44 protein-coding genes (1 of these 44 running past the window's edge) are annotated in these 57,671 nt (G+C 71.5%); 16 read left to right on the forward strand and 28 right to left on the reverse strand.

Going from position 1 to position 57,671, the window contains the following annotated elements; all coding sequences use genetic code 11:
* Positions 1-97 precede the first annotated feature (97 nt).
* The 3 genes from ACFXKG_RS04260 to sucC form a co-directional block, all read right to left on the reverse strand.
* Positions 98-1,642: an aldehyde dehydrogenase family protein gene (locus tag ACFXKG_RS04260; protein ID WP_384832063.1), complete on the reverse strand. Its 1,545-nt coding sequence runs from the start codon at positions 1,640-1,642 to the stop codon at positions 98-100.
* A gap of 112 nt (positions 1,643-1,754) precedes the next feature.
* Positions 1,755-2,657: a succinate--CoA ligase subunit alpha gene (gene sucD, locus ACFXKG_RS04265; RefSeq protein ID WP_384832066.1), complete on the reverse strand. Its 903-nt coding sequence runs from the start codon at positions 2,655-2,657 to the stop codon at positions 1,755-1,757.
* 13 nt (positions 2,658-2,670) lie between these two features.
* Positions 2,671-3,804, reverse strand: coding sequence for an ADP-forming succinate--CoA ligase subunit beta (sucC, locus tag ACFXKG_RS04270; RefSeq protein WP_384832069.1), 1,134 nt, complete (start codon positions 3,802-3,804; stop codon positions 2,671-2,673).
* A gap of 172 nt (positions 3,805-3,976) precedes the next feature.
* On the opposite strand from sucC, the gene ACFXKG_RS04275 reads away from it, so the two are divergent.
* The 5 genes from ACFXKG_RS04275 (at position 3,977) to ACFXKG_RS04295 (ending at position 12,073) form a co-directional block, all read left to right on the forward strand.
* A complete protein-coding gene (locus ACFXKG_RS04275; RefSeq protein ID WP_384832072.1) occupies positions 3,977-5,659 on the forward strand; it encodes a thiamine pyrophosphate-binding protein in 1,683 nt (560 codons plus the stop codon).
* 12 nt (positions 5,660-5,671) lie between these two features.
* Entirely contained in the window at positions 5,672-6,937 is a 1,266-nt protein-coding gene (gene frc, locus ACFXKG_RS04280; protein ID WP_365808864.1) for a formyl-CoA transferase, read from the forward strand.
* Positions 6,938-6,939: 2 nt separating this feature from the next.
* The gene (locus tag ACFXKG_RS04285) at positions 6,940-9,078 is read left to right on the forward strand and encodes an acetate--CoA ligase family protein (protein ID WP_384832075.1); all 2,139 of its coding nucleotides are present in this window, start codon (positions 6,940-6,942) and stop codon (positions 9,076-9,078) included.
* 189 nt (positions 9,079-9,267) lie between these two features.
* Entirely contained in the window at positions 9,268-10,662 is a 1,395-nt protein-coding gene (locus ACFXKG_RS04290) for an OFA family MFS transporter (protein WP_384832078.1), read from the forward strand.
* 1 nt (position 10,663) lies between these two features.
* On the forward strand, positions 10,664-12,073 hold the full coding sequence (locus tag ACFXKG_RS04295) for an OFA family MFS transporter (protein WP_384832081.1): 1,410 nt from the start codon (positions 10,664-10,666) through the stop codon (positions 12,071-12,073).
* Between the two features lie 164 nt (positions 12,074-12,237).
* Here the strand turns inward: ACFXKG_RS04295 and ACFXKG_RS04300 are convergent, their stop codons facing one another.
* The 19 genes from ACFXKG_RS04300 to ACFXKG_RS04390 all read right to left on the reverse strand — a co-directional run bounded on the left by ACFXKG_RS04300 (position 12,238) and on the right by ACFXKG_RS04390 (position 36,099).
* Complete coding sequence (locus ACFXKG_RS04300) at positions 12,238-13,296, reverse strand: sugar phosphate isomerase/epimerase family protein (protein ID WP_384832084.1); 1,059 nt, start codon at positions 13,294-13,296, stop codon at positions 12,238-12,240.
* Between the two features lie 16 nt (positions 13,297-13,312).
* A complete protein-coding gene (locus ACFXKG_RS04305; protein WP_384832087.1) occupies positions 13,313-14,755 on the reverse strand; it encodes an alkaline phosphatase family protein in 1,443 nt (480 codons plus the stop codon).
* The gene (gene eboE / locus ACFXKG_RS04310) at positions 14,752-15,921 is read right to left on the reverse strand and encodes a metabolite traffic protein EboE (protein WP_384832090.1); all 1,170 of its coding nucleotides are present in this window, start codon (positions 15,919-15,921) and stop codon (positions 14,752-14,754) included. Before eboE ends, ACFXKG_RS04305 begins: the two co-directional genes overlap by 4 nt.
* Positions 15,922-15,925: 4 nt before the next feature.
* Positions 15,926-16,774: a TatD family hydrolase gene (locus tag ACFXKG_RS04315; RefSeq protein ID WP_384832093.1), complete on the reverse strand. Its 849-nt coding sequence runs from the start codon at positions 16,772-16,774 to the stop codon at positions 15,926-15,928.
* Complete coding sequence (locus tag ACFXKG_RS04320; RefSeq protein WP_384832096.1) at positions 16,774-17,376, reverse strand: EboA domain-containing protein; 603 nt, start codon at positions 17,374-17,376, stop codon at positions 16,774-16,776. Before ACFXKG_RS04320 ends, ACFXKG_RS04315 begins: the two co-directional genes overlap by 1 nt.
* Positions 17,373-18,218, reverse strand: a complete 846-nt coding sequence (locus tag ACFXKG_RS04325) for a sugar phosphate isomerase/epimerase family protein (protein ID WP_384832099.1) — start codon at positions 18,216-18,218, stop codon at positions 17,373-17,375. Before ACFXKG_RS04325 ends, ACFXKG_RS04320 begins: the two co-directional genes overlap by 4 nt.
* Positions 18,215-19,213, reverse strand: coding sequence for an SCO3242 family prenyltransferase (locus ACFXKG_RS04330; RefSeq protein WP_384832102.1), 999 nt, complete (start codon positions 19,211-19,213; stop codon positions 18,215-18,217). The genes ACFXKG_RS04325 and ACFXKG_RS04330 overlap by 4 nt, the downstream gene beginning before the upstream one ends.
* Positions 19,210-20,364 (reverse strand): inositol-3-phosphate synthase, encoded by a 1,155-nt coding sequence (locus tag ACFXKG_RS04335; protein WP_384832105.1) that lies wholly within the window; start codon positions 20,362-20,364, stop codon positions 19,210-19,212. Before ACFXKG_RS04335 ends, ACFXKG_RS04330 begins: the two co-directional genes overlap by 4 nt.
* A 125-nt stretch (positions 20,365-20,489) precedes the next feature.
* Positions 20,490-24,209, reverse strand: coding sequence for a ThuA domain-containing protein (locus ACFXKG_RS04340; RefSeq protein WP_384832108.1), 3,720 nt, complete (start codon positions 24,207-24,209; stop codon positions 20,490-20,492).
* Positions 24,210-24,645: 436 nt separating this feature from the next.
* Positions 24,646-25,650, reverse strand: coding sequence for a sugar phosphate isomerase/epimerase family protein (locus ACFXKG_RS04345; RefSeq protein ID WP_384832110.1), 1,005 nt, complete (start codon positions 25,648-25,650; stop codon positions 24,646-24,648).
* 31 nt (positions 25,651-25,681) lie between these two features.
* Positions 25,682-26,938, reverse strand: coding sequence for a Gfo/Idh/MocA family protein (locus tag ACFXKG_RS04350; RefSeq protein ID WP_384832113.1), 1,257 nt, complete (start codon positions 26,936-26,938; stop codon positions 25,682-25,684).
* Between the two features lie 195 nt (positions 26,939-27,133).
* Positions 27,134-28,174 (reverse strand): substrate-binding domain-containing protein, encoded by a 1,041-nt coding sequence (locus ACFXKG_RS04355; RefSeq protein WP_384832116.1) that lies wholly within the window; start codon positions 28,172-28,174, stop codon positions 27,134-27,136.
* A 60-nt stretch (positions 28,175-28,234) separates the two neighbouring features.
* Positions 28,235-29,356: an ABC transporter permease gene (locus ACFXKG_RS04360; protein WP_384832119.1), complete on the reverse strand. Its 1,122-nt coding sequence runs from the start codon at positions 29,354-29,356 to the stop codon at positions 28,235-28,237.
* On the reverse strand, positions 29,353-30,897 hold the full coding sequence (locus ACFXKG_RS04365; protein ID WP_384832122.1) for a sugar ABC transporter ATP-binding protein: 1,545 nt from the start codon (positions 30,895-30,897) through the stop codon (positions 29,353-29,355). Before ACFXKG_RS04365 ends, ACFXKG_RS04360 begins: the two co-directional genes overlap by 4 nt.
* A gap of 361 nt (positions 30,898-31,258) precedes the next feature.
* Entirely contained in the window at positions 31,259-32,443 is a 1,185-nt protein-coding gene (locus ACFXKG_RS04370; RefSeq protein WP_384832125.1) for an ROK family protein, read from the reverse strand.
* A gap of 302 nt (positions 32,444-32,745) precedes the next feature.
* Complete coding sequence (locus ACFXKG_RS04375; RefSeq protein ID WP_384832127.1) at positions 32,746-33,426, reverse strand: GntR family transcriptional regulator; 681 nt, start codon at positions 33,424-33,426, stop codon at positions 32,746-32,748.
* A gap of 128 nt (positions 33,427-33,554) precedes the next feature.
* Complete coding sequence (locus ACFXKG_RS04380) at positions 33,555-34,502, reverse strand: beta-ketoacyl-ACP synthase III (RefSeq protein ID WP_384832130.1); 948 nt, start codon at positions 34,500-34,502, stop codon at positions 33,555-33,557.
* 114 nt (positions 34,503-34,616) lie between these two features.
* Positions 34,617-34,763 carry a hypothetical protein gene (locus ACFXKG_RS04385; protein ID WP_384832133.1) on the reverse strand — a complete coding sequence of 49 codons (147 nt, stop codon included), beginning with the start codon at positions 34,761-34,763 and terminating at the stop codon, positions 34,617-34,619.
* Positions 34,726-36,099, reverse strand: coding sequence for an OFA family MFS transporter (locus ACFXKG_RS04390; protein WP_384832136.1), 1,374 nt, complete (start codon positions 36,097-36,099; stop codon positions 34,726-34,728). The genes ACFXKG_RS04385 and ACFXKG_RS04390 overlap by 38 nt, the downstream gene beginning before the upstream one ends.
* A gap of 185 nt (positions 36,100-36,284) precedes the next feature.
* On the opposite strand from ACFXKG_RS04390, the gene ACFXKG_RS04395 reads away from it, so the two are divergent.
* The 5 genes from ACFXKG_RS04395 (at position 36,285) to fdhD (ending at position 43,267) form a co-directional block, all read left to right on the forward strand.
* A complete protein-coding gene (locus ACFXKG_RS04395; RefSeq protein WP_384832139.1) occupies positions 36,285-37,256 on the forward strand; it encodes a 2-dehydropantoate 2-reductase in 972 nt (323 codons plus the stop codon).
* Positions 37,257-37,435: 179 nt separating this feature from the next.
* The gene (locus tag ACFXKG_RS04400) at positions 37,436-39,385 is read left to right on the forward strand and encodes a molybdopterin oxidoreductase family protein (protein WP_384832142.1); all 1,950 of its coding nucleotides are present in this window, start codon (positions 37,436-37,438) and stop codon (positions 39,383-39,385) included.
* A 4-nt stretch (positions 39,386-39,389) separates the two neighbouring features.
* Positions 39,390-41,531 (forward strand): NADH-ubiquinone oxidoreductase-F iron-sulfur binding region domain-containing protein, encoded by a 2,142-nt coding sequence (locus ACFXKG_RS04405; RefSeq protein WP_384832145.1) that lies wholly within the window; start codon positions 39,390-39,392, stop codon positions 41,529-41,531.
* Positions 41,528-42,385: a 2Fe-2S iron-sulfur cluster-binding protein gene (locus tag ACFXKG_RS04410; protein WP_365808907.1), complete on the forward strand. Its 858-nt coding sequence runs from the start codon at positions 41,528-41,530 to the stop codon at positions 42,383-42,385. The genes ACFXKG_RS04405 and ACFXKG_RS04410 overlap by 4 nt, the downstream gene beginning before the upstream one ends.
* 42 nt (positions 42,386-42,427) lie before the next feature.
* Positions 42,428-43,267 carry a formate dehydrogenase accessory sulfurtransferase FdhD gene (gene fdhD, locus ACFXKG_RS04415; RefSeq protein WP_384832148.1) on the forward strand — a complete coding sequence of 280 codons (840 nt, stop codon included), beginning with the start codon at positions 42,428-42,430 and terminating at the stop codon, positions 43,265-43,267.
* 151 nt (positions 43,268-43,418) lie between these two features.
* Here fdhD and ACFXKG_RS04420 read toward each other — a convergent pair whose 3' ends face one another.
* On the reverse strand, positions 43,419-44,480 hold the full coding sequence (locus ACFXKG_RS04420) for a bile acid:sodium symporter family protein (protein ID WP_384832151.1): 1,062 nt from the start codon (positions 44,478-44,480) through the stop codon (positions 43,419-43,421).
* 135 nt (positions 44,481-44,615) lie between these two features.
* Here ACFXKG_RS04420 and ACFXKG_RS04425 point away from each other — a divergent pair, with 135 nt between their 5' ends.
* The 3 genes from ACFXKG_RS04425 to ACFXKG_RS04435 all read left to right on the forward strand — a co-directional run bounded on the left by ACFXKG_RS04425 (position 44,616) and on the right by ACFXKG_RS04435 (position 48,530).
* Entirely contained in the window at positions 44,616-45,512 is an 897-nt protein-coding gene (locus ACFXKG_RS04425; protein ID WP_384832154.1) for a LysR substrate-binding domain-containing protein, read from the forward strand.
* Between the two features lie 261 nt (positions 45,513-45,773).
* Entirely contained in the window at positions 45,774-47,597 is a 1,824-nt protein-coding gene (locus tag ACFXKG_RS04430) for an AMP-dependent synthetase/ligase (RefSeq protein WP_384832157.1), read from the forward strand.
* A 105-nt stretch (positions 47,598-47,702) separates the two neighbouring features.
* A complete protein-coding gene (locus tag ACFXKG_RS04435; RefSeq protein WP_384832160.1) occupies positions 47,703-48,530 on the forward strand; it encodes an aldo/keto reductase in 828 nt (275 codons plus the stop codon).
* A 139-nt stretch (positions 48,531-48,669) separates the two neighbouring features.
* Here ACFXKG_RS04435 and ACFXKG_RS04440 read toward each other — a convergent pair whose 3' ends face one another.
* Both ACFXKG_RS04440 and ACFXKG_RS04445 read right to left on the reverse strand, forming a co-directional pair.
* Positions 48,670-49,638 (reverse strand): AraC family transcriptional regulator, encoded by a 969-nt coding sequence (locus tag ACFXKG_RS04440; protein ID WP_384832163.1) that lies wholly within the window; start codon positions 49,636-49,638, stop codon positions 48,670-48,672.
* A gap of 25 nt (positions 49,639-49,663) precedes the next feature.
* The gene (locus ACFXKG_RS04445; protein ID WP_384832166.1) at positions 49,664-49,969 is read right to left on the reverse strand and encodes a 4a-hydroxytetrahydrobiopterin dehydratase; all 306 of its coding nucleotides are present in this window, start codon (positions 49,967-49,969) and stop codon (positions 49,664-49,666) included.
* A gap of 116 nt (positions 49,970-50,085) precedes the next feature.
* Between ACFXKG_RS04445 and ACFXKG_RS04450 the strand changes: the two genes are divergently transcribed.
* From ACFXKG_RS04450 to ACFXKG_RS04460, 3 genes are all read left to right on the forward strand, one after another.
* Positions 50,086-50,943: a helix-turn-helix domain-containing protein gene (locus ACFXKG_RS04450; protein WP_384832169.1), complete on the forward strand. Its 858-nt coding sequence runs from the start codon at positions 50,086-50,088 to the stop codon at positions 50,941-50,943.
* A gap of 114 nt (positions 50,944-51,057) precedes the next feature.
* A complete protein-coding gene (locus tag ACFXKG_RS04455) occupies positions 51,058-51,954 on the forward strand; it encodes an RNA polymerase sigma factor SigF (protein ID WP_384832173.1) in 897 nt (298 codons plus the stop codon).
* A gap of 155 nt (positions 51,955-52,109) precedes the next feature.
* A complete protein-coding gene (locus ACFXKG_RS04460; protein ID WP_384832176.1) occupies positions 52,110-52,367 on the forward strand; it encodes a hypothetical protein in 258 nt (85 codons plus the stop codon).
* 80 nt (positions 52,368-52,447) lie between these two features.
* Here the strand turns inward: ACFXKG_RS04460 and ACFXKG_RS04465 are convergent, their stop codons facing one another.
* The 3 genes from ACFXKG_RS04465 to ACFXKG_RS04475 form a co-directional block, all read right to left on the reverse strand.
* Positions 52,448-55,540 carry an alpha-mannosidase gene (locus tag ACFXKG_RS04465; RefSeq protein WP_384832179.1) on the reverse strand — a complete coding sequence of 1,031 codons (3,093 nt, stop codon included), beginning with the start codon at positions 55,538-55,540 and terminating at the stop codon, positions 52,448-52,450.
* Positions 55,541-55,640: 100 nt separating this feature from the next.
* On the reverse strand, positions 55,641-56,933 hold the full coding sequence (locus ACFXKG_RS04470) for a glycosyl hydrolase (RefSeq protein WP_384832182.1): 1,293 nt from the start codon (positions 56,931-56,933) through the stop codon (positions 55,641-55,643).
* A 61-nt stretch (positions 56,934-56,994) separates the two neighbouring features.
* On the reverse strand, positions 56,995-57,671 hold the 3' portion of the coding sequence (locus tag ACFXKG_RS04475) for a carbohydrate ABC transporter permease (RefSeq protein ID WP_384832185.1). Its footprint extends 184 nt past the window's final position; 677 of the gene's 861 nt are visible here — the last part of the coding sequence; its start codon lies beyond the right edge, outside the window; the stop codon is at positions 56,995-56,997.

Raw genomic sequence — 57,671 nt, forward strand, 5'->3', positions numbered from 1 at the left:
GTTCCCCCCGGCCGTTCTCACCGCCCCCCACTCGCCCGGGGGGGGGCCCCCCCCCCCACCGGCCGTCACCGCGTGGGCACACGTGGTGCGGCCGCGGTTACGGCATCAGGTGGTAGTCGGGGAAGTTGCCCGGCAGGCGTTCGCCCGGCGGGCCGTCCGTGACCGCGTGGACCAGCAGTTCGCCGCCGACGAAGGCGCCGCGCCAGGAGTGGCCGAAGCCGCCGAACAGCTCGTCGCGGTCGCCCCGGGAGCGGGGTTTTCCGTGGCCGGTCTTGAAGGCCCGGATCTGGGGTGCCAGCCGGGCGTACGTCGCCGGGTCGTCGGTGGACAGGGTCGCGACGAGGGCGCCGTTCGAGGCGTTCATCGCGGCCAGCAGCTCCGCCTCCGTGTCGACCAGGACGATCGTGTCGACCGGGCCGAAGGGTTCCGCGTGGTGGAGCGGGGAGGACGGGGGCGGATTGAGCAGGGTGACCGGGGCCAGATACGCGCTGGTGTCCTGGTCGGGGAGGAAGCGGGCGTCCGCGAGAGCGCCCCGGTGGAGCGGTACGGCGCCGCGGCCGATCGCCTCGGTGACCTGGTCGGCCAGCTCCTTCGCCTTGGCCGCGTTGATGAGCGGCCCGAAGTCCAGCTCCGGCGGCCGGTCGTCCGGGGACTCGACGGCGAGGGGGTGGCCCAGGCGGATCGAGCGTACGGCGGGGAGGTACGCGGCGAGGAAGTCCGCGAAGAGGGAGCGCTGGACGACGAAGCGCGGATACGCCGTGCAGCGCTGCTTGCCGTAGTCGAAGAGCTTGGGGATCACGGCGGTCAGGGCGGAGAAGTCGGTGCAGTTCCAGACGCCCCAGGTGTTGAGCCCCTCCTGTTCGAGGACATGGCGCTTGCCGACGTCGGCGACCGCGGTGGCGATCCCGGCGCCGGTGTCCCGGCCGCCGACGAAGGAGACGCAGCCGATCTCGGGCGCGCGCACCAGCGCCTCGGAGAGTTCGCCGCCGCTGCCGCTGACCAGCGTGACGGGGACGCCCTCGCGGGCGGCGAGCGCGCAGGCCAGGGTGAGACAGGCGACGCCGCCGTCGGTGGGGGTCTTGGCGATGACCGCGTTGCCGGCCAGCGCCTGCACCAGCAGGGCGTGGACGAGGACGGACATCGGATAGTTCCAGCTCGCGATGTTGGAGACCGGCCCCGGCAGCGGGGTACGGCCCGCCAGCATGGGCCCGGCGCCGTCCACGTACCAACGCACGCCGTCGATCGCACGGTCGACGTCGGCCTGGGCGAGGCGCCAGGGCTTGCCGATCTCCCAGACGAGGAGGAGGGCGAGCAGTTCGCGGTGTGCGGTGAGCGCGTCGAGTGTCGCGCTCACCCGGGCGGCGCGCTCCGGCAGGGGGATGTGGCGCCAGGCGCGGTGCGCGTCGAGCGCGGCGCGCACCGCCTGCCGGGCGGTGTCGCCGTCCAGCCGCGGCGGGCCCGCGATCGGGCTCCCGTCGACGGGGCTGGTGGCGGGCAGGGCCCGCCCGTCGGACCGCCAGGACGCGGCCCAGAGGTTGCGTACCCGGTCGTCGTGGAAGGCCTCGGGCGCGGCGGCGAGGCTGCGCCCCCAGGCGTCCGACCAGGCAGTGCCCGGTTTGAGGATCAGTGAGGTGGGTGCCATTGAGGGTCTCCGCTCCGATGAGGCGGGAGGTGCATGGCTCGGTTCGGGCTCGGATCAGGACCGCCGACCGGCGGTACGGGGAGCCGCTGGTGTGGGTGGCACGCACCCGCTCTCAAGTATGGGTGACACCGGGTGACGGCGCGAGGTGGTCCAGGACCAGCCGCGCGGTCTCCGAAGGGGTCGAGCCGACCCGGATGCCGGCCGCCTCCAGCGCCTTGCGCTTGCCCTCCGCCGTACCGGAGGAGCCGGAGACGATCGCGCCCGCGTGCCCCATGGTCCTGCCCTCGGGCGCGGTGAACCCGGCGATGTAGCCGATGACCGGCTTGGTCACCCGCTCGGCGGCGTAGGCGGCGGCGCGTTCCTCGGCGTCGCCGCCGATCTCGCCGATGAGGACGACGAGTTCGGTGTTGGGGTCGTCCTCGAAGGCGGCGAGGCAGTCGATGTGGCTGGTGCCGACGACGGGGTCGCCGCCGATGCCGACCGCCGAGGAGAAGCCGATCTCCCGCAGTTCGTACATGAGCTGGTAGGTGAGCGTGCCGGACTTCGACACAAGGCCGATCCGGCCCGGCTTGGTGGCGATGTCCGCCGGGATGATCCCGGCGTTGGACTGCCCGGGGCTGATGAGGCCGGGGCAGTTGGGGCCGATGATCCGGGTGGCATGCTGCTTGGCGTACGCGGTGAAGGCGACGGCGTCGTGGACGGGGATGCCCTCGGTGATGACGACGGCGAGCCCGATCCCGGCGTCCACCGCCTCGGTCACGGCCGCCCGGGCGAACTGCGGTGGCACGAAGACGACGGTGACGTCCGCGCCGGTCGCCTCGATGCCCTCGCGTACGGAGCCGAAGACGGGCACGGTGGCGCCGTCGAGGTCGATCCGGGCGCCCGCCTTGCGCGGGTTGACGCCGCCGACGACCGTGGTGCCCGCGGCGAGCATCCGCCGGGTGTGCCGCATGCCCTCGGCGCCGGTCATGCCCTGGACGAGTACCTTGCTCTCCTTGGTCAGGAAGATGGCCATGGTGTTCCTCTCCTCATCCGGCGTTCGCGAGCGCGGCGGCCTGCCGGGCCGCCCCGTCCATGGTGGTGGCCTGCTGTACGAGCGGGTGCGCGCGCTCCGCGAGGATCGCCCGGCCGCGGGCCGCGCTGTTGCCGTCGAGGCGGACCACGAGCGGCCGGGTCAACGTCACTGATTCCAGGGCCCGTACGATGCCGTCGGCGACCGCGTCGCAGGCCGTGATGCCGCCGAAGACATTGACGAAGACGGATTTCACGGCCGGGTCGGCGAGGATGACGGACAGCCCGTCCGCCATCACCTGGGCCGACGCGCCTCCCCCGATGTCGAGGAAGTTGGCGGGGCGGGCGCCGCAGCCGGCCACCACGTCGAGGGTGGACATGACGAGGCCGGCGCCGTTGCCGATGATGCCGACCTCGCCGTCGAGCTTCACGTAGTTGAGCCCCTTGGCCGCCGCCTCCGCCTCCAGCGGGTCGCCGCCGGGATCGGTCTCCACCTCGCCCCGACGCGCCTGTCGGAAGAGGGCGTTGTCGTCAAGGGTGACCTTGCCGTCGAGGGCGAGAATGAGTCCTTCCGTGGTACGTACCAACGGGTTCACCTCGACCAGCAGGGCGTCCTCGCGGACCACCACCTGCCAGAGCGCCCGCAGGACGGGGACGACTCCGCCGGGCAGTCCGGCCGCCGCGGCGATCCGGGTGGCGACCTCCTCGGTGACGCCTTCCGCCGGGTCGACGGGGACCCGGGCCACCGCCTCGGGGCGGACCGCCGCGACCTCCTCGATCTCCATGCCGCCCTCGGCCGAGGCGATCGCGAGGAAGGTCCCGGCCGCCCGGTCGAGGACGTAGCTCACATAGAACTCGGCCTCGATGTCGACGGGTTGGGCGAGCATGACCGTGCGGACGGTGTGCCCCTTGATGTCCATGCCGAGTATCTGGCGTGCGGTCAGTTCGGCCGCCGCCGGGTCGGCGGCGAGCTTCACCCCGCCCGCCTTGCCGCGCCCTCCGGTCTTCACCTGCGCCTTGACGACCACGCGCCCGCCGAGCCGCCGCGCGGCGGCCCCGGCGTCCTTGGCCGTGGCCGCCACCTCGGCTTCCGGCACCACGATGCCGTGTTCCGCGAAGAGTTCCCTTGCCTGGTGTTCGTACAGATCCATGGCTGCTCCCCTTGCTTTCCCTTTGACGAAAAGTGGCGCACGCCCCCTGGACACCACCCGCCCGGATGCGGGATAACAAGTTTCATACAGTATTCGTCGACTGTATGCAATGTACCGGGGCGGGCGCTCGCCCCTCCCCGGCGAAGGACTACGAAGGGACAGGGACCTCCTCATGCCCGACGACAGCCAGGAACTCATCTCCGGTGGTCATCTCGTCGCCAAGGCACTCAAAGCGGAGGGTGTCGAGGTCATCTACACCCTCTGCGGCGGCCACATCATCGACATCTACGACGGCTGCGTCGACGAGGGCATCGATGTCGTCGACGTACGTCATGAGCAGGTGGCCGCCCACGCCGCGGACGGCTACGCCCGTATCACCGGAAAGCCGGGGTGCGCGGTGGTCACCGCGGGGCCCGGTACGACCGACGCCGTGACGGGGGTCGCCAACGCCTTCCGCGCCGAGTCGCCCATGCTGCTGATCGGCGGTCAGGGGGCCCACACCCAGCACAAGATGGGGTCGCTCCAGGATCTCCCCCATGTCGACATGATGACCCCCATCACCAAGTTCGCCGCCACCGTGCCGGACACGGCCCGCGCGGCCGACATGGTCTCGATGGCGTTCCGCGAGTGCTATCACGGCGCCCCGGGGCCGTCCTTCCTGGAGATCCCGCGCGATGTGCTGGACGCCAAGGTGCCGGTGGAGAAGGCCCGGGTCCCCGCGGCCGGACAGTACCGGGCCTCGACCCGCTCGGCCGGCGACCCCGAGGCCGTCGAGAAGCTCGCCGACCTGCTCACGCACGCCGAGAAGCCGGCCATCCTGCTCGGCAGCCAGGTCTGGACGACCCGGGCCACCGACGCGGCGATCGAGCTGGTGCGGACGCTCAACATCCCCGCGTACATGAACGGGGCGGGACGCGGCACCCTGGCCCCCGGCGACCCGCACCACTTCCAGCTCTCGCGGCGCTACGCCTTCTCCAACGCCGACCTCATCGTCATCGTCGGGACGCCCTTCGACTTCCGCATGGGGTACGGCAAGCGGCTCTCGCCCGACGCGACCGTCGTCCAGATCGACCTCGACTACCGTACGGTCGGCAAGAACCGGGACATCGACCTCGGCATCGTCGGGGACGCCGGGCTCGTGCTCTCCTCCGTCACCCAGGCCGCGAGCGGGCGGCTCAACGGCGGCTCGGTGAAGCGGAAGGCGTGGCTGGACGAGCTGCGTGCCGCCGAGCAGACCGCCGTCGAGAAGCGGCTGCCGCAGCTGCGCTCGGACGCCTCGCCCATCCACCCGTACCGGCTGGTCAGCGAGATCAACGAGTTCCTCACCGAGGACTCCATCTACATCGGGGACGGCGGCGACATCGTCACCTTCTCCGGGCAGGTCGTCCAGCCCAAGTCGCCCGGCCACTGGATGGACCCGGGCCCGCTCGGCACCCTCGGTGTCGGTGTCCCCTTCGTGCTCGCCGCCAAGCAGGCCCGGCCCGACAAGGAGGTCGTGGCGCTCTTCGGCGACGGCGCCTTCTCGCTGACCGGCTGGGACTTCGAGACGCTGGTCCGCTACAACCTGCCGTTCGTCGGCATCGTCGGCAACAACTCCTCGATGAACCAGATCCGTTACGGCCAGAAGGCCAAGTACGGCGACGAGCGCGAGCGCGTCGGCAACACCCTCGGGGACGTCCACTACGACAAGTTCGCCCAGATGCTGGGCGGTTACGGCGAAGAGGTCCGCGACCCGGCGGACATCGCCCCCGCGCTGCGGCGCGCCCGCGAGTCCGGGCTGCCGTCGCTGATCAACGTCTGGGTCGACCCCGACGCGTACGCCCCCGGAACCATGAACCAGACCATGTACAAGTGAAGGAGCCCTCCCATGACCCAGGCTCTTGAGACCCCGCCCACCGGCACCCCCCAGAAGGCGCTCTCGGGCGTACGCGTCCTGGACATGACGCACGTCCAGTCGGGGCCCTCGGCCACCCAGCTGCTCGGCTGGCTCGGCGCGGACGTGGTGAAGCTGGAGGCGCCGAGCGGCGACATCACCCGCAAGCAGCTGCGCGACCTGCCCGACGTCGACTCGCTGTACTTCACGATGCTCAACTGCAACAAGCGGTCCATCACCCTCAACACCAAGACCGAGCGCGGCAAGGAGATCCTCACGGAACTCATCCGCCGCTCCGACGTGATGGTGGAGAACTTCGGCCCGGGAGCCGTGGACCGGATGGGGTTCACCTGGGAGCGCATCCAGGAGATCAACCCCCGGATCGTCTACGCCTCCATCAAGGGGTTCGGAGAGGGCCCGTACACCAACTTCAAGGCGTACGAGGTGGTCGCGCAGGCCATGGGCGGCTCGATGTCCACCACCGGCTTCGAGGACGGCCCGCCGCTCGCCACCGGCGCGCAGATCGGCGACTCCGGCACCGGCATCCACGCGGTCGCCGGGATACTCGCCGCGCTCTTCCAGCGCGAGCACACCGGGCGCGGCCAGCGCGTCAACGTGGCGATGCAGCACGCCGTGCTCAACCTCTGCCGGGTGAAACTCCGCGACCAGCAGCGGCTCGCCCACGGCCCGCTCGCCGAGTACCCGAACGACGACTTCGGCGACGAGGTGCCCCGCAGCGGCAACGCGAGCGGCGGCGGACAGCCCGGCTGGGCCGTCAAGTGCGCGCCGGGCGGCCCCAACGACTACGTGTACGTCATCGTGCAGCCGGTCGGGTGGCGGCCGGTCACCGAGCTGATGGGCCGGCCCGAGCTGGCGGACGACCCCGAGTGGGCGACGCCCGAGGCGCGGCTGCCGAAGCTCGGCAAGATGTTCCAGCTCATAGAGGAGTGGACGGCGACCCTGCCCAAGTGGGAGGTGCTGGAGCGGCTCAACGCCCACAACATCCCGTGCGGCCCGATCCTCTCCACCAAGGAGATCATCGAGGACGCCTCGCTCGCGGCCAACGAGATGGTCGTCGAGGTCCCCCACCCCCAGCGCGGCTCGTTCACCACGGTCGGCAGCCCGCTGAAGCTCTCCGACTCCCCCGTCGACGTGTTCACCTCGCCGCTGCTCGGTGAGCACAACGCGGAGGTGTACGTGGGCGAACTGGGCCTGGGCGACGAGGAACTGCGGCTTCTCAAGACGGACGGAGTCATCTAGCGGTGGACAGCAACGAAGAGAGCAGGAAGACCGTACGGGCGTTGCTGGACGCGGCGCTCGCCGAGGGCCGCACCGCGCTCACCGCGCCCGAGGGCAAGGCCGTCACGGACGCGTACGGCATCCCCACCCCGGCCGAGGCGCTGGCCGAGAGCGCCGACGAGGCGGTGGCGCTGGCCGACCGGATCGGCTTCCCGGTGGCGATGAAGATCGTCTCCCCGGAGATCCTGCACAAGACGGACGCGGGCGGCGTACGGATCGGGCTGTCGTCCGCTGCGGAGGTGCGCGGCGCGTTCACCGCGATCGTCACCAACGCCCGTGCGTACGACCCGAATGCGCGGATCCTGGGCGTGCAGATCCAGCAGATGGTGCCCGAGGGGACCGAGGTGCTGATCGGCACCGTCACCGACCCGACCTTCGGCAAGATCGTGGCGTTCGGGCTCGGCGGCGTGCTGGTGGAGGTCCTCAAGGACGTCACCTTCCGGCTCGCCCCCGCCTCCACGGACGACGCGCTGTCGATGCTCGACGGGATCCGCGCGGCGGAGATCCTGCGCGGAGTGCGCGGCGCGGCGCCCGTCGACCGGGACGCGCTGGCCGGGCTGATCGTCAAGGTGTCGCGGCTCGCCGCCGACTTCCCGGAGATCGCCGAGGTCGACCTCAACCCGGTGTTCGCGTCGGCGAACGGGGTGATGGCCGCCGACGTGCGGATCCTGCTCGACGCCGAACGGCCGCCCGCGCGGCGGAGTTACGGCCGCGAGGAGATCCTCGCCTCGATGCGGCGGCTGATGAAGCCCACCTCCGTGGCGGTGATCGGAGCCTCCAACGAGCAGGGCAAGATCGGCAATTCGGTCATGCGGAACCTGATCGACGGAGGTTTCCCCGGCGAGATCCATCCGGTGAACCCCAAAGCCGATGACATTCTCGGCCGCAAGGCGTACAAGAGCGTGATGGACGTTCCGGGTGAGCCCGACGTGGCGGTCTTCGCGATTCCCGCGAAGTTCGTGCCCGCCGCGCTGGAGGAGGTCGGCCGCAAGGGCATCCCGAACGCCGTGCTGATCCCGTCCGGCTTCGCCGAGACCGGCGAACACGAGCTCCAGGATCGGATCGTGGCCATCGCGGAGGAGCACGGCGTCCGGCTGCTGGGGCCGAACATCTACGGCTACTACTCCACCTGGCAGGACCTCTGCGCCACCTTCTGCACCCCGTACGACGTCAAGGGCGGCGTGGCGCTGACCTCGCAGTCCGGTGGCATCGGGATGGCCATCCTCGGCTTCGCGCGGTCCACGAAGACGGGGGTCTCGGCGATCGTCGGACTCGGCAACAAGTCCGACCTGGACGAGGACGACCTGCTGACCTGGTTCGGCGAGGACCCGCACACCGAGTGCATCGCGATGCACCTGGAGGACCTCAAGGACGGCCGCGCGTTCGTGTCGGCGGCGCGGGCCACCGTACCGAAGAAGCCGGTGGTCGTCCTGAAGGCCGGGCGCACGGCGGCCGGCGCGAAGGCGGCGGGCTCGCACACCGGCGCGCTCGCCGGGGACGACGCGGTGTACGACGACATCCTGCGCCAGGCCGGGGTCATCAGGGCACCGGGGCTGAGCGAGATGCTGGAGTACGCGCGGGCGCTGCCCGTGCTCCCCACTCCGCGCGGTGACAACGTCGTCATCATCACGGGCGCGGGCGGCTCGGGGGTGCTCCTCTCGGACGCCATCGTCGACAACGGGCTCTCCCTGATGGAGATTCCGCCGGATCTGGACGAGGCGTTCCGCGCGTTCATCCCGCCGTTCGGCGCGGCCGGCAACCCGGTGGACATCACCGGCGGCGAACCGCCGTCCACGTACGAGGCGACGATCCGGCTGGGTCTGGAGGACCCGCGGATCCATGCGCTGGTCCTCGGGTACTGGCACACGATCGTCACCCCTCCGATGGTCTTCGCCGAACTCACGGCGCGGGTCGTGGCGGAGTTCCGGGAGCGGGGCGTCCACAAGCCGGTGGTGGCCTCCCTCGCGGGCGACGTGGAGGTAGAGGAGGCGTGCCAGTACCTCTTCGACCACGGGGTGGTGGCCTACCCGTACACCACGGAGCAGCCGGTCGCGGTGCTCGGTGCCAAATACCGGTGGGCGCGGGCGGCGGGGCTGCTGTGAGTCACGGACAGCGACCGACACCGGCCGGGGGTCCGGGGGTTGTCCCCCGGGCATGCCACCGCCGGTGGGCGCGGGCGGCGGGGCTGTTGGGAGGCGGTTCATGACCTGACCTCACCCGGGCACGGCACGAAGGTTTTGGACAGGGGGCGCTGGCCAGTTCTTTCGATGCAAGGGGTGCGAGAAACCATCATGAAAACGACAGCCACTCAACTCGACAGCTCCGTTCCCTACAAAGAGGTGACGGACCGCAACGGACGCGTGTACCGGATCGGTGAGAGCGACCGGGACATCATGGGCCGGCCCCGATGGACGATGGTGCTCTTCCCGTGGATGGGCATGCTCGGCATCAGTTCGTCGGAGTACGCGTTCACCTCCGCGGAGGACACGCTGCACCAGGCCCATCTGTGGAGCAGCGGACACATCTTCTGGCTGATGGGCGTCTGGGTCTTCTTCCAGGCGGCCGTCGCCTTCCCGGCCGGGCAGCTCAGGGAGAGCGGCAGGCTGCCCGCCCGCTACGCCATGATGCTGGGCGCGCTGGGGACGTTGCTGGGCTATGTGTCCCTGGCGTACGCCCCGCACGTGATCGTGGCGTACCTCGGCTTCGGCATGTTCAGCGGGATCGGCGCCGGTCTGGTCTACGCGACCTGCGTCAACATGGTCGGCAAGTGGTATCCCGAGCGCAAGGGAGGCAAGACTGGCCTCGTCAACGGCGGTTTCGCCTACGGCTCGGTGCCGTTCGTCTTCCTCTTCACCTCGTACATGGACCTGAGCAACTACCAGGGTGTGCTGGTCTTCGTCGGTGTGCTCTGCTGCCTCGTCGTGGCGGTCGCCGGCTGGTTCTTCAAGGACCCGCCGAAGTACTGGTGGCCGCGGGGCGCCGATCCGCTGAAGGTCTCCGACGACCCGAGGGTCCGGCGCGCGCTGGCGAAGAACCCGCCGGCCGTCAAGCAGTACACACCGCGCGAGGCGGCCCGCACACCGGTGCTGTGGATGATGTGGTTCTGCCTGCTCTGCACGGCGGGGATCAACATCTTCGGCATAGCGTTCCAGGTGCCCTTCGGCAAGGACATGGGCTTCGCGGGCGGGATAGTGGCCACGGCGATGTCCCTCAAGGCGATCGTGAACGGTACGGGGCGCGGTGTCATCGGCTGGATCTCCGACCGGTACGGGCGCCGCAACACCCTGATCATCGTCTGTCTGGTGCTCGGCAGCGCGCAGTTCGGTGTGCTGATCTCCGGGTCGATGGGGAGCATGCCGTTCTTCCTGTTCTGCTCGATGGTCTCCGGCTTCGGCGGCGGGGCGATCTTCCCGCTGTTCGCGGCGATGACGGCGGACTATTTCGGGGAGAACAACAATGCCTCGAACTACGGCATGGTCTACAGCTCCAAGCTCATATCGGGCCTGGTCGGCTCCGGTGTGGGAGCCCTCGTGGTGGGTGCCTGGGACTACGAGGGCGCGTTCGTGATCGCCGGCAGTATCGGCCTCGCCTCCGCCGTCCTCGCGGTGTTCCTGAAGGCACCCGGCAGGCCCGACGTGAAGAAGATCCAGCCCAACCCGAACCCGATCGGCCGGGAGATCGCCTGATATGACCACTGAACCACTCTCCGGTCCGTCCGCGTCGGCCAGCGCCGGCGCGGGCTACCGCGAGATCACCGACGCCCATGGCCGGGTCTACCGGGTCGGCGAGTCCGACCGGCAGATCCTGGGCCTCCCCCGCTGGACGATGGTGGCCCTGCCCTGGCTCGCCATGCTCGCCATCAGTGTCTTCGAGTACGCCTTCGGGGCGGCCGAGCAGACGCTGTCCAGGGCACATCACTGGACCTCGACGAACACCTTCTGGGTGCTCAGCGTCTGGATCTTCTTCCAGGCCGCGGTCTCCTTCCCCGCCGGACGCCTGCGGGAGAAGGGGATCCTGAGCAGCAGGGCGGCCATGCTGATCGGCTCGTTCTGCTCGCTGCTGGGGTTCGTCAGTCTCGGTCACGCGCCGGACTTCTGGTTCGCGCTGGCCGGTTTCGGGCTGCTGGGCGGGCTCGGCTCCGGACTGATCTACTCGACCTGCGTCAACATGGTCGGCAAGTGGTACCCCGAACGCAGGGGCGGCAAGACGGGGCTGGTCAACGGCGCGTTCGCCTATGGCGCGGTGCCGTTCGTCTTCCTGTTCACGTACGGCTTCGACACCTCGAACTACCGGACCGTCCTGGACCTCGTCGGGGTGTACGTGCTCGTACTGACGCTGGTGGCGGGGGTGTTCTTCAAGGATCCGCCGAAGAACTGGTGGCCCGAGGAGATCGATCCGCTGCGCCGCTCCGGGGACCCCAAGTCGTCGCTGGCGCTGGCGAAGAACCCGCCCGCGGTGCGGCAGTACACACCGCGGGAGGCGTTACGCACCGGGATCGTGCCCCTGATGTGGCTGTGCATGCTGTGCTGCGCGGGTGTGTCGATCTTCGGGATCTCGTTCCAGGTGCCGTTCGCCAAGGAGATGGGGTTCGGTCCGCTGATCGCGGCGTCGTCCATGGGGGTGATGGCGGTGATCAACGGCACCGGGCGGGGTGTGGTCGGCTGGCTCTCCGACAAGCTGGGCCGGCGACCGACCCTCACCTACGTGTGTCTGGTGCTGGCCGTGGCGCAGTTCGGTGTGCTGTGGGCGGGCGAGATCCGCAACCAGACGCTGTTCCTGGCCTTCGCCTTCCTGTCCGGCTTCGGCGGCGGGGCGTTCTATCCGCTGTTCGCCGCGCTGGTCCCGGACTACTTCGGGGAGAACTACAACGCGTCGAACTACGGCATGGTCTACAGCGCGAAGCTGGTCAGCGGCTTGTTCGGCGGCGGAATGGGGGCGGTCGTGGTCGCCTCGTGGGGATACGTCGGCGCGTACCTGGCGTCCGGTGTGGTCTCGCTGGTCGCCGCGGGACTCTCGCTGGTCCTGCGGCAGCCGGGCCGCCCGCGGCCCGGACGGCGCCCGGTCCCGCTGCCGCGGCCGGGCGAGGCCACCGCCTGAACGGCTGAGCCCCCGGGCGCGGCCGGGCACGACGGAACACGGCGGAACACCGCACATTCGAGGGAACACGACGGAACCCTGAGGATCAGCAGACGGCCCTCCCCGCGGCGCTGTGCCGGCCGCGCGGAGGGCCGCCGTCGCATCTTCTCGGCGACGTCCGGGAGTTACCGCTTCTCGCGCAGCGAGTGCAGATGCGCCGAGGACTTCTGGGCGAACAGCAGCGAGTCCACCGGCTGGTCGTGCTCCACCTGCCAGTGGTGGCCGCGCCGGCCGCCGTGCGTCTTGTTGACGGCCGAGATGAAGCGCTGGTAGTCGATGTCGCCGTCGCCGACGTCCACCATCCGGTAGCCGTCGCGGGCCGTGATGTCCTCGATGCCGTCCTTCACGTGGAAGAGCGGGTAGCGGTGGGGCTGCTTGAGGACGTACCGCAGCGGGTCGAAGGGCGCGGGCCTGCCCTCGGGCGTCTTGCTGAAGCGGAACTGGCCGGCGTACGCCCAGTAGATGTCCATCTCCAGGTAGACCAGGCTCGGGTCGGTCTCGGCGAGGAGGACGTCGTAGAGCCGTACGTTCGGCTGGTCGGTGGCGAAGGAGAACTCCTCCGCGTGGTTGTGCTGGTAGAACTTCATGCCGCGCCGCTTGGCCGCCGCGCCGTAGGCGTTGAAGTCGGCCGCGGCCCGCTTCCAGGCGTCGACGGTCGATCCGTGCCGGAAGGGGCCCGACGCGGTGCCTATGTGGTCCAGGCCGAGTTCCTGGGCGTCGTCCAGGACCTTGGTGAGGTTCTGGGCGAAGCTGTAGGCGTTGGGGTTGCTGTCGTCGGCGTAGTTGACATGGCTGCCGATGGGCTTGAGACCGTGGTCCCTGGCCAGTCTCTTCAGCTGCGGCAGGGTGATGGCACCGGCGCTGCCCTGGGTGTATCCCGCGAACTCGATCTCGTCGTAGCCGAACCGCTCCAGCTCGTCGAAGACCTTGGCGAAGCCGATCGTGGACACCTTGTCGCGCAGCGAGTACAGCTGGATGCCGAGCCGGCCGGGCGGCAGGACGGGCTGTCCCGTGCCGTGGCCGCCGTGGCCGGGGCGGGGGCCCGAGCCGTGGGCGGCGGCCGGGGTGGCCACGGCCGAGGCGCCGACCACCGCTGCCGCGGTGGCCCCCGCGGCCACACCGAGCATGCCGCGCCGGCTGAGCTTGTGTGCGAGTTCGGGGTCTGCTGGGGTCTTGCGGCTCATTGCGGAACTCCTTCTGTCAGTGCAGTCCGGCAAGGTGGAGGAGAAGGCTCTTCACGTCGGTGGCCGCGACACGGTCACCGAGGTCATGGGGTATGGAGCAGAGGATGAGCGGGCCTTCCTCGTCGTTCGCGGGGAGCCGGCCGTGGCTGCCGCGGATGGGCGAGGGGTCGAGGGGCACGACCGCGAGCCGGTAGCGCATCCCGAGCTTCTTGCGGGCGATCGCCTTGGCCGCCTTGAGGCGTACGTACGGATCGAGGGGGTCCATGAACAGCTCGACGGGGTCGTAGCCGGGCTTCCGGTGGATCTCCACGAGCTGCGCGAAGTCGGGCGCCCGGTCGTCGTCCAGCCAGTAGTAGTACGTGAACCAGGCGTCGGGTTCCGCGACGGCCACCAGCTCCCCGGAGCGGGGGTGGTCGAGCCCGTGCGCCTTCTTGCCCTCGTCGTCGAGGAGCTGCTCGATCCCTTCGAGGTCCTTCAGCGCCTCGCGGGTCGCGTCCAGGTCCTCGGGGCGGCGCACGTAGACGTGCGCGAGCTGGTGGTCGGAGACGGCGAAGGCGCGGGAGGCCATGGTGTCCAGGTACTCCATGCCGTCCTGGGTGTGGACCTCCAGCAGTCCGGCCCGGCGCAGCGCGCGGTTGATGTCGACGGCCCGGGAGACCCGGGTGATGCCGTACTCGGAGAGCGCCACGACGGTACGGCCCTCCGCCTCCGCGTCGGCGAGCAACGGGGCCATGGCCGCGTCGAGTTCGGCGGCGGCCCGGTGGGAGCGGGGGTCGTCGGGGCCGAAGCGCTGGAGGTCGTAGTCGAGGTGCGGCAGATAGCAGAGGGCGAGATCGGGGCGGCGGGTGGCCACGATGTGCCGGGTCGCGTCGATGATCCACTGGGAGGAGACCAGGTCGGCGCCGGGTCCCCAGAAGTGGAAGAGGGGGAACGTGCCGAAAAGCTCCGTGAGTTCGTCGTGGAGCGCGGGCGGCCGGGTGTAGCAGTCGGGCTCCTTGCGGCCGTCGGCGTAGTAGACGGGGCGCGGGGTGACGGTGTAGTCGGTGTCCGCGCCCATCGCGTACCACCAGCAGATGTTGGCGACGGTGTAGCCGGGGTAGGCGCGGCGGGCCGCGTCCCAGAGCTTGTCGCCGGAGACGAGGCCGTTGTGCTGGCGCCAGAGCAGGACGTCGCCGAGCTCCCGGAAGTACCAGCCGTTGCCGACGATGCCGTGCTCGGCGGGGAGCGTGCCGGTGAGGAAGGTGGACTGGGCGCTGCAGGTGACGGCCGGCAGCACGGTGGTCAGCGGGGCGCGCGCGCCCGCTCCGGCCAGCTTCGACAGGTTCGGCATGTGGCGCAGCAGTTGCGGGGTGAGGCCGACGACGTCCAGGACCAGCAGCGGGGTCGGACGCGCGGCCTCGCCCCCGGGCCGGGTGCCGGACGGGGCGTCGGCCGGGGGCCCGGCCGGGGTGTCGCTCATGGCAGCTCCTTGAGACCGAGGTCGACCAGCAGGTCCCTGGCCAGGGTGAGTTCGGCGGCGATGCCCTCGGCGAGCCGGCCGCGCGAGCGGGGCCGCAGCTCCGGCGGGAGCGCCTGCCAGGTGTACGTCTCGACCTCCAGATGGCGGGTGCGCGGCGACGCGCCGCCGACGAGCCGGGCCAGCGCGTCCTGGAGGACGGGGAGGGTGGAGGTGAGCGGCGGGGCGGGCGGGGCGTGCAGCGGTACGTGGAAGTGGGCGCGCCAGGGCGCCCCTTCGGGCAGGGAGCGGCCGGCCAGCGCCTCGTCCAGGTCGTCGGTGCCGCGCAGTCCGGCGGCGGTGCTGGTGCGGGTCTGGTGGAGGAAGCGGGGCTCGGCGAAGGCCCGCAGCGCCTCCCGTACCTCGGGGAGGTGGGGGTGTTCGGCGTGCAGGGCGGCGGAGAGCTGCGCCTTGGGCACGGGGATACGGGCCGCCTCCAGCGCGTCGAGAGCGGTGGCCGGGTCCTCGAAGGAGGTGGCGAGGTGGCAGGTGTCGACGCAGATGCCGATGCGGTCGCCGCCGAGCGCGGTGAGTGGGGCGATCGCGTCGGCGGTGGTCTCGACGATGCAGCCGGGCTCGGGTTCCAGGGCGATCCTGATGGACTTGCCGGTCAGCTCCTCCAGCGCGTCGAGGCGTCCGGAGAGGGTGGTGAGCGCGGCGTGGGCGGTGTGAGCCGCTCGGTCGTCCCAGTCGGTGCGCCAGCCGAGGGGCAGGGTGGAGACCGAGCCCTCGGTGACGTCGTCGGGCAGCAGCGCGGCGAGCAGCCTGGCCAGGTCGGCGGTGTAGGACAGCCTCTCCGGATCGGCCCAGTCGGGCTTGTAGACGCGGTACTTGACCTCTTCGGCGCCGAAGCCCTCGTACGGGAAGCCGTTGAGGGTGACGACCTCCAGGCCGCGCCGGTCGAGTTCGGCGCGCAGAGCGCGCAGCACCGCCGGGTCGTTGATCAGGGCCTGGGCGGCGTCCCTGGCGAGCCAGAGGCCGATGCCGAGGCGGTCCCGGCCGAGGCGTTTGCGTACCGGCTCGCAGTGGTCGCGCAGTTGGGCCAGGACGCCTTCGAGGGTCTCGGCGGGGTGGACGTTGGTGCAGTAGGCGAGGTGGACGGTGGAGCCGTCGGGGTGGCGGAAGCGCATCGGCTCACTCCCCGCCGCGCAGCACGGAGTTGCCCTCGTGGAGGGCGTCCGGTGCGGCCACGTCGAGCTGGAGCCGGCCGCTCTGTCCGTAGAAGGCGACGGGGTTGCGCCACAGGACCTGGTCGACGTCGTCGGCGTCGAATCCGGCCGCGAGCATCGCGTCGGCGACCTTCCGGGTCTTGAGGGGGTCGCTGTTGCCCCAGTCGGCGGCCGAGTTGACGAGGACCTTCTCCGTGCCGTGCTCCTTGAGCACGGCGACCATCCGGTCCTCGTCCATCTTGGTGTCGGGGTAGATGGAGAAGCCGAGCCAGCTGCCGCTGTCGGCGGCCACCTTGACGGTGGTCTCGTTGAGGTGGTCGAGCAGGACCCGGTCCGGGGCGAGGGCGGATTCGCGTACGACGTCGATGGTGCGGCGCAGCCCGGCGAGCTTGTCGCGGTGCGGGGTGTGCACGAGCGCGGGCAGGCCGTGGTCGGCGGCGAGCTGGAGCTGGGCCGCGAGCGCGGTGTCCTCGGCCGGGGTCATGGAGTCGTAGCCGATCTCGCCGACGGCGACGACGCCGTCCTTGACGAGATAGCGGGGCAGTTCGTCCAGGACCGGGGTCAAGCGCGGGTCCCCCGCCTCCTTGGGGTTGAGGGCGAGGGTGCAGTGGTGGGCGATGCCGTACTGGGCGGCGCGGAAGGGCTCCCAGCCGAGCAGGGCGTCGAAGTAGTCGTAGAAGCTGGCGGGCGAGGTGCGGGGCTGGCCGAGCCAGAAGGACGGTTCGACCAGGGCGCGTACACCGGCGGCGTACATCGCCCGGTAGTCGTCCGTGGTGCGGGACGTCATGTGGATATGGGGGTCGAAGATACGCATCAGGACTCCTCGCCGGTCAGGTGGAGCGCGCGGTGCAGGTCGGCGGGTACGGGGCGGCCGGCGGCGGTACGTTCGGCGGCGAAGTCGCGGAGCATACGGGCCAGTTCGGCGTCCCCGCGGGCGCGTACGGGCAGGTCGGCGACGGCGTCGAGGGGCACCTCCGTGAAGAGGCACTTGAGGACGGCGTGGCGCCAGCCGTGCGCGCCGAGGTGGGTGGCGGCGTACGGGCCGACGGCCGCCGCGACGAGCCGGGTGTCGTTGGTCCGCAGGGCGTCCTCGACCAGGGGCAGCGCGCCGGGCCCGGTGCCGAGCAGCGGCAGGGCGAGCAGTACGGCGCGGCGCTCGGCGGCGGTGCCCTGGTGGTAGAGCCGGGTGAGGGTGGCCAGGCCGGCCCCGGCCTCCTGGAGCAGCAGGGTGCGTACGGCGTCGGCGTGGTCCTGGCCGCAGTGGCGCCCGGCGGCGGCGAAGCGCAGCTCCCAGGGGGCGGCGGTGTCCGGGTCGGCGTGCCCGGCGGAGGCGGCCGCCTCGGCCAGGGCCGCGTCGAGCCAGGGCAGGGCGTCCGGGGCGATCCGGTCGGCCAGTTCCGCGCGGCTGAGGGTCATGCGCGTACCTCCAGGGCGCGGAGGAAGTCCAGGGACGTACGGGCGAGTTCGGGCCCGGCGTGGGAGTGCCGGGGCAGCTCCACGACGGTGAGGCCCTGGTAGCCGGTGGCGGCCAGCGCGTCGAGGACGGGCGGGAAGTCGATCTCGCCGTCCCCGAACGGGAGGTGCTCGTGGACACCGCGTCGCATGTCCTCGATCTGCACATGGCGCAGCCAGGGGCCGGCCTCGCGTACGCAGTCGGCGGGCGAGCGGGGTTCCAGGCACTGGCAGTGGCCGATGTCGAGGGTGAGGCCGAGCGGGCCGGGGTCGCCGAGCCGGCGTCTGAGTTCGTGGAAGCCGGCGAGGTCACCGACGAGATGGCCGGGTTCCGGCTCGACGGCGAGCGGGACCCCGGCGGCCTCGGCGGCGTCGAGCACGGGCCCCATCGCCTCTTCCAGCCGCTTCCAGGCGGTGTCGGTGTCCGTGCCGGCCGGGGTGACGCCGCTGAAGCAGTGCACGGCGTGGGCGCCGAGGTCGGCGGCGACCTGGACGGCCGTGACGAGCAGCCCGGTCCTGGCGGCCCGGCCCGCGGGGTCCGGGTCGAGCAGGGTGGGGCCGTGCTTGCGGCGCGGGTCGAGGACGTAGCGGGCGCCGGTCTCGACGGTGACGTCGAGGCCGAGCGCGGTGAGGCGGCGGGCGACGCGGCGGGTGCGGGCGGCGAGTTCGGGCGCCGTCGGGTCGAGGTGCATGTGGTCGAGGGTGAGCCCGACGCCCTCGTAGCCGAGGTCGGCGAGGAGGCCGAGGGCGTCGTCCAGCCGCAGGTCGGTGAGCCCGTTGGTGCCGTATCCGTAACGCGGGCTCATGTCGGGCTCACTTTCCGTGCGACGGTGCGGGCCAGCGGTACCAGCCCCATGACTCCGAGGGCCACCCCGACCGCGCCGCCCCGTGCGGCGAGCGCGCCCTGGAGCGGGATCATGGCCCGGATCCCGCCGCCGACGGCGCGCTGGGTGAGGGCCGGGGACGGGTTGAGGGCGGCGTGCAGCAGGGGCCGCCCGGCGGTCCCCGCGTAGACGGCGGCGAGGGTGGCGGCGAGTGCGTGGCGGGCGCCCCGGCCGGGGGTGCCGGGGCCGGCCTCGGGCGGGCGGCGGCCGAGCAGCGCCCCGACGGTCCCGGTCACCGCGAGCGCGGCGAGCGGCAGTGCGGTCGAGCCGCCCTGGGTCTCGCGGCGGGAGACGGTGGTGACGGCGGCGGTGTGCACGCCGAGGACGGCGGCGGCCGGCAGGGCGGCCCGGACCCCGCTCCCGGCCGGCCGCGCGGCTTTCGCGGAGGCGGCGCCCGCCGCACTCGCTGTCGCCGTAGCTGTCGCTGTCGCCGTCGCGGTGGCACCGAGCAGCAGGTCCAGGGAGCGGGCCGCGCCCATGGCCGCCGGGCCTGCCGGGGTGTGTTTGAGGCGCAGGTCGTACGACCAGACCGTGGCCGCCAGCGCCGTGCCCACCGCCAGCGAGGGGCGTCCGGCGCGGGCGGCGAGCGCGAGGCCCGCGGCGGTCAGGCCCCCGGCCGCCGCGAGGGCGGCGGGCGGGGAGATCCGGCCCGACGGGATGGGGCGGTGCGGGCGGTCGACCGCGTCCTCGTCCCGGTCGGCCCAGTCGTTGAGCGCCATGCCCGCCTCGTACAGACAGAGCGAGGCGCCCACGGCGAGCGCGGTGGCGCGGCCGGGCCGCGCCCCGAGCGCCGCCGCGCCCGCGAGCCCGTCGCCGACCACGGTGAACAGGGCGGAGACGCGCAGCAGTTCGGCCCAGGCGCCCAGGGTCTCCCGGGCGGATCCGGTCGCCGGTCCCCCGCTGCCGCGAGGACTCATCCGGTCTCCCCCAGCCGTCCGGCGAAGGCGAGCAGCGCCTCGAACTGTTCGGCGAGCGCGGCGGGTCCGCCGTCCGGGTCCTTGAAGTAGAAGCCGAGTTCGGGCAGCGGCCCGCTCAGCCCGGTCTCGTGGGCGCGGGCCACCAGCCGGGCCAGGTCGAGGACGAGCGGCGCGGCCAGCGCCGAGTCGCACCCCTGCCAGATGGTCTGGAGGACCATCCGCGAGCCGAGGAAGCCGTCGAAGGCGATGTGGTCCCAGGCGGTCTTCCAGTCGCCGAGGGCCGGGACGTCGTCGATGTGGACCTCGCCCTCGGGCGCGGCGCCCAGGGTGTCGGCGAGGACGCGTTCCTTGCCCGCGTTCTTGGCCGCCGCGGCGGCCGGGTCGGCCAGCGCCGCTCCGTCCCCGCCGCCCAGCAGGTTCGTCCCGGACCAGGCCCGTACGGTCAGGGCCCGCTGGACGAACATGGGGGCGAGCACGGAACGGAGCAGCGTCTGGCCTGTCTTGCCGTCGCGGCCCGCGTGGGGAAGTCCGCGGTCCCGCGCGGCGGCGGTGAGGGCCGCGGTGCGCAGCCCGGTCGAGGGGGTGAAGTTGACGTACGGGCAGCCCGCCCGGACCGCGGCCGCCGCGTAGAGCGAACTCGGGGGCAGCCGGGGGTCGTCGGGGTCCGGTTCGGCCTCGGTGGAGGAGACATTGACGACGACGGTGCGGGCGACGCCGGTGCGCCGGGTGAAGTCGGTGAGGTCGGCGGCGAAGCCGTCGATGATCTCGTCGTCGCTCCTGGTGTCGCCGGGCAGGGGGCCACCGGCCCGTATCTCCCGGTCGGCGGCAGCGAGTTCGGCGTGGATCGCGGCGGGCAGCCCGTGCGGTAGCACGCCCGCGGCGGTCAGCGCCTCCGCGCGCTTGGGCAGCGGGCAGCTCGCCGTGTCGTGGCCGCCGAAGACGAGCGAGGACAGGGCGGGCAGGTGGGCCCCGGCGAAGGGCGCGGTCTCGGCGACCATGCCCGTCGGGGGATGGAGCCCGGCGGTGACGGCCGCGCATCCCGCGACGGCCGTGGTGGCGACGGAGCCGCGGGCCCCGACGAACCAGACTCCGGTGCGTACGGCGGCCCCGGCCGTCCCCGCTGCTGTTGATTCCGTACCGGTCGTGGTCACGGGCTGCCTCCCTGCGGGTGGTGCGGTCGATGGTGCGTGGGGTTCGAGACACATGCGGTGCGTGGTGGACGGCGGGCGGGGGGTACGGCGCCTCCCCGCCCGCCGCCGGCCGGCGGTTCCGCCCGTCAGGAGGAGGGCAGTTCCTTGATCTGGATGTCGCGGAACGACACCTGGTCGTCGGCCCCGTGGTTCTGGAGGCCTATGTACCCGTTCTTCAGGCTGCGGGCCGGATCCGTGTTGGTGAAGTCGTTGATCTTCACTCCGTTGAGGAAGATCTGGAGCCGCTCACCCTGGACCTTGATCTCGTAGCTGTTCCACTGGCCCGGCGGGCGCAGCACCCGGTCCCTGGCCTTGATGTCGGCCGACTTGAAGCCGTAGACGGAGCCGGTGGTGCGGTCGGGGGTGTCGGTGGCGTCGATCTGCACCTCGTACCCGTTGTTCACCGCGGACCAGGGGTCCTCGGAGGCCGGGAAGCCCACGAAGACACCGGAGTTGTCGTCCCCGGCCATCTTCCAGTCCATCTTCAGGGAGTACGCGCCGAACTCCTTGGCCTGGTACCAGAGCAGCCCCATGCCGCCCTCGGAGCGCAGTTCGCCGTCCACGATGTCGAACTTCCCGGGACCCGCCTGCTTCCAGCCTTCGAGGGTCTTGCCGTTGAAGAGGGAGCGGTAGCCGGTCTTCGGCTTGCAGTCGGCCTTGACCTGGCCGGCCGCGTACCGCAGTCCGCCGAGCAGGTGCTGCCGGAAGGGCGCCTCCGCGTACGACTCCTTCGTGTGGCCGCCCCCGGTGTAGAAGGACCGGCCGCCCTCGTAGGTCTGGCACCAGGCGATCGGGTGGTCGCCCTTCATCTTGCCGCCCTGGTAGGTGGTTTCGTCCAGGGTGGCGAGGACGCGGGCCTGACCGCGCGGGTTGGTGCGGTAGTTGTACCACTCGTCGGTGCGCTGCCACTCGTCGTCGAGGTGGGCGGTGGCCGGGTTGCCCTTGTCCTCGACCCGTACGGTGGCGGGCTGGATCGCCGGGTGCGAGTCGAAGTAGGCGCCGACGAGGCCGCCGTAGAACTTCCAGTCGTACTCGGTGTCCGCCGCGGCGTGCACGCCCATGTAGCCGCCGCCGGTGGCCACGTAGTTCTCGAACGCCTTCTGCTGGTCGGCGTTGAGCACGTCACCGGTGGTCGAGAGGAAGACCACGGCGTCGTACCGGGCGAGGTTGTTGGTGGTGAACTGCCCTGCCTCCTCGGTGGAGTCGACGGTGATTCCGGTCGTCTTGCCCAGTTCCTTCAGGGCGGCGACGCCCTCGGGGATCGAGTCGTGGCGGAATCCGCCGGTCTTGGAGAAGACCAGGACCCGCTTCTCGGTCTTGCCGGGGACCGCGGTGGAGAGCTGGAAGTCGTCCAGGTCGTAGAGCGCGCCCGAGCCGCCCTTGAAGACCAGGAAGAGTTCGGTGGTCTTCTTCGGTACGGAGCGCAGCGGCACGTCGATGTCCTGGAAGGTCTCCCAGCCGCCGGTGACCGGGATCGGCGCGGAGCCGAGCAGGTTGCCCTTGGCGGAGCCCGTCCGTACCTCCAGGAAGCCGCCGGCGCCGCCGGAGGAGATCCGGGCGGTGAGCGTCTTCGAACCGGTCAGGTTGTACGGCTTGAAGGAGATCCAGTCGCCGTTGTCGATGTCACCGACGGTCTTGCCGCCGTTGGCCGCGGCCTTCTCGACGACGGAGACGCCCGAGGAGTTGTTGAAGTGCTCGGCCTGCCGGTGGCGCGGCTGGAGCTGCGCCTGGTCGTGGCTGGTGAGCGCGGCCTGGCCGCCGCCTCCGCCGTCGGTGTACTCGGCGTCGATCACACCGAAGATGTTGGCGTTGGGGTCGTGCTCGGTGTCGGCGGGCGCGGTGATGGTGCCTTCGCAGCCGGTGGCCGAGGTGATCGGGTGGCCGTGGTTGTCATGGCCCAGGATGTAGCGGACGGTGACCTTGGAGCAGTCGATCGTCCCGTCCTCCGGGTCGGTGACCTTCACCTTGAAGGGGATCTCGTCCCCGAAGTTGAAGAGGTGGCCGTCCGCGGGGAGTTCGAGGGTCACCTTGGGCGCGGTGTTGCCGACGACCACGCGCACGGACGCGGTGGCGGTGCGCTCCGTCGGATCCGTGACGGTGAGCCGCGCGGTGTAGGTGCCGTTCTTCCGGTACGTGTGGACGGGGTTGGCGTCGGTGGAGGTGCCTCCGTCGCCGAAGTCCCAGGCGTAGCTCAGCTCGTCGCCGTCGGGGTCCTCGGTGCCGGCCGAGGAGAACGTGACCTTCAGCGGGCTGGTCCCGGAGGTCTTGCTCGCCTTGGCCACGGCGATCGGTGACTTGCCGCCGGTGGAGTTCTCGATGCGGTAGAGAGCGGAGTGCTCGTCACCGCCGAACCAGGAGAGGCCGTAGTCGAGCACGTAGAGCGCGCCGTCCGGGCCGAAGGCCGAGTCCATGACCTGGGTGCCGGTCCAGGGGAACGGGTTGATCTTCTCGACGGTGCCGTCCTCGCCCTGCTCGATCCGCTTGATCCACTGGCGGCCGAACTCGGTGGCGAAGAAGTCGCCGTCGTACTCCTCGGGGAACTTCACCGGGGAGTCGAGCTCGGCGTCGTAGCGGTAGACCGGGCCGGCCATCGGGGACTCGGAGCCGGTGCCGAACTCGGGCACGCTGCCGCCGTCGTAGTCGATCCAGGCGGGCTGGGCGGGCGGCAGATCGGTGAGTCCGGTGTTGTTCCGCGAGGTGTTCTTCGGCGCGGCGCAGTCGAACGCGGCGCCGGACTCCTTGGTGCCGAAGTCGTAGTCGATGAACGGCTCGTTCTTGCCGACGCAGTACGGCCAGCCGTAGTTGCCGGGCCCGGTGACCCGCGCGAACTCGACCATGCCGGACGGGCCCCGGGTCGGGGAGGCGGCGCCCGCGTCGGGGCCGTAGTCGCCCACGTACACGATGCCGGTCTGCTGGTCGACGGAGATCCGGAAGGGGTTGCGGAACCCCATGGCGTAGATCTCGGGGCGGGTCTTGTCGGTGCCGGGGGCGAAGAGGTTGCCCTCGGGGACGGTGTACGAGCCGTCCTCGGCGACCTTGATCCGCAGCAGCTTGCCACGCAGGTCGTTGGTGTTGCCCGCGCTGCGCTGGGCGTCGAACGCCGGGTTGCGGTCGGTCCGTTCGTCGATCGGGGTGTAGCCGTCGGAGGCGAACGGGTTGGTGTCGTCGCCGGTCGACAGGTACAGGTTGCCGTCGGCGTCGAAGGCGATGTCGCCGCCGACGTGGCAGCAGGTGCCGCGGGTGGCGGCGACGTCGAGGACCTTCTTCTCGCTCGCCTTGTCGAGCGTGCCGTCCTCGTTGAGGGTGAAGCGGGAGAGCCGGTTGATGCCGTCGAAGGGCGCGAAGTCGACGGGCGCCCCGTTCTCGGGGGCGTCACCGGCGGGGGTGTCGAGCTTGGGTGCGTAGTAGAGGTAGATCGCCCGGTTCTCGGCGAATCCGGGGTCCACCCCGACGCCCTGGAGGCCTTCCTCGTCGTGGCTGTAGACGTCGAGGGTGCCGGAGACCATGGTGTCGCCGCCGGCGTCGGTGATGCGCAGGGTGCCGTCGCGCGAGGTGTGCAGGACGCGGCGGTCCGGGAGCACGGCGAGCGACATGGGCTCGCCGACCTCGTCGGCGCCCTTGGCGAGGGTCACCTGCTGGAAGCTCTCCTCCGCGGCCGCGGCGGCCGAGGGGGCCGACGGCCCCGCTCCCGCGGCGGACGCGGGTACGGCGCTCAGGCTCGATCCGGCGAGCAGGGCGCCCGTCAGGAGTGCGAGGAGGTTTCTGGCTCGGGGATGTTTGCCGGCTCGGGGGCGTTTTCTGTGCACGAAAGTCCTCCACAGTGGGCTGTTCGTACCTGCGGGGTGCCGGGAGAGCGCGCGGTCCCTCGCGCTCTCGCCTCCCCAGGGGGGTGCTCGTCCCGCACCCGGGTCCCCGTGGAGGTGGCCGTGTCACCGACGTGCGCCGTCACATCGGTGACCACCGTTTGTGCTGTGTCGTGTTCGCTTGCGTTGTTCTGTACAACTCAATCGTCATGGACGGTAGCCGTGTTCGTCCCGTACGGAAAGACCTTGCGCACGGGTGAAGTTGAACTTCTTCCAGTTTCTGGACAAAGCGGCCCTTGAGCAGCCCGGACCGCCCGGCGGCGCGGAACGCCGCCGGGCCGTGTACGTGGGGGCCAGGTGCCCTGTACCACCTGGCCCCGTGGTCCGGAAGGCCCGACTCGGCCTGCTCGGCCTGCTCGGCCTGCTCGGCCTGCTCCGTCTACTCCCCGCCCCCGAACGCGGCGTCGAACGACGCGCTCGGCGGGTCGAAGTCGAAGCGCTTGAGACCGGCGAGGGCCTCGGGCGCCCCGGCCAGCCGGTCCATGCCCGCGTCCTCCCACTCGACGGAGACGGGGCCCTCGTAGCCGATCGACCGCAGCATCCGGAAGACGTCCTCCCAGGGCACGTCGCCGTGTCCCGCCGAGACGAAGTCCCAGCCGCGCCGCGGGTCGCCCCAGGGCAGATGGGAGCCGAGGCGCCCGTTGCGGCCGTCGAGACGCTTGCGCGCCTCCTTGCAGTCGACGTGGTAGATCCGGTCGCGGAAGTCGTAGAGGAAGTTGACCGGGTCGAGGTCCTGCCAGACGAAGTGGCTCGGGTCGAAGTTCAGCCCGAACGCGGGACGGTGGTCCACCGCCTTCAGCGCCTCGCGCGTGGTCCAGTAGTCGTACGCGATCTCGCTCGGGTGGACCTCGTGCGCGAAGCGGACCCCCTCGGCGTCGAAGACGTCCAGGATCGGGTTCCACCGCTCCGCGAAGTCCTCGTACCCCCGCTCGATCATGCCGGGCGGCACGGGCGGGAACATCGCGACGAGGTGCCAGATCGACGAGCCGGTGAAGCCGACGACCGTGTCCACGCCGAAGGCGGCCGCCGCCCGGGCGGTGTCCTGGATCTCGGCGGCGGCGCGCCGCCTGACGCCCTCGGGCTCGCCGTCGCCCCAGATCCGGGACGGCAGGATGCCCTGGTGGCGCTCGTCGATCGGGTTGTCGCAGACGGCCTGGCCGACGAGATGGTTGGAGATCGCCCAGCACTTCAGCCCGTACTTGTCGAGGAGCTGGTGGCGGCCGGCCAGGTAACCCGGGTCGGCGAGGGCCTTGTCCACCTCGAAGTGATCGCCCCAGCAGGCGAGTTCGAGCCCGTCGTAACCGAAGTCACGGGCGAGCCGGCACACCTCCTCCAGGGGCAGATCGGCCCACTGGCCGGTGAAGAGCGTGAACGGACGTGGCATTCGGACCTCCTTCTAGGAATTACCGGAGTCTCTAGGAAAGCTGCTGCGCCGCGGGCTCCTCGGCCGGCGACGCGTCGTGCCCCTGCGGCACGGGGGTGTACACCGCGTTCTTCGCCGCGCTGTCCTCCACCGCGGCGAGCACCCGCTGCACCTGGAGCCCGTCCTCGAAGGACGGCACCGGATCGCGCCCGGCGGCCACCGCCTCGACCAGGTCGCGCACCTCGTGCACGAACGTGTGCTCGTACCCCAGCCCGTGGCCCGGCGGCCACCACCCCTCCAGATAGGGATGCTCCGGCTCCGTGACCAGGATTCGGCGGAAGCCGGACGAGGGCGCGGGCTCGGTGTGGTCGTGGAACGACAGCTCGTTCAGCCGCTCCAGATCGAAGGCGAGCGAGCCGAGTTCGCCGTTGATCTCCAGGTGGAGCGCGTTCTTGCGACCCGAGGCCATCCGGCTCGCCTCGAAGGAGGCCAGCGCGCCCGAGGCCAGCCGCCCGGTGAACACCGCGGCGTCGTCGACGGTCACGGCGCCGGTCTCGGCACCGCCCGCCCCGGACAGGCCGGCGGTGGCGCCGCTGAGCACCGGCCGCTCCTTGACGAAGGTCTCGGTGAGCGCCGAGACCCCCACCAGCGGCTCCCCCGTCAGGAACTGCGCCAGATCGACGATGTGCGCGCCCAGGTCGCCCAGCGCCCCCGACCCGGCGTGCTCGCGCTTGAGCCGCCAGGTCAGCGGGGCCGCCGGATCGGCCAGCCAGTCCTGGAGGTACGTGATGCGCACATGGCGCAGGGTGCCGAGCCGGCCCTCCTCGATGAGCTGCCGGGCGTACGAGACGGCCGGCACCCGGCGGTAGTTGAAGCCGACCATGGCGAGCTGGCCGCGGGAGCGCGCGGCCCGCGCCGCCCTGACCATCGCCTCGGCCTCGGCCACCGAGTTGGCGAGGGGCTTCTCGCACAGGACGTGCTTGCCCGCCTCCAGCGCGGCGATCGCGATCTCCGCGTGGCTGTCCCCGGGCGTGCAGATGTCGACCACCTGCACATCGTCGCGCGCGATCAGCTCCCGCCACTCCGTTTCGGCGGCGGCCCAGCCGTGTTTTTCGGCGGCGGCCCGGACACCGTCCCGGTCCCGGCCGCAGATCGCGGCGAGCACGGGCCGCATCGGCAGGTCGAAGACGTGTCCCGCGGTGCGCCACCCCTGCGAGTGGGCGGCTCCCATGAACGCGTATCCGACCATGCCGACGCCGAGTGTCGGCGGTGCACCGGCTGCTTGCTCCGCCGCTTCACTGGAGGTCATACGGAGTACTCCTCGTCTCTCGCTCGGTGGGGGGTGGCCTGGGGCCTGTCGTCCGGATCTTGCCGGGCTCACGGGCCCGCGGTGACATCAGCCGCTGACGCGGCGGTCGCTCCCTGATCCGGCCGGATCCGGACGACAGACCCTGGTGCCGCCCGTGCCCCTTCCGGCACGGGCGGGTCCGCTCCAGGCCCTGGACTAGTTGAAGCCGGTGGGCAGGTACTGGTCGACGTTGTCCTTGTCGACCACGGCCGAGTAGAGGGTGACCGAGGCGGGGATCTCCAGCTCCGCCATGCCGCTGATGCCCTTGGCGTTGCCCAGGGCGCGGGCCAGGTCGATGGCGGAGGCGGCCATCGTCGGCGGGTAGAGGACGGTGGCCTTGAGCACACTGTTGTCGGCCTTGATGGCGTCCATCGCCGACTTGGCCCCGGCGCCGCCGACCATCAGGAAGTCCTTGCGGCCCGCCTGCTGGATGGCGCGCAGCGCGCCCACGCCCTGGTCGTCGTCGTGGTTCCACAGCGCGTCGAAGGAGGACTGCGCCTGGAGGAGCTGCGCCATCTTCGCCTGGCCGGACTCGACGGTGAACTCGGCCGCCTGGCGGGCGACCTTCTTGATGTTCGGGTAGTTCTTCAGCGCGTCGTCGAACCCCTGGGTGCGCTGCTGGGTCAGCTCCAGGCCGTCGACCCCGGCCAGCTCGATGACCTTGGCGTTCGGCTTGTCCTTGAGCCGCTGGCCGATGTAGTTGCCGGCGCTGACGCCCATGCCGTAGTTGTCGCCGCCGATGTAGGCGCGGTACGCCTGCGGGTTGGAGAAGATCCGGTCGAGGTTGATGACCGGGATCCCGGCGCGCATGGCCTTCAGGCCGACCTGGGTGAGCGCCTTGCCGTCGGCCGGCAGGATCACCAGGACGTCGACCTTCTTGTTGATGAGCGTCTCGACCTGGCCGATCTGCGCGGCGATGTCGTTGGAGCCCTCGGTGATGTCGAGCGTGATCTCCGAGTACTTCTTGGCGCGCGCCTTGGCCTGCTCGTTGATCGCGTTGAGCCAGCCGTGGTCGGCCTGGGGCCCCGCGAAGCCGATGGTCAGGGGCTTGCCCGGCTTGTCGTCGGCGGCGGGCGCGGTGTCGGCGGCCGTCTCCTTGCTCGCGGCGGGCTCGTTGCTGGTACAGGCGGTGAGGAGGGCACCGGCGGAGATCGCGGCGGTGCCGAACAGCAGTCCTCTGCGGCTGGTTTCTGGCATGGCGGTTCAACCCTTCGGATAGGGCAGTACGACAACAGGAAGCGGGTGCGAGGCGGGAGGTCAGGCCTCGCCGTTGCGCGCGGTGCGGCGCTGGACCAGTACGGCGGCGACGATGATGGCGCCCTTGGCGATCTGCTGGACGTCGCTCTGGAGGTTGTTCAGAGCGAAGATGTTGGTGATCGTGGTGAAGACGAGGACCCCGAGGACGGAGCCGACGATGGTGCCTCGGCCCCCGCTGAGCAGTGTGCCGCCGATGATCGCCGCGGCGATGGCGTCCAGCTCGTAGAGGTTTCCGTTGGTGTTCTGTCCCGAGCCCGCCAGGATGATCAGCAGGAAGGCCGCGATCCCGCAGCACAGCCCGGACAGGAGGTAGAGGTAGAGCCGCTGCCTGCGTACGTCGATCCCGGCGAGCCGGGCGGCCTCGGCGTTGCCGCCGACGGCGACGGTGCGCCGGCCGAAGGTCGTACGGTTCAGGATCAGCCAGCCGATGACGGTGACCAGGGCGAAGACCAGGACGAGCGGCGGTATCCCCAGGAGGTACGAGTCCGGGACGCCGAGGTCGAGGACCGAGTTCACGGTGACGATCTGGGTCTTGCCGTCGGTGATCTGGAGCGCGAGCCCCCGGGCGGAGGCGAGCATCGCGAGGGTCGCGATGAACGGCACCATCCCGCCGTACGCGATCAGCACCCCGTTCACCAGGCCGCAGCCGAGTCCGACGAGGACCGCCGTGAAGAGGATCCCGGCGAATCCGTACTCCTGGGTGGCCAGGGTCGTGGCCCACACCGAGGCGAGGGCGACGATCGCGCCGACCGACAGGTCGATGCCGCCGCTGGTGATCACGAAGGTCATGCCGACGGTGACCACACCGATGACCGACGCCTGGGTCAGCACCAGCTGAAGGTTGTTGGTGTCGAGGAACTGGTCCGGCTTGGTGATGCCGCCGACCACGATCAGCGCGGCGAGCACCCCGAGCAGGGAGAGGTTACGGACATCGAGACGCATCCCGAGGTCGCGCCAACCGCCGCCACCCTGGGGCGACTTGGCGCCCTGGGCGGCCTTGGTGGTGTGCCCGGCGTCGGCCGGAGCGGCCGATGCCGCCGGCTTGGCGAGCGAAGTGGGAGGCCCGGACGCGGGGGCGTCTTCGGGCCCGCCCCGCCGTTCCTCGGAGGCGGGCTGTGTCATGGCGTCGGACTCCCTTCCATCACAAGATCGAGTACACGGTGCTCGTCCAGCTCCTGGGCCGGCGCCCGGTGGACGACCTGGCCCTCCCGGAGCACGAGCACCCGGTCCGCGAGGCCCAGGACCTCGGGGACCTCGCTGGAGACGAGCAGTACGGCCAGGCCTTCGTCGGCCAGCCGGCGGATCACGGCGTAGAGCTCGGCGCGGGCGCCCACGTCCACACCGCGGGTCGGTTCGTCGAGCAGCAGCACCCGGCAGCCGCGCAGCAGCCAGCGCGCGAGGACCGCCTTCTGCTGATTGCCGCCGGAGAGGGTACGGATACGGGCGTCCGGGTTGTCGGGACGCAGCGAGAGTTCCCTGGTGGCGGCCTGTGCGGCGGTGCGCTCGGCGGTGTGGTCGAGCCAGCCGCCCCGGGAGAAGCGGCCCAGCGAGGACACCGACACGTTGCGGGTGACGGATTCGAGCAGCAGCAGGCCCTGGGCCTTGCGCTCCTCGGGCGCGAGGCCCAGCCCCGCGCGGACGGCGGCGCGCACACTGCCAGGTCGCAGCGGCACCCCGTCGACCAGCACCCGGCCGGCGCTCGGCTTGCGCGCCCCGTAGATCGTCTCCAGGATCTCGGAGCGCCCGGAGCCGACGAGCCCGGCGAGCCCGACGATCTCGCCGGGCCGCAGTTCGAGGTCGACCGGGGCGAACTCCCCTTCCCTGGCGAGCCCTTCGACGCGCAGTACGGGTTCGGGGCGCGCGGCGCCGGTCTCCTCACCGGAGTCCCCGGGCCGCTCGGGGAAGACGTACTCGACGTTCCGCCCGGTCATCAGCGCGACGACCTCACGGGTCGGGGTCTCCTTGGCCGGCAGCGCGACGGCGACGGTGCGCCCGTCCTTGATCACAGTGACCCGGTCGCCGATGCGCCGGATCTCCTCCAGCCGGTGGGAGATGTAGATGACGGCGACACCGTCGGCGGTGAGGGTGGCGACGATGCGGAAGAGGTTGTCGACCTCGTCGGGGTCGAGGGCCGCGGACGGCTCGTCCATCACGATGAGCCGTACGTCGTGGGAGAGGGCGCGGGCCATCGAGACGATCTGCTGCTGGGCGGCGGAGAGCGAGCCGACGGCGCGGGTGGCCTGGATCTCGGGGTGGCCGAGACGGGCCAGCAGAGCGGTCGCCCTGGTCCGCGCCTCACGGCCCCTGACCACGAACCCGGCGGTGGTCGGCTCGTGCCCGAGGAAGATGTTCTCGGCGACCGACAGCCCTTCCACCAGGTCGAGTTCCTGGTAGATGGTGGCGATGCCGAGCCGCATGGCGGCGATGGGCGACTTGAGGGTGACCGTCTCGCCCTGCCAGGTGATCACACCGCCGTCGGGCTGGTGGGCCCCGGCGAGCGTCTTGATGAGGGTGGACTTGCCGGCGCCGTTCTGGCCGAGCAGACAGTGCACCTCACCGGCCTCGACCTCCAGGTCCACACCGTCGAGGGCGCGGACTCCTGGGAACGTCTTGGTGATGCCGGACATGGTGAGCAGCGGGGTCGGTGGTGGAGGTGGTGCCATGGCGAATCCCCTCGGCGGATAGCGGCCTGCCGGCGGGACACGGCGGCCCACGGGCAGGGTGCGGGGTACGGATACGGCGCGGCTCGTGCGAGTGTCGAGTGGTGCGGCTCGTGCGAGGTGCGGTGTGCGGTGTGTTTCACCGCTCCTGCGGAGCGGTGTGCGGTGTGTCGTACGTGGTGCGGCTCGTACCGGTGGGTACGGATCACGCGGTGGTGCGGGTGGTACGGGTGGTACGAGTCGCGCGGTGGCGCGGGTGGCGCGGTACTTCCGGTGGGACCTGGGCCCCTGTAGATACGGGTGGTGCGGATGGTGCGGTGGTGGTACGGGTGGTGCGGGGTGGATCAGTGGTGCTGCACCGGCGTCAGGCCGGTGAGAACAGGTGGTCGCTGATGAGCCGGGCCGCGCCGGTGACCCCGGCGGTCGGGCCCAACTCGCCCAGGACGATGGGGAGATTGCCGGTGGCCAGCGGCAGGGACTGCCGGTAGACCTGAGTCCGTACGCTGGCCAGCAGGGTGTGGCCGAGGCCGGTCACCCCGCCGCCGATCACCACGAGACCGGGGTTGAAGAAGCTGACGAGGCCGGCGATGACCTGGCCGACGTGGTTGCCGCCGGTCCGGATGAGTTCGAGCGCGGCCGGGTCTCCCGCCGCCGCGGCGGCGGCGACGTCCACGGCGGTGAGCGGTCCCCCGGACTCGGCCAGCCGGGCGGCCAGTTCGGGTGAGCGGCCGGTGCGGGCCGCGTCCTCCGCGTCCCGGGCGAGCGCGGCGCCGCTGAAGTACGCCTCCAGGCAGCCCTTGTTGCCGCAGGCGCAGGGACGCCCGTCCTTCTCGACCTGGATGTGGCCGATGTCGCCGGCGCTGCCGGTCGTGCCCCGGTAGACATCACCGGCGACGACGATGCCGCAGCCGATGCCCGTACCGATCTTGACGCAGAGGAAGTCGCCGACGGAGCGCGCGACGCCCGCGTGCTGCTCGCCCATCGCCATCAGGTTCACGTCGTTGTCGACCATGACCGGGCAGCCCAGCTCCTGGCTGAGCGCCTCCCGTACGGGGAAGCCGTCCCAGCCGGGCATGATCGGCGGCGCGACCGGCACGCCCTCGGGGAAGCGCACCGGGCCCGGCACCCCTATCCCCGCGCCGTCGAACTCCTCGGCCAGCCCGGTGACCTTGAGCTTGGCGGCCATGACGAGGACCTGCTCGAAGACGGCGACGGGGCCTTCGCGGACGTCCATCGGGTGGTTGAGATGGCCCAGGACCTCCAGCTCGGCGTTGGTGACGGCGACGTCGATGGAGGTGGCGCCGATGTCGACACCGAGGAAGCGCATACGGGGCGCCAGCCGGATGTTGTGGGAACGCCGGCCGCCGCGCGAGGCGGCGAGCCCGTCGGCCACCACGAGACCGGTCTCCAGCAGCCGGTCCACCTCGACCGCGAGCTTGGAGCGGGAGAGGTCGACCTGATCCCCGAGCTGGGCACGGGAGTTGGGTCCACCGTCGCGGAGCAGCCGGAGCAGTCGCGCCTGGTGAGCGTTTGCGGGTCGTGCCGTCATGCGTCTCACGCGCCCCTCCCCGCCTTCTCGGCCGTATATATCGGTGTACGTCGGTGTGTGCGACCGGGCCCTTCGGTGAACCCGTGCGTCGCGCTTTCGAGGGAACGTAGCAGCGCTTGCCCACGGTGGGAAGAAGTTGCGCAGGAATCGGTATCAACTTTCTCCACACCGAGGACAAAGCCTGGGACGGACCACCAGGCGGATCCGGAGAACACGAACGGCCGTCACGCGGATTCCGCGTGACGGCCGGGGGCAGGCAGGACCGGGGGCGGCCAGGGAGCGCCCCACGGTTCAGCCGGGGGTCAGGAGGTGCGTTCGCGCTGGTGGTACGTGGTGCGCGTGTGCTCCGTGTGTGCCTTCATGATCTCGGTGGCGCGCCCTTCGTCCCGTGCCGAGATCGCCGCTATCAGCTCGCGGTGCTCGATCCAGGACTGCCTGCCGCGCTGCCGGGCGACCGGTGTGTAGTACCAGCGGACCCGGCGGTCCACCTGTGCGGCCAGCTCGGCCAGGACGAGGTTGCCCGCCAGTTCCATCACCTTGGCGTGGAAGGCGGCGTTGGTGGCGACCGCCAGGTCCACGTCGTCGTCGGCCACGGCGCGCTCCCCCTGGGCGCACAGCTCCTCCAGCGCGGCGATCCCGGCCGTGCCGGAGTTGGCGGCGGCGAGCCGGGCGGCGTCCGCCTCCAGCAGCGTACGGACCGAGAGGAGCTGGTCGGCCTCCTCCTCGGTCGGTTCGTGGACGAACGCGCCCTGCGCCGGGCGCAGATCGACCCAGCCCTCGGTGTTGAGGCGCTGGAGCGCCTCGCGCACCGGCTGCCTCGACACCCCGAGATGGCCCGCGAGTTCGCTCTCGACGAGATGCTGGCCCGGCTGGAGCGCGCGGGTCGTGATCAGTTCGAGCAGGGCCTCGTAGACGCGCTCCCGCAGTGGACCCGGTCTTTCGAGCCTGGGCACGGATCCTTGCGCCAACTTCGCGGACAGCATCGCGATCCCCCTCCTGGCCGGCAGTGTCGATGACGGTTGGCGACAGCCGTTGGCGGAGTGCCCGCACCGTACATGTGAGGGCATCACCACATTGGCTATCGTCTACAGTCTACCGAGATCCGCCGGGTTCATGGGCAGCGGATGACCTGACCCGCGTAGGAGAGGTTGCCGCCGAAGCCGAAGAGCAGTGCGGGAGCCCCGGACGGGACCTCGCCGCGCGCCACGAGCTTGGAGAGCGCCATCGGGATCGAGGCGGCGGACGTGTTGCCCGATTCCACGACATCCCGGGCGATGACCGCGTTGACCGCGCCGATCTTCTGGGCGACCGGCTCGATGATCCGCAGGTTCGCCTGGTGCAGCACGACGGCGGCCAGCTCCTCGGGAGCCACACCGGCCCGCTCGCAGACCTTGCGGGCGATCGGCGGGAGCTGGGTGGTCGCCCAGCGGTAGACGGACTGACCCTCCTGCGCGAAGATCGGCGGGGTGCCCTCGATCCGTACGGCGTGTCCCATCTCGGGCACCGAGCCCCAGAGCACCGGGCCGATCCCCGGCTCCTCGCCGTCCTCGGTCGCCACGACCACGGCCGCGCCCGCGCCGTCACCGAGCAGGACACACGTGGAGCGGTCCGTCCAGTCGGCGATCGCGGCCATCTTGTCCGCGCCGATGACCAGCACCCGCGAGGCGGAGCCCGCTCGTACCGCGTGGTCGGCGGTGGCGAGGGCGTGGGTGAAGCCCGCGCACACCACGTTCAGGTCCATGACGGCCGGTGCCCCCATGGAGAGCCGGGCGGCGACCCGCGCGGCGGTGTTCGGCGACCGGTCGATCGCCGTGGAGGTGGCGACCAGCACCATGTCGATGTCGGCCGGGTCGAGACCGGCCGCGGCGAGCGCCTTGGCGCCCGCGTACGCGGCCAGCTCGTCCACCGGCTCCTCGGGACCCGCCACGTGCCGGGTCTTGATCCCGACCCGGCTCGTGATCCATTCGTCACTGGTGTCGACCATCGCCGCCAGGTCGTGGTTGGTGAGCACTTTGGCGGGCTGATAGTGCCCCAGCGCGGCGATACGAGTTCCGGTCATGTCCCGGACCCCCTCTTCGTCGACGTACAGGAATGCTCCAGTCTCGTCAGCGACTCACCGGTAAGGGTGCAGGGGAATCAACAGGATTCCACCGCGCGGCTTGGAGACTCCGCCTCATCCGGTGAAAAGCTGGGCGGCCTTCAGGAACAGTTCGTACACACCGTACGCGAGGGGGATCCCCACCCAAAGCCAGGCGAAGACGATCAGACCGGTACGGCCGGATTCAGGAGTGCTGGCGCTGTTCGCCTGCGAGCTGGTCATCGGCTGCCTCCCTCGGGGCGGGGACGTGGTGACGGGGGTGGACGGGCTTGACGAGTTCGTTGGCGACGAAGCCGACGACGAGCAGACCGATCATGATCGTGAAGGAGAGCCCGTAGAGCCCGGCGCCGCTCCTGCCCGCCTCCTCCTGGCTGTCGGCGACCCAGTTGACGATGAGCGGGCCGAGGACGCCGGCGGTGGACCACGCGGTGAGCAGGCGGCCGTGGATCGCGCCCACCTGGTACGTGCCGAACAGGTCCTTGAGATAGGCCGGGATGGTGGCGAAGCCGCCTCCGTAGAAGGAGAGGATCACCAGCGCGCAGATGATGAAGAGCGGCTTGGAGGAGTCGCCGAACTGCGCGATGAGCAGGTACATGACGGCGCCGACGCCGAGGTAGACGCGGTAGATGTTCTTCCGGCCGATCAGGTCCGAGGTGGAGGACCAGCCGATCCGGCCCGCCATGTTGGCCGCGGAGAGCAGCGCGACGAACCCGGCGGCGGCCGAGACGGAGACGGGCGTCGACGTCTCCGCGAAGAAGTCGGTGATCATCGGGGCGGCCTTCTCCAGGATCCCGATGCCCGCCGTCACGTTCATGCACAGGACGAGCCACAGGCACCAGAACTGCGGGGTGCGCACGGCGGATTTCGCGGAGACCTGCGCGGTGGAGATCAGGGAGCCCGCGGCCGCCTGAGGCGCCTTCCCGTCCGCGCTCTCCGGCGCCTTCTGCCGGTAGCCGGGCGGGGGTACGCGGACCAGCAGCACGCCGAGGGTCATGAAGGCGGCGTACACCAGGCCGTGCGTCAGGAAGGCGTACGCGATGCCCTCCGAACCCGTGCCGTACGACTTCAGCATCTGCGCGGACCACGGCGAGGCGATGAGCGCACCGCCGCCGAAGCCCATGATGGCGATGCCGGTGGCCATGCCGGGCCGGTCGGGGAACCACTTGATCAGGGTGGAGACCGGGGAGATGTAGCCGATGCCGAGGCCGATCCCCCCGACGAACCCGTAGCCGAGGACGATCAGCCAGAACTGTTCGGTGGCGGCGCCGAGCGCGGCGATCAGGAAGCCGGACGAGAAGCAGCACAGGGCGACGGTCATCGCCCAGCGCGGCCCGTTGCGTTCGACGAGGGTGCCCCCGAAGGCGGCCGACAGACCGAGCATCACGATGCCCAGTTGGAACGGGAGGGCGCTCTGGGTGCCGGAGAGACCGAGCGCGGATTCGAGCGGGGGCTTGAACACGCTCCAGGCGTAGGCCTGGCCGATCGAGAGGTGCACCGACAGCGCGGCGGGGGGCACCAGCCAGCGGCTCCAGCCGACGGGCGCGATTGGTGGGGTCATGGTCCGGACTCTAGGAACCCGGATGCCCTGTTGGGAAGATCTTTCAGCGGGGGAGTTTGTCGACCGCATACCGCACAGGAGCCTTGTCGGCCAGAACTCCATACTGTAGACAATATATCGCCGACCGTGCAGTCGGCAGGCACACGCCTTCCCTCGGTCCCCTCAACCGAACGGAGAGCCTCACCGTGAAAGTCGCAGTCGTCGGCGCCGGAGCGATCGGCGCCTACGTCGGAGCCGCCCTGCACCGGGCCGGCGCCGATGTCCATCTCATCGCCCGTGGACCGCATCTGGCGGCCATGAGGCAGTACGGAGTCCGGGTGCGCAGCCCGCGCGGGGATTTCACCGCACGGGTGCACGCCACCGACCGGCCGGACGGCATAGGTCCGGTCGACTACGTGTTCCTGGGCCTGAAGGCGAACTCCTACGCGGCGTGCGGGCCGCTGGTGACGCCGCTGCTCCAGGAGCGCACGGCGGTCGTCGCCGCCCAGAACGGCATCCCCTGGTGGTACTTCCACGGCCACGGGGGTCCGTACGACGGCCGGCGGGTCGAGAGCGTCGACCCCGCCGGCTCGGTCAGCGCGGTCCTGCCGCCCGGGCGTGCGATCGGGTGCGTGGTATACGCGGCCACGGAGCTGGCGGGGCCCGGCGTGGTCCGGCATCTCGAAGGGACCCGGTTCTCGATCGGCGAGCCGGACCGCTCGGTCTCGGCGCGCTGTCTGGAATTCAGCGAGGCCATGCGGACGGGCGGCCTCAAGTGCCCGGTCGAGCCCGAGCTGCGCGAGGACATCTGGATCAAGCTCCTCGGCAACATCTCCTTCAACCCGATCAGCGCACTGACCCGCGCCACCATGCGGGAGATGTGTCTGCACCGCTCCACCCGCGAGGTCATCGAGCTGATGATGACGGAGTCCCTGCGGGTCGCGGCGGCGCTGGGCTGCCACCCCGCCATCTCCGTCGAGCGGCGCCTCGCGGGCGCGGAGCGGGTCGGCGACCACCGGACCTCCACGCTCCAGGACCTGGAGAAGGGCAAACCGCTGGAGCTGGACGTCCTGCTCGCCGCCGTCGTGGAGCTCGCGGAGATCACCAGGGTGGACGTCCCGACGCTCCGCACGGTGGGCGCGATCTCCGATCTGCTGGCCCGCGGCGCCGCCGCCTGATCCGGAGGGGGTGCGCGGCACCGCCGCCTGCCCCCGCCGACGGGCGACTTCACCGCCTGATTCGGCGGGTGCGTGGCCGAATCCCTTCCACAGGGCTTCCGTTGCGCACCCGCCTACAGAATACTGTATGCAATGACCTTGCGTACGACGGCCGGCCCTCACTCCGAGGAGAGCGCAGCGTGAAGAAGCGAGACCGAACGCCGAAGACATACGCCCGCATCACGCATCCGATGGTGCGGGACACCAAGGGCGGCCCCCTGCGCCGGGCGACCTGGGACGAGGCGCTGGACCGGGCGGCCGAGGGACTCGGCGCCGCGCGCGGCGCGTTCGGGATGTTCTCCTGCGCCCGCGCCACCAACGAGATGAACTATGTGGCGCAGAAGTTCGCCCGGGTGGTGATGGGCACCAACAACGTGGACTCCTGCAACCGGACCTGCCACGCGCCGAGCGTCGCCGGGCTCTCCGCCGTCTTCGGCTCCGGCGGCGGGACCTCCTCGTACGGCGAGGTCGACCACACGGACCTGGTCGTGATGTGGGGCTCCAACGCCCGCTTCGCGCACCCCATCTTCTTCCAGCACGTCCTGCGCGGCATCAGGAACGGCGCGCGGATGTACGCCGTCGACCCGCGCCGCACCTCCACCGCCGAGTGGGCCGAGAGCTGGCTGGGGCTGAACGTCGGCACGGACATCCCGATGGCCCACGCCGTCGGCCGCGAGATCATCCACGCGGGGCTGCACAACGCGTCGTTCATCGAGCGCGCGACGTCCGGGTTCGAGGCGTACGCGGCCGAGGTCGAGCCCTGGACCCTCGCGGCGGCGGAACAGGTGACCGGGGTGCCCGCCGAGGCGATCAGGGGCCTCGCCCACGCCTACGCCCGCGCCGAACGCGCCCAGCTCTGCTGGACCCTGGGCATCACCGAGCACCACAACGGCACCGACAACGTACGCGCGCTGATCAACCTCGCGCTGCTCACCGGCCACGTCGGACGGTACGGCTCCGGGGTGCAGCCGCTGCGCGGCCAGAACAACGTGCAGGGCGGCGGCGACATGGGCGCCATCCCGAACCGGCTGCCGGGCTTCCAGGACATCCTGGAGCCGGACGTACGGCGGAAGTTCGAGACCGCGTGGGACACCGTCATCCAGCCGCGCTACGGGCTCAACCTGACCGACATGTTCGAGGCGATGGAGACCGGTGGGCTCAAGGCGGTCTACTGCATCGGTGAGAACCCCGCCCAGTCGGAGGCCGACAGCGAACAGGCCGTGGAGCGGATGCGGCGGCTCGACTGCCTCGTGGTGCAGGACATCTTCCTCACGAAGACCGCCGAACTCGCCGACGTGGTGCTGCCCGCCACCGCCGCGTGGGCCGAGACCGACGGCACCACCACCAACAGCGAACGCCGGGTGCAGCGCGTCCGCAAGGCCGTGGAACCGCCCGGTGAGGCGCGCGAGGACATCGACATCATCTGCGACCTCGCGGGCCGCCTCGGCCACGCCTGGAAGTACGCGGACGCCGAGTCGGTCTGGAACGAGCTGCGGTCGGTCTCCCCCGACCACTACGGCATGACCTACGAACGGCTGGCGGAGCACCAGGGCATCCAGTGGCCGTGCCCCGACACCGAACGGCTCGAACCCACCTTCCTGCACGGCCGGTTGTGGGAGAACGACCCGGAACGGCGTGGCAGGCGGGCCCCCTTCGGCCTCGTCCGGCACGACCCGCCGGTCGACCTGACCGACGACCGCTACCCGATCAGGCTCACCACGGGACGCCGGCTCGACTCGTACAACACCGGTGTGCAGAGCGGGAGTTTCGCCTCCCCGCTGCGCCGGGGCGAGTACGTGGAGCTGTGCCCGGAGGACGCCGAGCGGTACGGGGTGAGCGCCGGCGAGGAGGTACGGGTCAGCTCCCGGCGCGGCACCGTACAGGCGCCGGTCTGGATCGACCCGGGGCTGCGGCCGGGGCTGGCCTTCATGACCATGCACTTCCCGGACGAGGTGGACACCAACCAGCTCACCATCGAGGCCAACTGCCCGATCGCGGGCACCGCCGAGTTCAAGGCGTCCGCGATCCGGATCGAGAAGCTGCCCCTCCCCTCCGTCCCGCCCCTCCCGTCCGTCCCGACAAGGAGCTGAACAGGTGGATCTGCGCTTCGGTGACAGCAAACCGACCGACGAGGAACGGGCGGCGGTCGACGCCCTCCTCGGCCCGCCCGGCTCCGCCTGGGAGGGCGCGGACGACCGTACGGACACGGACCTGCGCTGGGCCCGCGGCGGCCGGGAGGCGCGCGAGCGGCGCGATCTGCTGCTGCCGGGGCTGCACGCGGTCAACGACCGGGTCGGCTGGATCAGCGAGGGCGCCCTGGACTACCTCTGCCGGCGGCTGACCGTACCCCCGGCCGAGGCATACGGCGTCGCCACGTTCTACGCGATGTTCGCCGTCCGGCCACGCCCCGCGAAGGTGCTGCACGTCTGCACCGACCTGGCCTGCGCGAGCCGCGGCGCCACCGGCCTCCGCGCCGAGCTGGAGCGACGCCTCGGCCCGGCGGGCACACCGGTGGGCGCCCCGGCGGGCGGCGGTACGGCGGGCGCCGGCACGGCGGGCGCCGGCACGGCGGGCGCTGGCGCGGCCGGGGACGGCACCGCGGCCCAGGATTCGGCGGGCGACGCGACCGCGGGCGGCGGCACGGCGGACAGCGGCGGCGCGGCCACCGGGGGCACAGGCGCCGCGAGCACAGCCGCCGGAGGCGCATCCGCCGAGGGCACCTCCGCCGGAGGGCTCGTCTGGCAGCCCAGTCCCTGTCTCGGCCTGTGCGAACGGGCCCCCGCCGCGCTCCTCGTCCAGGCGGGCGCCCCGGCCGGGAGCGCCGCCGCGCAGGACCCGCCGGCCCGCCCGTACGCCACCGCCGTCGTCGCGCCCGCCACCGCCGACGCCCTGGTGCGCGCCGCGGCCGAACCCCTCGCGGCCCCCGCCGAACCCGGCGCCGCGAGCGCCGTACCGCAGGCCGGGCAGCCCGGACTCACCCTGCTGCGCCGCGTCGGCGTCGTCGACCCGTACAGCCTCGACGACTACCGCGCCCACGGCGGCTACGCCGCGCTGCGCCGGGCCTTCGACCTCGGGCCCGCCGGAGTGATCCGCGAGGTGACCGACTCCGGTCTGGTCGGCCGGGGCGGCGCCGCGTTCCCCACCGGGCGCAAGTGGCAGGCCACCGCCGCCCAGCCCGCCCACCCGCACTACCTGGTCTGCAACGCCGACGAGTCCGAACCCGGCACCTTCAAGGACCGGGTGGTCATGGAGGGCGACCCGTACTCCCTCGTCGAGGCGATGACCATCGCCGGATACGCGGTCGGCGCGCACCGCGGCTTCCTCTACCTGCGCGGCGAGTACCCGCGCGCCCTGCGCCTGCTCCAGCACGCCATCGACCGGGCGCGTGCCCGCGGACTGCTCGGCGACGACATCCTCGGCCAGGGCTACGCGTTCGACATCGAGATCCGCCGCGGCGCCGGAGCGTACATCTGCGGTGAGGAGACCGCCCTGTTCAACTCCATCGAGGGCTACCGGGGCGAGCCGCGCTCCAAACCGCCCTTCCCCGTGGAACAGGGCCTGTTCGGCAAGCCGACCGCCGAGAACAACGTCGAGACCCTGATCAACGTGCTGCCCATCCTCACCGGCGGCGCCCAGGCGTACGCGGCGACCGGCACCGCCGGATCCACCGGCCCCAAACTCTTCTGCGTCTCCGGGAACGTCGGCCGCCCCGGCATCTACGAACTCCCCTTCGGCGCCACCCTCGGCGAACTCCTCGACCTCGCCGAGGCGCCGGACACCGTACGCGCCATCCTGCTCGGCGGCGCCGCCGGCGGCTTCGTACGCCCCGACGAACGCGACATCCCGCTCACCTTCGAAGGCACCCGCGCCGCCGGCACCACACTCGGCTCCGGGGTCGTCCTCGTCCTGGACGACACCGTCGAACTGCCCCGCATGCTGCTGCGCATCGCCGAGTTCTTCCGCGACGAGTCCTGCGGACAGTGCGTGCCCTGCCGGATCGGCACCGTCCGCCAGGAGGAGGCCCTGCACCGGATCGCCGACCGTACGGGCGCCGCGGCGGCCGGCGACATCGCGCTGCTGCGCGAGGTCGGCCGGGCCATGAAGGACGCCTCCATCTGCGGACTCGGGCAGACCGCCTGGAACGCCGTCGAATCCGCCATCGACCGACTGGGTGTCTACGACACCGCCCATGAGACCGCCCACGAGGCTGCCCACGAGACGGAGAGCGCTCTGTGACCGCGATACCGCTCCAGCCACCGCGCCGGCTGGTCGAGTTCACCCTCGACGGCCAGGAGACCAGAGTGCCCGAGGGCGCCACGATCCTGGACGCCTGCCGCGCCGCCGGCAAGGACATCCCGACCCTCTGCGAAGGCGACACCCTCACCCCGAAGAACGCGTGCCGCGTCTGCGTGGTCGAGGTCGAGGGCGCCCGGACGCTCGCCCCCGCCTGCTCCCGCCGCGCCGAACCGGGCATGACCGTCGTCACGGACAGCGAGCGCGCCCGGCACAGCAGAAAGATCGTCCTCGAACTCCTCGCCTCGGCCACGGACCTCTCGACCACGCCGAGGGCCGCCGAGTGGATCAAGGAGTACGAGGCGAAGCCGGCCCGCTTCGGCCCGGACGCGGCGCGGCTCGACGAGGAACCCAAGATCGACAACGATCTCTACGTCCGCGACTACGACAAGTGCATCCAGTGCTACAAGTGCGTCGACGCGTGCGGCGAACAATGGCAGAACACCTTCGCGATCTCCGTCGCCGGCCGCGGCTTCGACGCCCGGATCTCCACCGAACACGACGCGCCGCTCACCGACTCCGCCTGCGTCTACTGCGGCAACTGCATCGAGGTCTGCCCCACCGGAGCCCTCAGCTTCAAATCCGAGTTCGACATGCGCGCCGCGGGTACCTGGAACGAGACGGCACAGACCGAGACCACCACGATCTGCGCCTACTGCGGCGTCGGCTGCAACCTGACGCTCCACGTACAGGACAATGAGATCGTGAAGGTCACGTCACCGCACGACAACCCCGTGACACACGGCAACCTCTGCATCAAAGGCCGCTTCGGCTTCCAGCACGTACAGCAGCGCTGAACGGGCCGACATCTCGACGAGCAACGAGTAGGACTGATCACCATGGGACGGGTCACCGAGCGCCGCCGCACCATCCGGATCCGGGACGGGATCGTCACCGCCCGCCCCGACACCCTGGTCGCGGAGGAACCCCTGGAGATCCGCCTCAACGGCAAACCCCTCGCCATCACCATGCGCACCCCCGGCGACGACTTCGCGCTCGCTGCCGGCTTCCTCGTCAGCGAAGGCGTACTCGCCGCCGCCTCCGACGTCCGGTCCATCGTCTACTGCGCGGGCGCGCAGGCCGACGGCACCAACACCTACAACGTCGTCGACGTCCAGCTCGCCCCCGGCGTCCCCGTCCCCGACATCACCCTCGAACGCAACGTCTACACCACCTCCTCGTGCGGGCTGTGCGGCAAGGCCAGCCTCGACGCCGTCCGCACGACCGCGCGCTTCCCCATCCACGACACTCCCCCGGTCCGGGTCGAACCCGCCCTGCTCGCCGGCCTCCCCGACCGGCTGCGGGCGGCGCAGGCGGTCTTCGACCGGACCGGGGGGCTCCACGCCGCGGCCCTCTTCTCCGAGGACGGCGAACTGCTCGACATCCGTGAGGACGTCGGCCGCCACAACGCCGTCGACAAACTCGTCGGCCGCGCCCTGCGCGAGGACCTCCTGCCGCTCTCCCGGGTCATCCTCCTGGTCTCCGGACGCGCCTCCTTCGAACTGGCGCAGAAAGCCGTCATGGCGGGCATCCCCGTACTGGCGGCGGTCTCCGCACCGTCGTCGCTCGCCGTGGACCTGGCCGCCGAAACGGGGCTCACCCTCGTCGGCTTCCTCCGCGGCCCCTCCATGAACGTGTACGCGGGAGACGAACGGATCGCACTGCACACCGGCGTATGACCGCACCGGGGTGCGACCCTCCCCCGCCGCACGGGAAGGGACCCGGCCGGCGGGGAGCGCCCCCTGCGTCGGCCGGGTTCCCCTCTTTCTTGAGGGCTCGGTTCGCCTCCGGGGCGCTTCATGTCGCCGTCGACGGTTGACCGTGCTCGGCTCACTCGCCGACCGTGGTGGGGAAACGGGTCCGGGCGACAGGTCCAGAAATGGGTCCTGCGGCGAGCGGTTCCCCGTCCGGTGACTCCGGATCGTCGGCGCGGCGCTTCGCCAGGACCGCGCAGACCATGAGCTGCATCTGGTGGAAGAGCATCAGCGGCAGCACCGCCAGGCTCGCGTGCGCCCCGAAGAGTACGGTCGCCATCGGCAGCCCCGCCGCCAGGCTCTTCTTCGAGCCGGCGAACTGTATGGCGACGCGGTCCTCCCGAACGAAGCCGAGCCGCTTCGCCCCGTACCAGCTCGCCGCCAGCATCGCCGCGAGCAGCACCGCCTCCACGGCCAGCAGCGCCCCGAGCCGCGCCGGGGTCACCTGGTGCCAGATGCCCGTCACCATCCCCTCGCTGAACGCGGTGTAGACGACCAGCAGCACCGAGCCCCGGTCCACCAGGCCCAGCACCTTCCTGTGCCGGGTGAGGAAGCCGGCCACCCAGCGGCGCAGCAGTTGGCCCGCCAGGAACGGCAGCAGGAGCTGGGCGACGATCTTGAACAGGGAGTCGGCGGAGAAGCCGGCCGTGCCGCCGCCGATCAGCAGCGCGGCCAGGAGCGGGGTGACGACGATGCCGACGAGGCTGGAGAAGGAGCCCGCGCAGATCGCGGCGGGCACGTTGCCCCGGGCGATGGACGTGAAGGCGATGGACGACTGGACCGTCGACGGCACCAGGCAGAGGAAGAGCAGCCCGCTGTAGAGCTGCGGGGTGAGGACGAACGGCACCAGCCCCCGGGCCGCCAGTCCCAGCAGCGGGAAGAGGACGAACGTACAGGCGAGGACGGTCACGTGGAGCCGCCAGTGCCGTAGCCCGTCGGCCACCTCGCGGGTGGAGAGCCGCGCCCCGTAGAGGAAGAACAGCAGGCCCACCGCGCCGGTCGAGGCGCCGCCCGCGAAGGTCGCGGCGGTGCCGGAGACCGGGAGGAGCGCGGCGAGGCCGACGGTCGCGAGAAGGGCCAGGACGTACGGGTCGACCGGCAGCCGGGACAGGATGCTCGGGACGGTGCGGCGGTTCATGTGCTCCACTACGGGCGGTCTCGCGGGTCGGTACAGATCGGGCCTCCCCATCCTGCGCCCCCTCGCCTTGATCGGGAATCCCGCATACCACTCTGACTGTCATCACGTTTCGCGATGAGCCCGTACGCTGGACGGATGTACGACCCCGGACAGCTCCGCACCTTCCTGGCCGTCGCGCAGACGCTCAGCTTCACGCAGGCGGCCCGCCGGCTGGGGGTGCGCCAGTCCACCGTGAGCCAGCACGTCCGCCGCCTGGAGGAGGCGACGGGGCGGCCGCTGTTCACCCGCGACACGCACAGCGTGGAGCTGACGGAGGACGGGGAGGCCATGCTCGGCTTCGCCGGGACGATCCTCGCGGCGCACGACCGGGCGGCGGCGTTCTTCACCGGGACCCGGCTGCGCGGGCGGCTGCGGTTCGGCGCGTCGGAGGACTTCGTGCTGACCCGGCTGCCGGAGATCCTGGAGGCCTTCCGGCGTGACCACCCCGAGGTCGATCTGGAGCTGACGGTCGGGTTGTCGGGCACCCTGCACGAGCAGCTCGCGGCCGGCGGGCTCGATCTGGTGCTGGCCAAGCGGCGTCCCGGCGACACCCACGGCCGGCCGGTCTGGCGGTCCACCCTGGTGTGGATCGGGGCGCCGCGGTTCCGGCTCGACCCGGACCGCCCGGTGCCGCTGATCGTCTTCCCGCCGCCCGGCATCACCCGCGCCCGGGCGCTGGAGGTGCTGGAGGCGCACGGCAGGCACTGGCGCGTCGCGTGTACGAGCGCCAGCCTGAGCGGGCTCATAGCGGCGGCCCGCGCGGGGCTCGGCGTGATGGCCCACACCCGCGGGCTGGTCCCGCCGGGCCTGGTGCCGGTCCCGGCCAGGGCGGGCCTGCCCGAGCTGGGCGAGGTGGAGTTCGTCCTGCTGGACGGCGGCCGCTCCGGCCGGCCGGGGCCGGGCGCCGGGGCGACCCGGGAGGCGGCGGACGCGCTGGCCGCGGCGATCCTGGCGGGCGGCGACCGGCTGCACCGGCCGCCCGCCGGCGGCTGACGCGCGTACGTTCAGGTACGTACCAGGAATCCCACCGCGGTGAGGCGCCGGTGAGCACGGCGTACGGATTCGGTGGAGATCTCCGCGTTGTCTCCTTACTCCAGGGTCAGAACAAGGCCCCAGCTCACCGGGGCATTCATGCCTTCACCGCTCTGACCTGCGGTGACGCTGTTTTGTGCCGGTTGTTCCCGCGGCCACCCCCGGTCCTGCCGGTGGGGTACCGTCACCGCGCTGTGCGGAGCGCCACAAGGAGCCAGGTCATTGCGCGAGTTCACCGTCCCCCCTCTGCCGGCCGCCCCCCACGTCGGTGGGCTCGCGGACGCCGTGTACGACCATGCCCTGGACGATCCCGGCCGGGTCGCCCTCGGCCGCAAGGACGCGGCGGGCCGCTGGCACGACGTGACCTCGGCGGCCTTCCGTGACGAGGTGCTCGCGCTGGCGAAGGGACTGCTGGCGCAGGGGGTGCGGTTCGGGGACCGGGTCGCGGTCATGTCCCGTACCCGTTACGAGTGGACGCTCTTCGACTTCGCGCTCTGGTCCGTCGGCGCCCAGCCCGTACCGGTCTATCCGACCTCCTCGGCCGAGCAGATCTACTGGATGATGCACGACGCGGAGGTCTCGGCCTGTGTGGTCGAGGACGAGGACCACGCGATGACCGTCGGTTCGGTCATCGGCCGGCTGCCGCGGCTGAGGCGGCTCTGGCAGCTCGACGCGGGCGCCCTGGACGAGCTGTACGCGGCGGGCGCGGGGGTCGAGGACGAGGTGGTGCACCGGCACCGTACGGCCGTCACCCCCGACTCGGTGGCCACGGTGATCTACACGTCGGGCACCACGGGCCGCCCCAAGGGCTGTGTGATCACCCACGCCAACTTCATGTTCGAGGCGGACACCGTGCTGGCACGGTGGGAGCCGGTCTTCCACACCAGGTCGGGCGACGAGGCGTCGACGCTGCTCTTCCTGCCGCTCTCGCACGTCTTCGGCCGCATGATCGAGATCGCGGCGATCCGCGGCCGGGTCAAGCTCGGCCACCAGCCGGTGCTCCAGGCGAGTGCGCTGCTGCCCGATCTGGCGGCGTTCCGGCCCTCGTTCATCCTGGCCGTGCCGTACATCTTCGAGAAGGTCTACCACGCGGCGCGCCGCAAGGCGGAGACGGAGGAGAGGGCCGCCGCCTTCGACAAGGCGGTGGAGGTGGCGGTGCGGTACGCGGAGGCGGTGGAGCAGCGGGCCTTCGACCTCGGTCCCGGCCCCTCCGCCGGGCTGCGGATGCAGCACCAGTTCTTCGAACGGGCGGTGTACGGGCGGATCCGCGAGGCGATGGGCGGGCGCGTCCGGCACGCCATGTCGGGCGGATCCGCGATGGACCGGCGGCTCGGGCTGTTCTTCGCGGGCGCGGGCGTCCGGATCTACGAGGGGTACGGGCTCACCGAGTCCTGCGCGGCGGCCACCGCCAACCCGCCCGAGCGCACCCGGTTCGGAACGGTCGGGCAGCCGATCCCCGGCACCTCCGTGCACATCGCGGACGACGGCGAGGTGTGGCTGCGCGGTGACCAGATCTTCGCGCGCTACCTCAACGACCCGAAGGCCACCGACGCCGTCCTCAACGAGGGGTGGCTGGCCACCGGGGACCTGGGGGCGCTGGACGAGGACGGCTACCTGACCATCACCGGACGGAAGAAGGAGATCCTGGTCACCTCCGGCGGCAAGAGCGTCTCGCCGGTGGTGCTGGAGGAGCGGGTACGGGCCCACGCGCTGGTCGCGCAGTGCATCGTGGTCGGCAACGACCGGCCCTACGTCGCGGCGCTGGTGACAGTGGACCAGGAGGCCGTCGACCACTGGCTGGCCGTCCGGCGCAAGCCGCCGCTCAAGGCCGCCGAGCTGGTGCGGGACCCGGATCTGGAGGCGGAGATCCGGCGTGCGGTGGTGGCCGCGAACACGGCGGTCTCGCAGGCCGAGTCGATCCGTACGTTCCGGATCCTGGCGCACCCCTTCAGCGAGGCGCGCGGGCTGCTGACCCCGTCGCTGAAGCTCAAGCGGAAGGCGATCGAGGCCGCCTATGCGGCCGAGGTCGCGGCACTCTACCGTTGAACACCTGTCCGCAGGAGACGGAGCGGACGGGCGGACGGGAATCCGCCCGGCTCCGAAATCGTTGGACGACCGAGCAGCAACCGACGACGTTAGGATCGACCGCCCGTGAGCAAGGTCCCCACCCTCACCCTCAACAACGGCATCGAAATGCCCCAGCTCGGCTTCGGCGTCTGGCAGGTTCCGGACGGCGAGGCGACGCAGGCCGTGGCGACCGCCCTGGAGGCCGGCTACCGCAGCATCGACACCGCGGCCGTCTACGGCAACGAGGAGGGCACCGGCAAGGCCCTCGCCGCCTCAGGCATCCCCCGTGAGGAACTCTTCGTCACCACGAAGCTGTGGAACGGCGACCAGGGCTACGACTCGACGCTGCGCGCGTTCGACGTGTCCCTGGGCAAGCTCGGCCTCGACCACGTCGACCTGTATCTGATCCACTGGCCGACCCCGGCCGCCGACAAGTACGTCGACACGTACAAGGCGTTCGAGAAGATCCTCGCCGACGGGCGCGCCCGGTCCATCGGCGTCTCGAACTTCCTCCCCGAGCACCTGGAGCGGCTGCTCGGCGAGACCTCCGTGGTTCCGGTGCTCAACCAGATCGAGCTGCACCCGCAGCTCCAGCAGGCCGAGTCCCGCGCCTTCCACGCGGAGCGGTCCATCGCGACCGAGGCGTGGTCGCCGCTGGGCCAGGGCAAGGGGCTGCTGGAGGTCCCGACGGTGGTGGCGATCGCGCGCAAGCACGAGCGGACGCCGGCCCAGGTCGTGCTGCGCTGGCACCTCCAGCTGGGGAACGTGGTGATCCCCAAGTCCGTGACCCCGTCCCGGATCCGGGAGAACATCGACGTGTTCGGCTTCGAGCTGGACGCCGACGACCTGGCCGCGTTCGCGGCGCTGGACGAGGGCAAGCGCCTCGGCAGCCACCCGGCGGACTTCAACTGAGCCCGCGGTGCAGTCCGTACGGGCCGCCCGGCCGGGCCGTGCCCGGTCGCGCGGCCCGTACGGGCGTACGGACGCGGCGGGCGGTGGCGCGACGTTCGCCCGCCGCACCGGGCCGGACGTGCGCGGGCCTGGGGCGCGGTCAGCCCGAGACGAGCGTCCGGGAGACGGCCGGCGTCACGTTTCTGCGGAACTCCTGCGGGCTGACGCCCCGGACCCGCTTGAAGGCGGCGCTCAGCGCGAACGAGCCGCTGTAGCCGACCTTCCTGGCCACCGACTCGACCGTGGCGTCCGTGCCGCGCAGCAGATCCGCGGCCGTGGCCAGCCGCCACCCGGTGAGATAGGCCATCGGGGGCTCCCCGACCAGTTCGGTGAAGCGCCGGGCCAGACCGGCGCGGGAGATGCCGCACTCGCCCGCGAGGGAGGCGACCGTCCACGGCTTGGCCGGCTCGTCCTGGATCAGCCGCAGCGCCTTGCCGACCACCGGGTCGGCCATCGCGCCGTACCAGCCGGGCGCCTCGGCCCCCGGGCGGGAGAACCACTCCCGGAGCGCGGCTATCAGCAGCAGGTCGAGGACCCGGTCGAGAACGACGCTCTGACCCGGGTCGTCCCGGGAGATCTCCTCCTCCAGAACAGGCGTCAGCGGGCAGCTCCACGCGTCGGCGGGCAGCCGCACCAGCGGCGGCAGCGCGTCCAGCAGCCGACGGCTCACCTCTCCGTCCATGCGGTAGGTCCCGACGAGCATCGTCGTACCGCCGTCAGGAGCGTTGCCCCAGGTCCGTACGCCCAGCCGCATGGACTCCGCGAGCGGTTCGCCCTCCAGGGTGCGGCAGACCCCGCCGGGGCCGATCACCGCGCAGGGCACCGCGTCCGGCCGGTCGCCCGCGGTGTACGGGTCGGGTCCACGGCTGATGGCGATGTCACCGGGGCGCAGCACCACGGGGTCGCCGCCGCCGTCCGGGACGATCCACGCCTCGCCGCTGGTGACGCACATCAGGCAGAGCGGCGCGCGGTCCTCGATCCGGACGGCCCAGGGCGGCTCCATCACCATGCGCAGCAGAAAGGCCCCCCGGGCACGCGGTCCGTCGAGAAGCCCGGTGAGTACGTCCATGGCTCCAGGGTAGTTGGGCGCTCCGTCAGCGGACGCCGTGCGCCGGGGCCAGCTCCTCGACGCGGTGCGCGAGCGCGAAGTCCCTGGCGGTGACGGCGCCGCCCGCGTCGTGCGTGTGCACGGCGAGGACGACCGTGTTGTAGCCGAGGGTCAGGTCGGAGTGGTGGTTCAGCTCGTCCTGGACCGCCGCGACATGGGCGACCAGCGCGGCGGCGGCACGGTGCGAGGCGAGCCGGTACGTACGGGTGATGCGCCCGCCCTCCAGGGTCCAGCCGGGCAGCTCCCGCAGCCGGTTCTCGATCTCGTCCTGCGACAGCGGCTCGGCGGCCATGGCGGGGCTCCTCGGGGAAGAAGGGGGATGGAAAGGGGGAAAGGAGGGAAAGGGGAGGGGAAGGAGAGGCGTCGGGCGACGCGGCCGACGATACGGGGCTGTACTACGGTCCTCCTATGGCGGCGCGCGCGATGGCGGCAGACGGTACGACAGCTCCCTCCTCCCCCGGTGGCGCGTTCGGCCCGCTGCTGCGCGGCTGGCGGACGCGGCGGCGGCTCAGCCAGCTCGAACTGGCGCTGCGCGCCGACTCCTCGGCCCGCCACATCAGCTTCGTCGAGACGGGCCGCGCCCGCCCGAGCGAGGAGATGGTGCTGCGGCTCGCCGACCGTCTCGACGTCCCGGTGCGGGAGCGCAACGCCCTGCTGCTGGCGGCCGGCTACGCGCCCCGCTTCACGGAGACCGCGCTGGACGACCCGGCCATGGGCGCGCTCCGCGAGGGGCTGACGCGGCTGCTGCGCGGGTACGAGCCGTACCCGGCGCTGGTCGTGGACGGGACGTACACGGTGGTGGCCGCGAACCGGGGCATCGCGATGCTGCTGGAGGGCGTGCCGGAGCGACTGCTCACGCCGCCGCTGAACGCCATGCGGCTCACCCTCCACCCGGAAGGGCTCGCCTCCCGGATCCGCAATCTGCCGCAGTGGCGCGGGCATCTCCTGGACCAGATGGGCCGTCAGCTCGCGCTGCACCGCTCCCCCGCGCTGCGGGCGCTGTACGAGGAGGTCGCCGCGTATCCGCCGCCGGAGCGGTCCGGGGAGCCGTCCGGGGAGACGGTGGCGGTGACCGAGGGCGGGCCGTCCGGACCGCTCTTCGCGCTGCCGATGGTGATCGAGCACGACGGGCGGACGCTCTCCTTCGTCTCCTCCATCTCCACGTTCAACACGCCGATGGACGTGACCGTCGCCGAGCTGGCCATCGAGACGTTCGTCCCGGCGGACCCGGCGACGGTCACGTATCTGGCGTCGCTCACTCCGTAAGTCTTGGCGCGTTTCCAAGGGTTTTCAAAAACTCTTGACAGGACGGGGCATGAGAATCGAAAGCCGGGGCACTAGCCGAACTTGTACGGTCCGCTGCGTTGGAGGGTGAGTGTCATGACGACCAGAACTGTGAGTGCTGTCGAGGCGGAGCAGCCGGCGGGCGTCCTGGCGGCCGGAGAGGTGGCGAGCGGGACGACCGGTGAGCTGCCGCGTATCGAGGACCCCACCAAGATCGCTCCGAAGGACGCGCGGGCGCTGTCGAAGCTCTTCTTCGACCAGCTCCAGGTCCTGGAGGAGGGCACGCCCGAATACCAGTACGCCCGCAATACGCTGATCGAGATGAACCAGTCGCTGGTGCGGTTCGCGGCGAGCCGCTTCCGCAACCGGGGCGGCGGCGATCTGGAGGACGTCCTCCAGGTGGGCACGATCGGTCTGATCAAGGCGATCGACCGGTTCGACCTCTCCCGCGAGGTCGAGTTCACCTCCTTCGCGGTGCCGTACATCGTCGGTGAGATCAAGCGTTTCTTCCGCGACACGAGCTGGGCCGTCCATGTTCCGCGCCGCCTTCAGGAGCTGCGCGTCGAGCTGGCCAAGGCCAAGGAGCACCTGGCGACGGTCCTGGACCGGGACCCGACCGTCAGGGAACTCTCCGAACTGCTCGGCCTCACGGAGGAAGAGGTGATCGAGGGCCTGGTCGCGACCAACGGCTACACGGCCGGTTCGCTGGACATGCCCACGAACGAGGACGGCGGTACCGGCGGCGGCCGGACCTTCGCCGATGTGCTGGGCGAGACGGACCCGGCGATGGAGAAGGTCGAGAACCTGCACGCCCTGGCGCCGCTGCTGGAACAGCTCGACGAGCGGGAACGCTCCATCGTGACGATGCGGTTCGGCCAGGAGATGACGCAGTCGCAGATCGGTACGGAGCTGGGCGTGTCGCAGATGCACGTGTCCCGGCTGCTCAACCGCATCATCACGCGGCTGCGCGCGGGGATGCTCGTCGAGGAGTAGGAGCAAAAATAGGCCGTCGAGGAGTAGGCCGGGGAACGGGCGGCCGGGCGCGGTGTCACGCCCCGTTGTCAGACCCATGGATCAGACTGGGGGGTCCTGACGGTTCCCGGAGTCCGGGGACCGTGGACCCACGGATCCATGGGGAGGAAGCCTCGATGGCCATCACCACGTCCCGCACCCCCGCCGCCCCTGACGAGCGCACCGCCGCCCGTGCCTACTTGCGGCTGCTCGCGGCCGTACGCGCCGTGCTGGACGACCCGGCGCGGGCGTCCCTGGCCGTCCCGCTGCTCGCGGCCCCGATGGCCGAGGCCGACGAGGCGCTCACGGCCGCGGGGTTGGCGGGCAACGAGCGGGCGTTCCTGGACCTGGTCTCCGCGCAGGCGCGGGGCGGCGGGCCGGAGCACCGCGGGTGACCGCTGCCGGGCGGGCGGTGGTCACCCGTCCCGAAGGCGGGCGGCGGACCGGGCACGGGTCCGCCGCCCGCCCCTCCGGGTCAGCCCCGGGTCAGCCGCAGCGTCACCAGTTGGAACGGGCGCAGCGAGAGCAGGACCGTGCCGTCCGCCAACTCGGGTCGGCCCGCGCCGTCGGCCAGGTCGGCCGACGGCCGCTCCAGCAGATCGGTGACGGCGAGCCCGGTGGCGTCGAAGCCGAGAGCGACCCGCGCCTTGGCCCGGCCGCCGGTCGCCTCGTAGAGCCGTACGACGAGGTCGCCGCTCGCGTCGTCGGCGAGCTTGACCGCGCTGACGACGACCACGTCGTTGTCGACGGTGACCAGCGGCGCGACCTCCCCCGATCCGGTGAGCCGGCGCTCGGGCAGGTTGACGCGGTAGCCCTCCCGTACGGCGTCACCGATCACGGCGCCGGGGGCCAGCGCGTGCCGGAAGCGGTGGACGCCCTGGTCGGTCTCCGGGTCGGGGAAGCGCGGCGCGCGCAGCAGCGAGACCCGGACGGTGGTGGTCGTACCGGCGTCCGAGGCGCGGACCGTACGGGTCACGTCGTGTCCGTACGTCGAGTCGTTGACGAGGGCGACGCCCCAGCCCGGCTCCTCCAGGTGGACGAAGCGGTGGTTGCACGCTTCGAACTTGGCCGCCTCCCAGCTGGTGTTGGTGTGGGTGGCCCGGTACACATGGCCGAACTGGGTCTCCGAGGCGTACCGCTCCGCGTGGATGTCCAGCGGGAAGGCGGCCTTGAGGAACTTCTCCGTCTCGTGCCAGTCGACCTCGGTGTCGATGTCGAGCCGCTTGGCGCCCGGCGCGAGGGTCAGGAGCTGGGTGACCTTCGACGCGCCGAAGGACCGCACGACCCGCACGCCGACAGCGCCTGCACCCGCGCCGCCCGTCCCGCCCGCGCCGGCCGCCGCGTCCGCGGTGCCGTCGCCCTCGACGGCGGTCAGCTCGTCGAGGTCGGTCAGGTCGGTGACGGTGTTCCGGTAGAACTCATCGACGTCCCACGCGTCCCACTGGTTGGGGAAGTCGGGGTGGATCTGGAGCAGGTTGGCCGCCTCGCCCGGGGCGATCGTCTCCCGCTCCGCGCTGATGTCGTACGCCGAGACCACCAGGCCCCGGCCGTCGACCTCGACCTCCAGCAGGCCGTTGCTGAGCACGAAGCCGCCGCCCTCGCGCGCCGTGAGCTGCGCGCCCGCGCCGCCGCCGGCCGGTCCCGCCGCGCCCGCCGGGACCCCGCCGCGCGCGTGCGGCGCCGCGTTGAAGACCAGGGGCGTGCCACCGGCCGGGTCACCGGCGAGGGCGCGCTGCGCGGTCTCGATGACGCCGGTCAGCTCGGCCGCGACCTTCGCGTAGGTCTTCTCGGCCTCGCGGTGCACCCAGGCGATGGACGAGCCGGGCAGGATGTCGTGGAACTGGTGGAGCAGCACGGTCTTCCAGACCCGGTCGAGCAGTTCGTACGGGTAGGCCGCGCCGGTCCTGACGGCGGCGGTGGCGGCCCACAGCTCGGCCTCCCGCAGCAGGTGCTCGCTGCGCCGGTTGCCCTGCTTGGTCTTTGCCTGGCTGGTGAGGGTGGCGCGGTGCAGCTCCAGGTAGAGCTCGCCGACCCAGACGGGCGGGTTCGGGTACTCGGCCTCGGCCTTGGCGAAGAAGGCGCCGGGGGTCTCCCACTCGACCGTCGCGGAGCCTTCGAGGCTGCGCACCCGGGCCGCCTTGGCGATCATCTCGCGGGTCGTGCCGCCGCCTCCGTCGCCCCAGCCGGTGGGCGCGAGCGAGTGGCGTGCGACGCCCTTCTCCTTGAAGTTCTTCGCGGCGTGGGCGAGCTGCTCGCCCGTCATGGAGCAGTTGTACGTGTCGACGGGCGGGAAGTGGGTGAAGATCCGGGTGCCGTCGATGCCCTCCCAGCGGAAGGTGTGGTGCGGGAACTTGTTGATCGTGGACCACGAGATCTTCTGCGTGAGCAGCCACTTGGATCCGGCGGCCTTGATGATCTGCGGCAGCCCGGCGGCGAAGCCGAAGGTGTCGGGCAGCCACGCCTCGTCGTTCTCCACGCCGAACTCGTCGAGGAAGAAGCGCTTGCCGTGCACGAACTGGCGGGCCATCGCCTCGGATCCGGGCATGTTGGTGTCGGACTCGACCCACATGCCGCCGGCCGGCACGAACCGGCCCTCGGCGACGGCCTTCTTGACCTTGGCGTAGACCTCGGGGCGGTGCTCCTTGATCCAGGCGAACTGCTGGGCCTGGGACATCGCGAAGACGAACTCCGGCTCGTCCTCCAGCAGGGCGGTCATATTGGCCGTCGTCCGGGCGACCTTGCGGACCGTCTCGCGCAGCGGCCACAGCCAGGCCGAGTCGATGTGGGCGTGGCCGACCGCGCTGAGGCGGTGGGAGGTGGCCGGCGCGGGGGTGGCGAGCACCTCGGCGAGCTGCTCACGGGCGGCCGCGGCCGTGCATTTCACGTCCTGGAGGTCGACCGCGTCGAGCGCGCGGCTGATCGCGCGCAGGATCTCCCAGCGGCGGGCGCCCTCCACGGGCAGCTCGGCCATCAGCTCGCCGAGCACCTCCAGGTCCTGGACGAGCTGCCAGACCGTCTCGTCGAAGACGGCGAGGTCCATCCGGGCGAGGGTGTACTGCGGTTCGCCGCCCGCGGTCTCCTTGTCGCCGAGCTTCGTCGGCAGGAAGGGGTGGTAGTCGAGGATGACCGGGTTGGACGCGGCCTCGATGTGCAGCAGCACCTCTTCGCCGCCGGCGGCGGGCGCCCCGATCCGCACCCACTGGTTGCGCGGGTTGAGGCCCTTCACGGGGGTGCCGTCGGGGCGGTAGACCAGGCCCTCGCACTGGAATCCGGGCATGTTCTCGTCGAAGCCGAGGTCGAGGATCGCCTCGACGGTACGGCCCGCCCACTTCTCGGGGACGGTCCCGGAGACCCGGAACCAGCTCGTGCCCCAGGGCGCGCCCCAGCGGTCGCCCACCGCGACCGGCCCGGTGGGCCCGGCGATGCCCTCCTCGACGGGGACGGGCTCGCCCGGCGCGTGCCAGACGGCGACGTCGAGCGGGATCGACTCGGGGTATACGGCGGGCCTGATGCGTTCGTCGAGGACGCGCTTGAGACGGCCTTCGACCAGGGTGCGGTCGTCGTGCATGTGGGGTGCTCCTGAGGTGCGTGGGTGCGGTGGGTGCCGTGGGGTCCGTGGGTGCGGTGTCCAGTGTGGCCGCGCCGCCGGGCGGGGCGGTGGCGGTCCGTCAGCGGACGTCGTCCGGGTGGACGACCTCCGTGATGCCGCGGGCGGCGAGATGGGCGCGGTCCCCGGCCTTGCTCGCGAGGACGGCGGTGGGCCGGGCGCCCGCCTCGGTCAGCCGGGCGAACGCCTCGAAGAACGCGCCGCCGGGAGCGCAGGTGGCGCGGTCGGGCGCGGTGTCAGCGATGCCAGCGGCATCACCGGTGTCAGCGGCATCACCGGTGTCTCCGGTGTCGACGGCGAGGGCGAGGGTGCGCGGCGCGGGAGCGTAGGCGCGCTCCCGCCACTCGGCGACCGTACGGGCGAGGGCCTCCCCGGCCGGTTTGACCTTCCGGTCGTTGGTCAGCAGGCCGAGTCCGTACTCCAGTTCCGGGAAGTCGGCCAGGGAGCGCGACACGTCGTGCGAGCACCACCAGGTGACGCCCCAGACGTCGGCGCAGTCCAGCGCGGCGGCCACGGTGGCGTCGGTGAACGCGGCGGCGTGCTCGGCCGGGATGAGCGGCGCGGGTGCGCCGACCTCCTGGAGCCAGACCGGCCGGCGCGGTTCCAGGGCCCATGCCTTGGACAGCTCGATCATGTACGCGGCGTGGTGCTCGGTGGCGGTGCCGGTACGGCCGTGGCGCTGCGCGGTGCCGTTGAACACCCAGGAGTGCACCGCGGTGACGGCGCCGATCCTGGCCGCGTGCGCGGGGGTGAAGGCGTGTCCGTCCTGGTACCAGGCCGCGTCGTACTCGGCGTGCAGATGGAGCTTGCCGGGGGCGCCCTCCTCACAGGCCGCCAGGAGCGTACGCAGCCAGTTCCCGGCCTGTTCCGGGGTGATGGGGTCGGGGTCGGGGTGCGGCGGCCCGGAGAACTGGTTGATCTCGTTGCCGATGGTCATGCCGATGAAGTTCGGCCGGTCGGCGAGGGCGGCGGCGAGCGTACGGAGGTAGGCGGCCTGCCCGGAGACGACATCGTTGTCGGTGAAGAGGTTCCGCCGGTGCCACGTCCGGGTCCAGGCGGGCAGGAAGTCGAAGCTCGACAGATGGCCCTGGAGTCCGTCGACGTTGACGTCCAGGCCGCGTTCGGCGGCGGCGTCGGCGAGCTGGACGAGCTGCTCGACGGCGCGCGGTCTGATCAGGGTGCGGTTGGGCTGGAAGAGCGGCCAGAGCGGGAAGACCCGGATGTGGTCGAGGCCGAGCCCCGCGATCGAGTCCAGGTCGGCGCGTACGTCGTCCAGGTCGAAGTCCAGCCAGTGGTGGAACCAGCCCTGGCTGGGCGTGTAGTTGACGCCGAAGCGCGGTGCGGGAGTGCTCATGGGGGGCAACGTTGTCCTGCTTCTGTGCGGAGCGTGCGATGGTTCCTGTGGTTCCGGGGCGTCAGCCCTTCACGGCGCCTTCGCCGACGCCCCGGAAGAAGTAACGCTGGAGGCAGGCGAAGAGCACGATGAGCGGGGCCACGGCGATGATCGTCCCCGCGGCGACCAGCCGGGGGTCCTGGGCGAAGGTGCCGTGGAGGTAGTTGAGTCCGACGGTCAGGGTGAAGTTCTCCGGGTCGCTGAGGACGATGAGCGGCCAGAGGAAGTCGTCCCAGGCGCCCATGAAGGCGAAGATCGCGACGACGGCGAGGGTGCCCTTGACGGCGGGCAGGGAGATCCGCAGGAAGCGCTGCCAGACGTTGGCGCCGTCGACGAAGGCCGCCTCCTCCACCTCGTGCGGCAGGTTGAGGAACGCGTTGCGCATCAGCAGCACGTTCATCGCGCCGATGCATCCCGGCAGCAGCACGCCGATGAGGGTGTTGTTCAGGCCGAGGTCCCGCATGGTGGTGAACTGGGCGATGATGATGCCCTCGACGGGGACGAGCATCGCGAGGATGAACCCCAGGGTCGCGGCGGTCCGGCCCCGGTAGCGCAGCCGGGCGAGCGCGTAGCCGGCCAGGGCGGCGCCGACGCAGTTGGTGACAACGTTGGCGAGGGCGACCTTGAGCGAGTTGAACGCGTACTCCCACACCGGGATGATCTCGGCGACCCGGCCGTAGTTGTGGAGGGTCATATCGT

The organism is Streptomyces sp. NPDC059255 (assembly GCF_042752355.1).
Taxonomy (GTDB): domain Bacteria; phylum Actinomycetota; class Actinomycetes; order Streptomycetales; family Streptomycetaceae; genus Streptomyces.

What these genes read in the sequence shown, in the direction of transcription:
- sucC (WP_384832069.1), bottom strand. Translation starts at nt 3,804, where the DNA reads ATGGATCTGTACGAACACCAGGCAAGGGAACTCTTCGCGGAACACGGC.
- ACFXKG_RS04260 (WP_384832063.1), bottom strand. Translation starts at nt 1,642, where the DNA reads ATGGCACCCACCTCACTGATCCTCAAACCGGGCACTGCCTGGTCGGAC.
- ACFXKG_RS04350 (WP_384832113.1), bottom strand. Translation starts at nt 26,938, where the DNA reads ATGACCTCCAGTGAAGCGGCGGAGCAAGCAGCCGGTGCACCGCCGACA.
- ACFXKG_RS04315 (WP_384832093.1), bottom strand. Translation starts at nt 16,774, where the DNA reads ATGCGTATCTTCGACCCCCATATCCACATGACGTCCCGCACCACGGAC.
- eboE (WP_384832090.1), bottom strand. Translation starts at nt 15,921, where the DNA reads ATGCGCTTCCGCCACCCCGACGGCTCCACCGTCCACCTCGCCTACTGC.
- ACFXKG_RS04330 (WP_384832102.1), bottom strand. Translation starts at nt 19,213, where the DNA reads ATGAGTCCTCGCGGCAGCGGGGGACCGGCGACCGGATCCGCCCGGGAG.
- ACFXKG_RS04425 (WP_384832154.1), top strand. Translation starts at nt 44,616, where the DNA reads ATGTACGACCCCGGACAGCTCCGCACCTTCCTGGCCGTCGCGCAGACG.
- ACFXKG_RS04440 (WP_384832163.1), bottom strand. Translation starts at nt 49,638, where the DNA reads ATGGACGTACTCACCGGGCTTCTCGACGGACCGCGTGCCCGGGGGGCC.
- ACFXKG_RS04345 (WP_384832110.1), bottom strand. Translation starts at nt 25,650, where the DNA reads ATGCCACGTCCGTTCACGCTCTTCACCGGCCAGTGGGCCGATCTGCCC.
- ACFXKG_RS04365 (WP_384832122.1), bottom strand. Translation starts at nt 30,897, where the DNA reads ATGGCACCACCTCCACCACCGACCCCGCTGCTCACCATGTCCGGCATC.
- ACFXKG_RS04455 (WP_384832173.1), top strand. Translation starts at nt 51,058, where the DNA reads ATGACGACCAGAACTGTGAGTGCTGTCGAGGCGGAGCAGCCGGCGGGC.
- ACFXKG_RS04295 (WP_384832081.1), top strand. Translation starts at nt 10,664, where the DNA reads ATGACCACTGAACCACTCTCCGGTCCGTCCGCGTCGGCCAGCGCCGGC.
- ACFXKG_RS04375 (WP_384832127.1), bottom strand. Translation starts at nt 33,426, where the DNA reads ATGCTGTCCGCGAAGTTGGCGCAAGGATCCGTGCCCAGGCTCGAAAGA.
- ACFXKG_RS04385 (WP_384832133.1), bottom strand. Translation starts at nt 34,763, where the DNA reads ATGACCAGCTCGCAGGCGAACAGCGCCAGCACTCCTGAATCCGGCCGT.
- ACFXKG_RS04390 (WP_384832136.1), bottom strand. Translation starts at nt 36,099, where the DNA reads ATGACCCCACCAATCGCGCCCGTCGGCTGGAGCCGCTGGCTGGTGCCC.
- ACFXKG_RS04305 (WP_384832087.1), bottom strand. Translation starts at nt 14,755, where the DNA reads ATGAGCGACACCCCGGCCGGGCCCCCGGCCGACGCCCCGTCCGGCACC.
- ACFXKG_RS04325 (WP_384832099.1), bottom strand. Translation starts at nt 18,218, where the DNA reads ATGAGCCCGCGTTACGGATACGGCACCAACGGGCTCACCGACCTGCGG.
- ACFXKG_RS04290 (WP_384832078.1), top strand. Translation starts at nt 9,268, where the DNA reads ATGAAAACGACAGCCACTCAACTCGACAGCTCCGTTCCCTACAAAGAG.
- ACFXKG_RS04355 (WP_384832116.1), bottom strand. Translation starts at nt 28,174, where the DNA reads ATGCCAGAAACCAGCCGCAGAGGACTGCTGTTCGGCACCGCCGCGATC.
- ACFXKG_RS04320 (WP_384832096.1), bottom strand. Translation starts at nt 17,376, where the DNA reads ATGACCCTCAGCCGCGCGGAACTGGCCGACCGGATCGCCCCGGACGCC.
- ACFXKG_RS04360 (WP_384832119.1), bottom strand. Translation starts at nt 29,356, where the DNA reads ATGACACAGCCCGCCTCCGAGGAACGGCGGGGCGGGCCCGAAGACGCC.
- ACFXKG_RS04460 (WP_384832176.1), top strand. Translation starts at nt 52,110, where the DNA reads ATGGCCATCACCACGTCCCGCACCCCCGCCGCCCCTGACGAGCGCACC.
- ACFXKG_RS04445 (WP_384832166.1), bottom strand. Translation starts at nt 49,969, where the DNA reads ATGGCCGCCGAGCCGCTGTCGCAGGACGAGATCGAGAACCGGCTGCGG.
- ACFXKG_RS04450 (WP_384832169.1), top strand. Translation starts at nt 50,086, where the DNA reads ATGGCGGCGCGCGCGATGGCGGCAGACGGTACGACAGCTCCCTCCTCC.
- fdhD (WP_384832148.1), top strand. Translation starts at nt 42,428, where the DNA reads ATGGGACGGGTCACCGAGCGCCGCCGCACCATCCGGATCCGGGACGGG.
- ACFXKG_RS04465 (WP_384832179.1), bottom strand. Translation starts at nt 55,540, where the DNA reads ATGCACGACGACCGCACCCTGGTCGAAGGCCGTCTCAAGCGCGTCCTC.
- sucD (WP_384832066.1), bottom strand. Translation starts at nt 2,657, where the DNA reads ATGGCCATCTTCCTGACCAAGGAGAGCAAGGTACTCGTCCAGGGCATG.
- ACFXKG_RS04470 (WP_384832182.1), bottom strand. Translation starts at nt 56,933, where the DNA reads ATGAGCACTCCCGCACCGCGCTTCGGCGTCAACTACACGCCCAGCCAG.
- ACFXKG_RS04275 (WP_384832072.1), top strand. Translation starts at nt 3,977, where the DNA reads ATGCCCGACGACAGCCAGGAACTCATCTCCGGTGGTCATCTCGTCGCC.
- ACFXKG_RS04300 (WP_384832084.1), bottom strand. Translation starts at nt 13,296, where the DNA reads ATGAGCCGCAAGACCCCAGCAGACCCCGAACTCGCACACAAGCTCAGC.
- frc (WP_365808864.1), top strand. Translation starts at nt 5,672, where the DNA reads ATGACCCAGGCTCTTGAGACCCCGCCCACCGGCACCCCCCAGAAGGCG.
- ACFXKG_RS04380 (WP_384832130.1), bottom strand. Translation starts at nt 34,502, where the DNA reads ATGACCGGAACTCGTATCGCCGCGCTGGGGCACTATCAGCCCGCCAAA.
- ACFXKG_RS04370 (WP_384832125.1), bottom strand. Translation starts at nt 32,443, where the DNA reads ATGACGGCACGACCCGCAAACGCTCACCAGGCGCGACTGCTCCGGCTG.
- ACFXKG_RS04420 (WP_384832151.1), bottom strand. Translation starts at nt 44,480, where the DNA reads ATGAACCGCCGCACCGTCCCGAGCATCCTGTCCCGGCTGCCGGTCGAC.